At 59.5% G+C, this 57,671-nt stretch carries 41 protein-coding genes (2 of these 41 running past the window's edge); 13 read left to right on the forward strand and 28 right to left on the reverse strand.

The window, feature by feature from the left end:
* On the reverse strand, positions 1–897 hold the 5' portion of the coding sequence (locus PQR42_RS14575) for an acetoacetate--CoA ligase (protein ID WP_408385397.1). The gene continues 2,199 nt to the left of window position 1, outside the view; 897 of the gene's 3,096 nt are visible here — the first part of the coding sequence; its start codon is at positions 895–897; the stop codon falls past the left edge of the window.
* Positions 898–1,930: 1,033 nt separating this feature from the next.
* On the opposite strand from PQR42_RS14575, the gene PQR42_RS14580 reads away from it, so the two are divergent.
* The 4 genes from PQR42_RS14580 to PQR42_RS14595 all read left to right on the forward strand — a co-directional run bounded on the left by PQR42_RS14580 (position 1,931) and on the right by PQR42_RS14595 (position 7,870).
* Positions 1,931–2,794 carry a sugar transferase gene (locus tag PQR42_RS14580; protein ID WP_408214905.1) on the forward strand — a complete coding sequence of 288 codons (864 nt, stop codon included), beginning with the start codon at positions 1,931–1,933 and terminating at the stop codon, positions 2,792–2,794.
* A gap of 46 nt (positions 2,795–2,840) precedes the next feature.
* Positions 2,841–3,923 (forward strand): glycosyltransferase, encoded by a 1,083-nt coding sequence (locus tag PQR42_RS14585; RefSeq protein WP_408385396.1) that lies wholly within the window; start codon positions 2,841–2,843, stop codon positions 3,921–3,923.
* 853 nt (positions 3,924–4,776) lie between these two features.
* Complete coding sequence (locus tag PQR42_RS14590) at positions 4,777–6,000, forward strand: glycosyl hydrolase (protein ID WP_408214780.1); 1,224 nt, start codon at positions 4,777–4,779, stop codon at positions 5,998–6,000.
* 763 nt (positions 6,001–6,763) lie between these two features.
* Positions 6,764–7,870, forward strand: a complete 1,107-nt coding sequence (locus tag PQR42_RS14595; protein WP_408385395.1) for a glycosyltransferase family 4 protein — start codon at positions 6,764–6,766, stop codon at positions 7,868–7,870.
* A 15-nt stretch (positions 7,871–7,885) separates the two neighbouring features.
* Here the strand turns inward: PQR42_RS14595 and PQR42_RS14600 are convergent, their stop codons facing one another.
* Positions 7,886–9,007, reverse strand: coding sequence for a glycosyl hydrolase (locus PQR42_RS14600; protein ID WP_408214785.1), 1,122 nt, complete (start codon positions 9,005–9,007; stop codon positions 7,886–7,888).
* 480 nt (positions 9,008–9,487) lie between these two features.
* On the opposite strand from PQR42_RS14600, the gene PQR42_RS14605 reads away from it, so the two are divergent.
* From PQR42_RS14605 to PQR42_RS14615, 3 genes are all read left to right on the forward strand, one after another.
* On the forward strand, positions 9,488–11,905 hold the full coding sequence (locus tag PQR42_RS14605; protein WP_408493655.1) for a polysaccharide biosynthesis tyrosine autokinase: 2,418 nt from the start codon (positions 9,488–9,490) through the stop codon (positions 11,903–11,905).
* 159 nt (positions 11,906–12,064) lie between these two features.
* Positions 12,065–13,237, forward strand: coding sequence for a dTDP-4-amino-4,6-dideoxygalactose transaminase (gene rffA / locus PQR42_RS14610; RefSeq protein WP_408385393.1), 1,173 nt, complete (start codon positions 12,065–12,067; stop codon positions 13,235–13,237).
* Positions 13,238–13,364: 127 nt separating this feature from the next.
* Positions 13,365–14,708: an O-antigen ligase family protein gene (locus tag PQR42_RS14615; protein ID WP_408385391.1), complete on the forward strand. Its 1,344-nt coding sequence runs from the start codon at positions 13,365–13,367 to the stop codon at positions 14,706–14,708.
* On the opposite strand, the gene PQR42_RS14620 is transcribed toward PQR42_RS14615, so the two are convergent.
* The 11 genes from PQR42_RS14620 to PQR42_RS14670 all read right to left on the reverse strand — a co-directional run bounded on the left by PQR42_RS14620 (position 14,671) and on the right by PQR42_RS14670 (position 29,384).
* Positions 14,671–15,579 (reverse strand): glycosyltransferase family 2 protein, encoded by a 909-nt coding sequence (locus tag PQR42_RS14620; RefSeq protein WP_408385389.1) that lies wholly within the window; start codon positions 15,577–15,579, stop codon positions 14,671–14,673. The genes PQR42_RS14615 and PQR42_RS14620 overlap by 38 nt on opposite strands.
* A gap of 75 nt (positions 15,580–15,654) precedes the next feature.
* Positions 15,655–16,809: an NAD-dependent epimerase/dehydratase family protein gene (locus PQR42_RS14625; protein ID WP_408385593.1), complete on the reverse strand. Its 1,155-nt coding sequence runs from the start codon at positions 16,807–16,809 to the stop codon at positions 15,655–15,657.
* Positions 16,806–17,456 carry an acyltransferase gene (locus PQR42_RS14630; RefSeq protein ID WP_408385387.1) on the reverse strand — a complete coding sequence of 217 codons (651 nt, stop codon included), beginning with the start codon at positions 17,454–17,456 and terminating at the stop codon, positions 16,806–16,808. The genes PQR42_RS14625 and PQR42_RS14630 overlap by 4 nt, the downstream gene beginning before the upstream one ends.
* Positions 17,453–18,454, reverse strand: a complete 1,002-nt coding sequence (locus PQR42_RS14635; RefSeq protein ID WP_408214798.1) for a glycosyltransferase family 2 protein — start codon at positions 18,452–18,454, stop codon at positions 17,453–17,455. Before PQR42_RS14635 ends, PQR42_RS14630 begins: the two co-directional genes overlap by 4 nt.
* Before the next feature lie 9 nt (positions 18,455–18,463).
* Positions 18,464–19,954, reverse strand: a complete 1,491-nt coding sequence (locus PQR42_RS14640; protein WP_408214800.1) for a lipopolysaccharide biosynthesis protein — start codon at positions 19,952–19,954, stop codon at positions 18,464–18,466.
* A 472-nt stretch (positions 19,955–20,426) separates the two neighbouring features.
* Positions 20,427–21,320, reverse strand: a complete 894-nt coding sequence (gene rfbA / locus PQR42_RS14645; RefSeq protein WP_408385386.1) for a glucose-1-phosphate thymidylyltransferase RfbA — start codon at positions 21,318–21,320, stop codon at positions 20,427–20,429.
* A gap of 10 nt (positions 21,321–21,330) precedes the next feature.
* Positions 21,331–22,392, reverse strand: coding sequence for a dTDP-glucose 4,6-dehydratase (rfbB, locus tag PQR42_RS14650; RefSeq protein WP_408214806.1), 1,062 nt, complete (start codon positions 22,390–22,392; stop codon positions 21,331–21,333).
* Positions 22,393–23,515: 1,123 nt separating this feature from the next.
* On the reverse strand, positions 23,516–24,628 hold the full coding sequence (locus PQR42_RS14655) for an acyltransferase family protein (protein ID WP_408214809.1): 1,113 nt from the start codon (positions 24,626–24,628) through the stop codon (positions 23,516–23,518).
* Positions 24,629–24,753: 125 nt separating this feature from the next.
* Complete coding sequence (locus PQR42_RS14660) at positions 24,754–25,488, reverse strand: Crp/Fnr family transcriptional regulator (RefSeq protein WP_408214914.1); 735 nt, start codon at positions 25,486–25,488, stop codon at positions 24,754–24,756.
* Between the two features lie 469 nt (positions 25,489–25,957).
* On the reverse strand, positions 25,958–27,355 hold the full coding sequence (locus PQR42_RS14665) for a hypothetical protein (RefSeq protein ID WP_408385384.1): 1,398 nt from the start codon (positions 27,353–27,355) through the stop codon (positions 25,958–25,960).
* Between the two features lie 481 nt (positions 27,356–27,836).
* On the reverse strand, positions 27,837–29,384 hold the full coding sequence (locus PQR42_RS14670; RefSeq protein WP_408385382.1) for a methyl-accepting chemotaxis protein: 1,548 nt from the start codon (positions 29,382–29,384) through the stop codon (positions 27,837–27,839).
* Between the two features lie 267 nt (positions 29,385–29,651).
* Here PQR42_RS14670 and PQR42_RS14675 point away from each other — a divergent pair, with 267 nt between their 5' ends.
* Positions 29,652–30,752: an MraY family glycosyltransferase gene (locus tag PQR42_RS14675; RefSeq protein WP_408214817.1), complete on the forward strand. Its 1,101-nt coding sequence runs from the start codon at positions 29,652–29,654 to the stop codon at positions 30,750–30,752.
* A 112-nt stretch (positions 30,753–30,864) separates the two neighbouring features.
* Here the strand turns inward: PQR42_RS14675 and PQR42_RS14680 are convergent, their stop codons facing one another.
* Genes PQR42_RS14680 through PQR42_RS14695 form a run of 4 tightly spaced genes read right to left on the reverse strand, consistent with a single transcriptional unit; the run spans position 30,865 to position 35,585 of the window.
* Complete coding sequence (locus PQR42_RS14680; RefSeq protein WP_408385380.1) at positions 30,865–32,742, reverse strand: polysaccharide biosynthesis protein; 1,878 nt, start codon at positions 32,740–32,742, stop codon at positions 30,865–30,867.
* 5 nt (positions 32,743–32,747) lie between these two features.
* Positions 32,748–33,779: an MraY family glycosyltransferase gene (locus tag PQR42_RS14685; RefSeq protein ID WP_408385378.1), complete on the reverse strand. Its 1,032-nt coding sequence runs from the start codon at positions 33,777–33,779 to the stop codon at positions 32,748–32,750.
* A gap of 7 nt (positions 33,780–33,786) precedes the next feature.
* Positions 33,787–34,743: a UDP-glucose 4-epimerase family protein gene (locus tag PQR42_RS14690; RefSeq protein WP_408493656.1), complete on the reverse strand. Its 957-nt coding sequence runs from the start codon at positions 34,741–34,743 to the stop codon at positions 33,787–33,789.
* On the reverse strand, positions 34,740–35,585 hold the full coding sequence (locus PQR42_RS14695) for a glycosyltransferase family 2 protein (protein ID WP_408385374.1): 846 nt from the start codon (positions 35,583–35,585) through the stop codon (positions 34,740–34,742). The genes PQR42_RS14690 and PQR42_RS14695 overlap by 4 nt, the downstream gene beginning before the upstream one ends.
* Before the next feature lie 252 nt (positions 35,586–35,837).
* Here PQR42_RS14695 and PQR42_RS14700 point away from each other — a divergent pair, with 252 nt between their 5' ends.
* The 4 genes from PQR42_RS14700 to PQR42_RS14715 all read left to right on the forward strand — a co-directional run bounded on the left by PQR42_RS14700 (position 35,838) and on the right by PQR42_RS14715 (position 39,822).
* Positions 35,838–36,089: a hypothetical protein gene (locus PQR42_RS14700; RefSeq protein WP_408385372.1), complete on the forward strand. Its 252-nt coding sequence runs from the start codon at positions 35,838–35,840 to the stop codon at positions 36,087–36,089.
* A 14-nt stretch (positions 36,090–36,103) separates the two neighbouring features.
* Entirely contained in the window at positions 36,104–38,335 is a 2,232-nt protein-coding gene (locus PQR42_RS14705) for a YfhO family protein (protein WP_408385370.1), read from the forward strand.
* Positions 38,336–38,481: 146 nt separating this feature from the next.
* Positions 38,482–39,432, forward strand: coding sequence for a glycosyltransferase family 2 protein (locus tag PQR42_RS14710; protein WP_408385368.1), 951 nt, complete (start codon positions 38,482–38,484; stop codon positions 39,430–39,432).
* Positions 39,433–39,822: a GtrA family protein gene (locus PQR42_RS14715; RefSeq protein WP_408214838.1), complete on the forward strand. Its 390-nt coding sequence runs from the start codon at positions 39,433–39,435 to the stop codon at positions 39,820–39,822. It abuts the gene before it with no gap.
* A 114-nt stretch (positions 39,823–39,936) separates the two neighbouring features.
* Here the strand turns inward: PQR42_RS14715 and PQR42_RS14720 are convergent, their stop codons facing one another.
* A complete protein-coding gene (locus tag PQR42_RS14720; RefSeq protein WP_408385366.1) occupies positions 39,937–41,112 on the reverse strand; it encodes an acyltransferase family protein in 1,176 nt (391 codons plus the stop codon).
* 300 nt (positions 41,113–41,412) lie between these two features.
* Between PQR42_RS14720 and PQR42_RS14725 the strand changes: the two genes are divergently transcribed.
* Entirely contained in the window at positions 41,413–42,522 is a 1,110-nt protein-coding gene (locus PQR42_RS14725) for an acyltransferase family protein (RefSeq protein WP_408385364.1), read from the forward strand.
* Between the two features lie 29 nt (positions 42,523–42,551).
* Here the strand turns inward: PQR42_RS14725 and wecB are convergent, their stop codons facing one another.
* The 10 genes from wecB to rfbA (PQR42_RS14775) form a co-directional block, all read right to left on the reverse strand.
* The gene (gene wecB / locus PQR42_RS14730; protein WP_408385362.1) at positions 42,552–43,688 is read right to left on the reverse strand and encodes a non-hydrolyzing UDP-N-acetylglucosamine 2-epimerase; all 1,137 of its coding nucleotides are present in this window, start codon (positions 43,686–43,688) and stop codon (positions 42,552–42,554) included.
* Between the two features lie 27 nt (positions 43,689–43,715).
* Positions 43,716–47,720, reverse strand: coding sequence for a glycosyltransferase (locus PQR42_RS14735; protein WP_408493657.1), 4,005 nt, complete (start codon positions 47,718–47,720; stop codon positions 43,716–43,718).
* 122 nt (positions 47,721–47,842) lie between these two features.
* Positions 47,843–49,318 (reverse strand): ABC transporter ATP-binding protein, encoded by a 1,476-nt coding sequence (locus tag PQR42_RS14740; protein ID WP_408214850.1) that lies wholly within the window; start codon positions 49,316–49,318, stop codon positions 47,843–47,845.
* Between the two features lie 88 nt (positions 49,319–49,406).
* Positions 49,407–51,860, reverse strand: a complete 2,454-nt coding sequence (locus PQR42_RS14745) for a glycosyltransferase (protein ID WP_408385358.1) — start codon at positions 51,858–51,860, stop codon at positions 49,407–49,409.
* Positions 51,861–51,917: 57 nt separating this feature from the next.
* Positions 51,918–52,706, reverse strand: a complete 789-nt coding sequence (locus PQR42_RS14750; RefSeq protein WP_408385356.1) for an ABC transporter permease — start codon at positions 52,704–52,706, stop codon at positions 51,918–51,920.
* Between the two features lie 229 nt (positions 52,707–52,935).
* Positions 52,936–55,107, reverse strand: coding sequence for a glycosyltransferase family 2 protein (locus PQR42_RS14755; protein WP_408385354.1), 2,172 nt, complete (start codon positions 55,105–55,107; stop codon positions 52,936–52,938).
* Positions 55,108–55,191: 84 nt separating this feature from the next.
* Entirely contained in the window at positions 55,192–56,088 is an 897-nt protein-coding gene (locus PQR42_RS14760) for a glycosyltransferase family 2 protein (RefSeq protein WP_408385352.1), read from the reverse strand.
* Positions 56,085–56,981 (reverse strand): dTDP-4-dehydrorhamnose reductase, encoded by an 897-nt coding sequence (gene rfbD, locus PQR42_RS14765; RefSeq protein WP_408385351.1) that lies wholly within the window; start codon positions 56,979–56,981, stop codon positions 56,085–56,087. Before rfbD ends, PQR42_RS14760 begins: the two co-directional genes overlap by 4 nt.
* 9 nt (positions 56,982–56,990) lie before the next feature.
* Entirely contained in the window at positions 56,991–57,542 is a 552-nt protein-coding gene (rfbC, locus tag PQR42_RS14770) for a dTDP-4-dehydrorhamnose 3,5-epimerase (RefSeq protein ID WP_408385349.1), read from the reverse strand.
* Positions 57,527–57,671: the 3' portion of a glucose-1-phosphate thymidylyltransferase RfbA gene (gene rfbA / locus PQR42_RS14775; RefSeq protein WP_408214865.1), read on the reverse strand. The gene runs 749 nt beyond the window's last position; the window shows 145 of its 894 coding nt (coding positions 750–894); its start codon lies beyond the right edge, outside the window; it ends in the stop codon at positions 57,527–57,529. Before rfbA (PQR42_RS14775) ends, rfbC begins: the two co-directional genes overlap by 16 nt.

A 57,671-nucleotide genomic window follows, 5' to 3' on the forward strand; every position in this document is an offset into this window, starting at 1 on the left:
GATGGACTTCGGCTTGCCGGTGGTTCCCGACGAAAACATGATGAATAGTGGATGGCTGAATGGGAAGCGCCGCCACACGAAGCGGCTGGCATCGCCGGCGTCGAGCAGTTCGGTGAGCGAATGGACCGGCTGCGTCACCGTACTCGGCAAAGTCCCTTCGTCGAGACACACGACATCTTGTAGCGATGGCAACGCGGCCGCCAGATCCGAGATTCTGCTTGCAACCGACGCGCCGGTGTCGAACGTCCGCGCGGCGGTGTGTGCGATCAGCATACGTGGCGCGAGCGGCATGAAGCGATCGCGGATCGCGTCGACACCCATCTCCGGCGCCGCAGTCGACAATGTTGCGCCGAGGGCCACGACGGCCAGTGCGGCAACGATCGCATCCGCGTCGTTGCGCAGAACGCCAACCACGCGGTCACCCTCGGCCAGTCCCAACTCCGACAGCGCCTGCGCGAGGCGCGCCACACGCTCCCGCAGTTCCGAGCGGGTGAGGTGGACGCGGCGACCATCGGCGTGGCAGGCAGTCAATGCGGGCGCGTCCGCCTGCGCCGTTGACAGCGCGAGCAGATTGTCCGCGTAATTCAACTGCATCCGCGGAAAAAAGCTCGCGTGTTCGCAGTCGTCGCCAAGGCAGACCGGCTCCACGTCGCCCGACCATTCGAGTCCGTACGACCACTGCACGAAGCATTGCCAGAAAGTTCGGAACTCTCGCACGGAGAAATTGTGGAGCGCTTCCTCATCGCAAAGGGGCTGACCTGTGTGGGTCCGCAGGAACTTGCTGAACGCTGTTAACTGCGATGCACCTACTTGCTCGAACGTGCTCGCATAAACAGGTGTGCGTACCGACAAGCGCTCAGGCGCAAGCCATAGGTCGGGTAGGTCGACGCGATTCATGGAGGCTCCACTTATGTCATGCGACGCCGCTTGAAATCGACCACGCATCGAAGACGACGCGCGCACCGGCCGCAGTTCTGCGTTTCCTGATCGCGACCCTGATGGGGATTTCGGGGACATTCAACCTTGCCTTTCGGCTGCACAGATTAGCTGACCGATTTAACGTATTCCGTACGAAATCGAACACTCGTCTGCAGACTTTGATCGCACACTTCGGCCAATGGAATTCTCGCTACGGTCCGGCTGTAATCTGACAACGATCTGCAACGCAGCGCGCCGACTTGCCACGGTCATGCCAACAACGCCGGGCGTCTGCGCGGTAAGCCGCTTTCATCATACACATCGAGGCGACGGTTGACGTGCGTCGTAACCGTGCTTTATGTGCTGTACCGAACGGAGTAGCGACATTCGTACAGATACTCTACGTCCACACATGCTCGACCACACGTGCAGCAGGTGCGAATTTTCCGCATTGAGCCAATCGTGGAGCAATGCCGAATTGCGAGCGGACAGCCGGCTAAATGAAGTCCGGTTTATTTTCGCATCCGCTTGGTAATGACAATTGGGACATTTGAAGTAAATTACATTTTCACACCACCAATAATTACCGTTTAATGCAAGTCGATATTGGCTGGGATATCTTTCTGGGTCCGCCAAGACATCGGCATTTTACGACTTTTCCGTGGTCGGATGCCGAACTTAAAAGCTATACTTCTTACTGAAACAATTAGGATTTATGTTGCTGGGGAACGCGACGCATCGCATGCTGCTCGCGCGTTTCCTCGTGTCGCGCGGAGAAGGTTTTATTCGATTTTTTAACTTTCTTCTCAATCGTCAGAAGCTAATTTTTGTAGCAATTATAGATTGCTACATTCCGCTTTTTCCCTATTTTTGTTGTCCGCCGCAGATCATCTGATGAACTTCTTTTGTCCGATGCGGCGAGCGCCCTGACTCAACGGTTGAATTAGCCGGTACGACTTGCAACGCCGAAACACTGATGTACTCGTCAACGAACTTTGAACGGGGGGCAGCAATGGCTTTAGTCGGCAAGGTATCGGAATCAGTGTCAAAGGAAGTCAATCCTTTCGATACCCGCTTCGAAAGTCGTTCGCATGCCGACCATCCTGAAATGGGCGGTCGCGACTTTTCAGCTTCGCATATGGATGGCGCATCGGAATTCGGTCGCGGCGAAGAATCCTTTTCTTCGGGCGCGTCAGCGGATACGGCCGCAAGCCCCCTGGTTTGCCGCACCTTGTCGGCAGCGAACGACCCTGATATTCCGGCAAGGAAAGGCGACTTCATAAAACGCGTTTTTGACATTTTCGGCGCGTCCGCCTTGCTCATTGTGCTGCTGCCGATTTTTCTCGTAATAGGCTGCGTCGTACTGAGTGACGGAGGATCGGCTTTCTTTGGCCATCCGCGCGTTGGAAGAGGCGGACGGCCGTTTCGCTGTTTGAAGTTCCGCTCCATGGTACCGAAGGCCGACGTCGTTCTCGCCGAACTCCTTGCCGCAGACGCCAGCGCGCGTGAGGAATGGAATCGCGACTTCAAGCTGAAGAACGACATCCGCATCACGTCTGTCGGCCGCTTTCTGCGCAAGACGAGCCTTGACGAACTTCCCCAACTCTGGAACGTCCTTCGCGGCGACATGAGCCTAGTTGGCCCCCGGCCAGTCGTCAACAAAGAGTTGGAACGGTATGGCACCGACGCTTACTATTACCTGTCCGTTAGGCCTGGAGTGACAGGATTGTGGCAGGTCAGCGGACGAAACAATGTCGATTATGCGACGAGGGTTGCACTCGACGTCTCCTATGTGAAGCGACGCTCGACGTTACTCGACATCAGCATCCTGCTGCGCACGTTTAAGGTGGTCTTCGATGGAAGCGGAGCGTATTGAGTAACATGCCATTGAACCATGCTGAAACGACCCTTACGGACTGCCGATGAAAATTGTTCATGTTGTCGAATCGACAGCTACTGGTACGCTCTCGGTGGTGTGCATGATCTCGAATCGTCTGGCGAGCGAGGGTCACGAAGTCTACGTCATATTTTCCAAGCGCAGCGAGACGCCCGACAATTTATCCTCTCTCTTTCATCCGAACGTCCAGTTGCGGCAATTTCAGATGAAAGGCCGGCCGGTGACCAGCATTCTGTTCGGGTTGCGTCGTGAGCTCAATAGTTTGCGGCCGGACATCGTTCATCTGCACTCGTCGTTTGCAGGATTTCTAGGGCGACTGTCGACGATCTCCTGTTTGAAATCGGCCAAATTCTTTTACAGTCCGCATTGCATTTCTTTCATGCGCTCGGATGTCTCCAGGCTGAAAAAGACCTGCTTCATCGGACTCGAGGCCTTGGCCTGCCTGAAAAGATCCACGTATGTCGCATGCTCCGAGAGTGAGCGCGCGATCGTACGACGCTACTTGCGCACGCGCGTGGTACTGGTCGAGAACGCGCTCGACAAACACATGGCAACGGATCACCTGGTTGGTTCGACTCAGGAGCCTACCCGTCCATCCAGTTGCGTGGTGACCGTCGGCGGAATCAGACGACAGAAGAACCCCGAATTGTTCGCGGAAATAGCACGTCTTTTCAAACGACAGGATGTCGAATTCGTCTGGATCGGCGATGGTGACGAAGCCGCAAAGAAAGCACTCCGTGAGGCAAACGTGACGGTCACCGGATGGCTTAGCCGGTCGGTCGTGATGGAAAGGGTTAAAAGCGCAGACGTTTATCTTTCCACTTCCTCGTGGGAGGGGATGCCCATTTCCATCATCGAAGCCATGGCACTCGGAACGCCCATCGTTGCTTCGGGTTGCCCGGGGAACGTCGACGTTCTTAGTCACGGCCAGACCGGCATGATCTTCAATAGCGCCAAAGAGGCCGTGGCCTCATTGACTCGAATGATGGACAACGACGACTTTCGGATCGCTATCGCCGAGCGCGCACAAGACGAAGTGCGTAAGCGCTTCAGCGAAGACCGCTTCTTCTACGATGTGGCCGCGCTTTATGAAACGCAGATGACGTAAATTAAAATATTAGCGTTTTATATTTCATTTGTTTTTATTTTTTTATCATCCTGATCACGCCGACAAGCGCGTACCGCCCCCCCTTTGATCACCCCATTCGACTCGCGCGCCAGCATGTTGCAGACGCGCGTAGAACGAACACGACGGCAATTGTCTGAAGTTTCCAACTCAGCAAAAACCCTAGGCTCAGCGGGGTTTGATGCAGAAATGAGACACCGCTGAGCATGGCATTTGTTCGTTACGCTAATCAATATTCCGACGCCAGCTTTCTGGCGTATGCGAATCACACTTTGTCCGAAGAGTACTCGCTTATTTAAAGTCCGACCCTGTTAAAAGTACTAATTACTGATGTAATTTTTGGTTGGGCATTTTTTTCTATTCATGTTAGGATTCGATCTCGGTAGATTTTACAAAACATTTTGTTTTTGTATGAAGAAAAGGCAGTTTGATACGACCGCCCACCCATTTTCACTAAGCACTATTTACTGATGCGAATTTCCATCCAAGGGTTTTCCCTCTCTGCGCGAGGATCTTGCAACGGTAGCTTCTGCAAATCCCAAGCCGGGCGAGGCCGTGTAGCGGTCGACTGTCGCTACATAAATTACGCCTTTCATTCCATACGAAAGGCAAACGTTTGCGCGTAGCACACTGAGCCAGGAGGTACCTACGCCTGCACTCGACCTGCGAAGAGCCAGGTCTGCGCAGCGACCTTAACGGTGAGGTGAACGGCGATCCAGTTTTGTAGGCTCGGTGTGAGACGCACCGCCCCTGCAAAGGGCTGCACGCCGGGTAGCGTCTCGTCTCTTTCCTTCGGGTCTCAACGCGGGATTGATTGGACACCCACACGAATTGCATGGTGTTCTGGAAACTCGCCAATTATTTGAACCCTTTATTTCTATTATTCGCACTCCTAACAACCATGCACCATACTCAAATAAGCAGTACTAATTCACGACAAAACAAGCTTCATCGACAGACACACCTCCAGAGAATTCTGTCGTCGCACAGGGCGCGTCTTCTCGGTGCCGCGATTGCCAGCAGCGTCCTCCTCGCGGCCTGCGGCGGTGGTGGGGATTCTCCGCAAGACGCAGCGGCAGTGGCCAATAGAGCGAAGCGCAACCCGTCTACGCCTGCAACAACACCGGCAACAACGACAGCGCCGACCGGCAAGATTTTTTATGGCGTCAACGGCCACTTCCAGCAAGGCGGCGCCTACGCCGCATCGAGCACGCAGACGCAGTTGGCGCAGCTTCAAGATCTGGGAATGACGATCTATCGCAGCGACGTTTCCAGCAAGGCAGCTGCGACGGCACTCGCACAGATCGCGACCACCATGGCTGCCGGAGGCGTCACCGTGTATCCGGTGCTCCTCATGTCCCCGCAAGAGTATGCGAACGAAACGGCCTCCTACAACGCTGGATATGCGCTTGGTCAGCAGGTAGCGTCAGCGATGCACGCTTCGTACTATGAAGTTGGCAACGAGCTTGAAGCGGATACCCTCGCGGGCAACTACGATGGCACGTTCCCGACCGATTACGTCAACAGCAAGTTCATGATTGCGCGTGGCGCAATCCGCGGCATGATCGACGGCATCAAGTCCGTTGACACGCAAGGGAAAATCGTCATGGGAGCGGGAACTTGGCTGCACTGGGGTTTCGACCAGATGCTCGCGCAGGGTACGCAACCGGATGGCACAGCCGGTCACCCTGTCGTTTCCTGGGACGTGACAGCGTGGCACTGGTACAACGACTATGACGATATCCAGAACATCTGTGGCGGATCGGGCTGCTACAACGTGCTGTCCAAGCTTCAGGCGTTCGGCAAGCCGATCTGGTTGACCGAATATGGCGTACGCCCCTGGACTGCCACGGACTCGCAAGCTGGGGCTTACCTGACCGGCAATACCATGATGGCCGAATACGCGTCGGTCGCTTCGAAGTACAACCTGCAGTCCATTCAGATGTACGAGCTGTACGATGATCCTGCCGGCACATACGGGTTGCTTCAAAGTGATGGGAAGACGAAAAAGTCGCAGTACTCGAGCGTAAAGTCCTTCATCGCGTCGCATCCGAAATAAACGGATTCGGGTCTGCTTGTAGCAGCACATACGCGCCAGCGCCTCGACGCTGGCGCGTTTTTTTTTGAATGCCCCCTCCCTCCATTTGTCTTAAAAGGTGCTACTGCAATGACTACCTAACCGCATCGGCCAGCTTTTCACGGCTAACAACCGGACCTCGCCTCTACACCGATCTGCCACCCGTTCGGAATGTCCAGACATTTACGGACCATCCACGAGCGCGAGTTGCTCATCACCACAGCTGTGCTGGACGGACTCCCTTTTCCACAATATGAGCGGTACCGAACGGACCCGGGTTATTCGACTCGATAACGTAGACGCTCATCCCATTCGCGTCGGGCGCGCGATGCTCCTCGAGTAAGAGCGAAGGGCTTTTTCCAGACCCGCATCACGATATCGGACCTGATTCACGCTGGTCACACGAGCGATGGAGTTCGCAGACGTGGCGCGACAGATTGAAGAGGTCGGGAACTTGACATACTAGATCAGTTGATCAGCACGCATACTCGCTTGTTCGACTCGATACCGTGTTCAACGTACATTAGTCCCGTGGGGACTGAACGTGGTCTCCTCCTGTCGCCCGATTCGAAGCGTCATTACGAGTATGCACCGGCAATCGGCGCCCATCTTCTTCTGCTTTTCATGGCTTGGATTCGTGAGAAGGCAAAAAGCCACGCAGAAGCCTGCGTTTCACCCAATATTTTTCTGTTTGGCTCCTGATCTGAGCCACCGATGAAGAATGTCTCGACACCAAGGACAAAATATGTCTTCACGTGCGCTGGAAAACGCGATTGACACACTCACTGGGCCAGAAAATTTTGTCTACAACGGGAGATTTACGGGTCAGAAGGCCACCGGCGTACAACGCGTTGCGCGAGAACTGATTGTTGCCATGACGCAACTCCCGCAAATCAATAATGTAACTGTCGCCGTCCCACCTGGCGACAAGATATTGCCCATTGACGGCACGAAGACAGTGAAGATCGGATTCGGCAAAGGGTTGTTCTGGGAGCAAATCGTGCTCCCCATATTTGCCGGACGACGCCGAATCGTCAACCTCAGTAACTCAGGGTCGATATTCCGCCCTCGTCAGGTCATCTTCATGCATGACGCGGCCGTATTCGACACGCCCGCGCACTTTTCCCGGCGCTTTCGTGCATGGTATCGCATCATGTTCTGGATTCTTGCGCGAACGTCGAGTTGCATCTTGACCAATTCCGACTTTTCCCGCCAACGCCTTGCCCATCATTGCGGCGTGCCACCCTCGCGAATCGGCGTCGTTCCGCTCGGCGCCGATCATCTTGACACTATGGAACCCGACGAAAGCGTGCTGAGCCAACATGCCTTAACGTCGAAGCAGTTCGTGCTCGCGGTTAGCAATCTCAATCCGACCAAAAACTTCGCTCGACTTGTCGAGGCATTTCGACAAGTCAATGACTCTTCGCTCGATCTTGTCATCGTTGGCATGAAGAACCCGATCTTCGGCAAGATCGACGATATCTCCAACGTTGCCCCCAACATCAAGTATGTCGGTTATGTTAGCGACAGCAAACTAAAGGCACTCTATCAGCATGCCCGCTGCTTCGTGTATCCATCTATCTACGAAGGGTTTGGGATTCCGCCGCTCGAAGCAATGAAAAACGGCTGCCCTACTCTGGTGGCCAGTGCGGCCGCATTGCCCGAAGTCTGCGGGGACGCCTCGCTCTATTGCGACCCGTACTCTTCCGACGACATCGCCGACAAGCTGAAATCATTGCTTTATTCCAGCGAGATCAGAGCGGATCTTCAGCACCGTGGCCATCTTCACGCCGACAAGTACCGCTGGCAAACGAGTGCACAAATCCTGCTAAACGCGCTGGAGAAGCTTTGATTCTGCGAGGCATACTCAAGGCATTGGGTGGGCCTCGATAAAGTTTTTCACCTGTTCAAAACGCTGTTTCGGTTTTATGCCGTCACCGTAGATCAACCCATATTTTTCATCCGGCTGATCGTAGAGTTGATACAGCGTTACATTTTGGATTCCATATTTTTTTGCGTCTGCAACGAAACCGGCAAGCCCGTCCTGTCCAACCAGGTATGCTCCGGGGTCGCCGTCCGAGTAGTCCGGTCGCACGCCGAATTCCGTGATCCAGATTGGTTTCTGATATTGCGTGCTCAAATGCGTCAATACGTGTTTCAGAATATCGGGTTTCGGTAACCACGACGCCCGGTTCGGGCTCATTTCAGAGTACCAGTGCCACGCGGTGATATCCCACTCCACTACTTTTTTACTATCCCGCTTCCCATCCGGTTCAGTACCGTCTCTCAGCATGTCGGAGAAACCATAATGCAGCCAGCTTAGCGAGCCGAGCAATATCCTGGCGGACGGTTGGACCTCCTTGATGCCGTCTATCATGCCTCGAATCGCACCACGCGCCTTCCGGTACTTGGCATTGTCGTAATGGGAGGGATAGTCGCCGCTCGCACCGTTGAAGATCACGTCGTTGTCGAATTCGTTACCCACCTGGTAGTACGAAACCAGGCCTTTCAACGCCGTCGCTGAGTCGACCCCAAGTTTGTGGCCCTGAACGTAAGCCGTTGATTCGTTCAAATTCGCCTGCACGTCCGGCGTGATGATCAACGGCAGTATGCCGACGCATTGTGCCGCCGCTACCCGAGCAAGTTGCGCGACCTGTTCTGCCGCAGCTTTGTCCCCGATGTCCTGTGCGTATATGGTCATGCCAAGATCGCGCAATTGCGAGATCTGCGCCTGGTAGCTGCGCGCCGTATAGATACCGCCCTGCTGGACATGGCCCACGACTCCATAGAAGACGCCTGTGCGCCCGCTCGAGCACGGAATCTGAGGGGTCGCCACGACCGGGACATGGAAATGCCTATCCGCGGAAAGAGCACTTTCCAGAATAAAGTCCGACCATTTGGTTTCTCTCAGATGAACAAGAGTGGCAATCGTGAGACTGATTGCTATTCCACAAAAGACAATGGCGATTGCGATCGATCGTTTCAACATCCGACTGGAGCCTCGCTGTCATGGCCAATATCCGTGTGTCCGCATTCGCCCGGTGGAGTCCCGTAAGCTAATTTCAATCGAGGTAGCGTTCAGGTCATCGCGACCGATGGAGGAAGCACTGAATAGGGCGCAGTTAATGTGAAGTCCGGTAAATATGACGTGGCATAAATGTCAATCTTGCCGCACCGCTATTAGCAGCAAAAAAAACATGCGCGCTCATCGAGTATCCACCTACTTTAGCTCAACCAGCGCAGCGCAACGTGCGCTAAACCACAGACTAAGAAGTGGCAAAGGCGGTATTCATATCACACTTGCCCAGAGCCGCGTCGCTGGACGCGGCTGCGACGAATCGGTGAGTGGCGGACCAGGGAACGACATCAAATCCGAGCCAGTGATTCGTCGAATCAATGTGAATCCATGTATCAATTTCTGCCTTGGGCGAGTCCTAGGATCAGTGTCCAATGATCGACGCGGCGAAGTTTGTCGCACCATCGAGAAGCTTGTTACCCCCGAACCTTGGAGATGGCGCCTTTGAACACCCATATTCTTAACTCCGGATCATTTCGTGCAGGCAACGACGAGGGTAACTTTTCGTTGCGCGACATGCTTCATCTGTTACGAGACCATATCTGGACACTCATGGCATTCGTGGCGATAGCGACGACGCTTGCGACTGCGTACGCGTTCCTTTCGGCGCCGACGTACTCTGCCGACGTCGTCGTGCGTGTCGACCCGCCCGCCCCGCCCGATGCAAACGCGCTCGGCATTTCCCGGCAGGACGGCACGGCGCAGCAGCAACCTGGCACGCAAGCGACCGCGGCGGAAATATCCCTCATGCAAAGCCGTTCAGTGCTTGATCCGGTGATTCACCAATTCCAGTTCGATGTCGATGTCGCGCCGCATGCTTTCCCAATCCTCGGACGTTTCGCGGAGCAATTGGCCTATCCCGGCCATCCCTCGAGGCCGTGGTTCGGACTGAGCTCGTTCGCCTGGGGCGGCGAACGGCTCCAGATCCCGTCGCTCAACGTGCCTGCATATCTCGAGGAAAAACCTCTCGAACTGATTGCTCTCGACAACGGGCAGTACGAACTTCGCGCGCCCAACGGAGATCTCCTGCTGCGCGGCGAAACGGGCAAGCCCGTGACCATGCCCGATGGGCTATCGATCACAGTCAAGGAACTCATCGCCAGACCCGGTACCCAGTTCACGGTCACCCATCGCAATACGCTCGATGCAATCGATGGGCTGCGGCGTCAACTCAAGATCGCTGAAGTGACCAAAGACACGGGAATCGTGCAGATCTCCTTTGCCTCGAAAGACCGAGGGCTGACCGCCGACGTCGCCAATGCGGTTGCTCACCAGTACATTGCATCCGCGGTTTCGAGTCGTCAGCTTAACGACACTAAAACGCTCGAATTCATCCAGGGCGAGTTGCCGCGGCTAAAACGCGATCTCACTAGCGCGGAACAGGCATTGAGCGACTATCAATCGTCGACCGAGACAATGCGCCCGACGATCGAAGCGCAATCCTATCTGCAGGGAAGCATCGAGCTACAGCAGCGCACGTCCGCCTTGCAACTGCAGCGCACGCAGGCGGCGTCGCTCTTCACGCCCAACAGCCAGCAGGTCAGGACGATCGACGCGCAACTCGCACAACTGGCCGATGCAAAACGTGCGTTCGACTCGCGCTTCGTCAGCATGCCGACTTCCGAGCGGCGCAATGCTGAACTCACCCGCGATGCGAAGGTGGCAGAAACTATCTATCTGGGTATGGTCAGCAAAGCCGAGGAACTTTCCGTGCGCCGTGCAAGCGCGACGGGTGGCGCACACATTGTCGATGAAGCAATGCAGCCGTATCGACCGATCAAGCCGAACCGGCCGTTGGTGATCTTCGCGGGTGGCGGGCTTGGCTTTTTCATCGGCGCGTTCTTCATTGTACTGAGACGCTATGCAACGACCGGCGTCACCGACCCGCTCTTCGTCGAACGCCGGTTGGATGTGCCGGTACTCGGCGAAGTACTGTTCAGCCGGCAACAGGCTCAACTGGAAAACGAAACATCGGTGCAGCCCTCGCGGGAATCGCTACCCGGGCGTGACGACGGCGTGCCGGGCTTGCCCGATCCTCATTCGCTAGCGTTGGACCCGCTCGATTCACAGTCGTCGGCCGGCGCTTTCGCCCCTGGGTTAGTACGCAAGTCGGCCGCGCGGATTCTAGCCAGCCGGCTGCCGCATGAGCCGTCAGTCGAAGCACTTCGCGAGGTACGCACGCAGGTGTGTCGCGATCGCCTGAACAAGAAGAACAACATTGTGATGCTGACGGGTCCGAGCCCGTCCACCGGCAAGAGTTTTGTGGCGGCGAATCTTTCCATACTTCTCACGGAAGTCGGTTTGCGCATCCTGCTCATCGATGCTGACATGCGCCGAGGCAATCTCGCCTCCTTCTTCAAGCAATCCAATCGCGGCGGCCTGTCCGAGGTTCTCCAGGGCAAGCTCCCCAGCGCGGATGCCGTTCGGTCCGTTGGCGTTCGCGGCCTCTCCTTTATCTCGTGCGGCGCCTATCCGGCCAACCCGTCAGAGTTGTTGATGATGCACGACTTCAAGCAGGTCGTTGATCAATTGAGCGAGCAGTTCGATCTTGTCCTGATCGACACTCCGCCGTTTTTGGTGGTGACCGACGCCGCGATCATGGCGCCCCACGCGGGAGCGACCGTCCTGGTGTTGCGTTCCGGCATGCAAAGCGAAGACGAGATCTCCGAGACAGTCAAGAAGCTGCGGCGCGCCGGAGGACGACTTCTGGGATCGGTCTTCAACGCGATACCCAAGCGGGCCAGCAACTGGAGAAGCTATGAGCAGGCCGCGCAGTACACGCGCACGCTCGACGAGACGGACGAAGTGTGACGCCACAGAGCTCTACAGCAAGGGCGCTCGCGCAGCTTGCTCCTTGAAACACCTGGCGAGTTCGCCAGAAAGCGGGGCCTCGTAGCCATGCGATTTCGAGGTCCAACTATGTATCGCAGCGAGAAGCATTGATTCTCGATCATGTGGGGTGAACCATTCATGAGCCGATCTACGCCGCAAATTGGAATCGAGGTAAACGAGAGCCGCATCCCCTTCAATACACCCGCCATGACGGGCAACGAATTGAAGTACATCGCGGAAACTCACTTCAACAAAAAGCTTGCCGGCGACGGTTCCTTCACGGGACGTTGCAACAAGTGGCTGCAGGAAAGAAGCGGTTCCAGCAAGGCATTGCTGACCCACTCCTGCACGGCCGCGCTTGAAATGGCCGTGCTATTGCTGGACATCCAGCCCGGCGACGAGATCATCATGCCTTCGTATACGTTCGTCTCAACGGCGAACGCATTCGTCCTACGCGGTGGCGTGCCTGTTTTCGTGGATGTCCGTGAGGACACCATGAACCTCGACGAGCGGCTGATCGAAGCAGCGATCACGCCACGAACCCGCGCGATCGTCCCGGTGCATTACGCCGGGGTGGCGTGCGAAATGGACACGATCGTATCCATCGCCCAACGCCATGGGCTCAAAGTCGTGGAAGATGCGGCGCAGGGCGTCATGGCCACTTATAAGGGCCGCAGCCTAGGTTCGATTGGGGACCTCGGCGCATACAGTTTTCACGAAACCAAAAATATCATTTCGGGCGAGGGTGGCGCCCTGCTGGTCAACGATCCCGCCCTCACGAGGCGTGCGGAAATAATCCGCGAGAAAGGCACCGACCGCAGTCGATTCCTGCGCGGGGAAGTCGACAAATATACCTGGCAGGAAGTCGGCTCCTCGTTCTTGCCGAGCGAGCTGATCGCCGCTTATCTTTGGGCTCAGTTAGAAGGTGCCGAAAAAATTACGCAAGAACGCCTCGCGACTTGGGAGCGATATCACGCGCTTCTCGAGCCGTTCGAACGCAAAGGCGCGCTTCGCCGCCCTAGCATACCGAAAGAATGTCAGCACAACGGACACATGTACTACGTGCTGGTTGAAGATGAGGACGTGCGCCAGCGCATACTCGATGAATACAGAAGGCAGGAAATAGGTTCGGTGTTCCACTATGTACCGCTTCACTCATCTCCTGGCGGGCAACGGTACGGCAAAGTTTGCGGCTCGCTGGACGTGACCATCAACCAATCAAAACGCCTGATCCGCCTTCCTCTCTGGGCCGGCTTGCGGGAGACGCAACAAATGCGCGTGGTCGATATTCTTAACGCGCTTCTGAAATAGGGCCGGCCGACTCCCAAGACAGGCACGCAAAGTAGCATCCGGGCGCTGAAGAAAGGTCTTCGTCGGCGGTCCGGATGTCATTCATTTACGCTTCCTGTACCGGTTTGCAAGCTTCCTCTGGAATTCCATGAAACAGAGCATTTCCTCACACGCCGATCTGTATTATTTCGTCTGGGTATTTGCCATGCCGGTGACGTCTGTGCTGCTCATGCCTTCTATCCAAGGCACGACGCTCGGCTACATCATGTGTTTCTTTTCGTTGCCGCTGGCATTGGCGTGCGCCGGCGCGTCGCGCACCCGCTATATCAACTTCCTGATCGTTGCGGCGTCGGTCTGGACAGTCTTCTTCCTGGCGTCCCAGCTCGCCGACACTGCAGCTCCCTACGAACCTGATTTTACAAAAGTTCTGCTCATCGACGACAGCGATGTGTTGACCTTCATCCTTAGAAAAAGCTTGTTCACACAGACGATCTATCTTGTCGCTGTCGTGCTCTATGCATCATATGTTTATATCTTCTACAAACCATCGTGGCAGCAGTGGCTGCTTGCCTCGGCGGCGATCTTCGCTGTGTACGGCATCTATGAAGTGATCTACTTCACCATTACCGGTCAGCCTGGTGACTTTATTTCCAACCGCTCTTTCGGCGCCGAATTTCGAAATGGTGACGGAAGCGCGGAGGACGGCTCGCTGAACGGGAGTTCCTTCCAATGGCTCGACATCCATGGTTTCCATATGCAACGGCTGAAGAGCCTGACCGGTGAACCGTCGATGTACGCTTTGTCGATGTTTCCATTCTGGGTTTACTTCAACGCGACGTCAAAGCGACGCTTACCGGTGTGGATCATCGGCGCGTCACTCATCATGAGTACTTCGTCGACGGCTTTTATCGGCTACGTCGTTTATCTGCTTATTCGCATAAGAAAGATTGGCTTCCATCCGATCAAGGCCATGGCCGGCGCACTAGTGGTTTTTGTGGTGGCATATCTGGCAAGGGACTACATTGCCGATCTGTTTCAACAGATGATCCTGGATAAAATGGACGGGCACAACGTATCCGGCGTTGAGAGATCCGGCTTCTTCCGTGCGTCCATGGACATGTGGGCGGGTGGATCGCTAGCCAATCAGCTGTTTGGGATCGGCTTCGGCTATATACGGTCGACCGATCTTTTCTCGACTCTGCTTGTCAACACAGGGATCGCAGGGCTCATCCTCGTAAGCATGCTGATTCTGTACCCGGCTTTCAAACTCGATTGGTCGGCAGAGGGGATGGCATTGCGCCAGTGCTGCGTCACGACATGGGTGATGATGATGATCTCCGTCCCGGAATTCTCATATCTCGCGCCGTGGACTTTTATCGCCATCTCTTATGCACGGCTTCGTGTCATAAAAATGGCAGCACCCCGGAGTAGCGACGCGCTGCCTGGCAGTTCAGTCAATGATCGGCGATTGACAGTGCGAAGCCGGCTCTAAGTCCTTTGAACACGCTCGATCTGGCCGCCGGCGAGAACTTCACGCATTTGACCGTCAACGTGACGACGGCATAGGCAATCGCAATCGCACGGTGTGCGGGAGCCAAATGCTTGCGGCTGAAATAGACGCGATTACGTGCCGTATAGAAGAGGCTGAAGGGACTTTCATTGCCGCCGGTGGACACCGCCACCTTGTGACCGACGCAAGATGTCGGCACATACAGCAGGCCGATATCCGCGTCCTTCATACGCCAGACGAAGTCACTGTCGTCGTAATAGACGAAGTATTTCTCATCCATCATTCCAATCGTCTGGAAGATGCTTTTGTGCAGCAACATGAAGCATGTCGGCGCGTATTCTGTAAACATTTCTTCGTCGAACTGCCCGCGATCTTCCTTCCGATCGCCCACGTGCGGCGTGGTGGCGGTAAGCGGCGAGAATCTTCCACCCGCACACCATATCCGATTGGTGCCGTGATAGGTAATCTTGGGCACCGAGGCCAGCGCGCCCGCCTCCTCGGTGTGCCGCACAAGTCCTGCGATCACGACGGGATCCGGAAAGTCGGTGTCGTTGTTGGCCAGCAGAACGTACTCGCATCCGTCTGCAAGCGCCATCTCTATACCCTGATTGTTGCCGCGAGCGACGCCGACATTGTCGTTATTGAACACGATATCGGCGTGAATATCGTTGAGCGCCGCAAGCTCGCGCGATATCACACACCCCGTATCCTTCTCGCTGTTGTCGATCACGTACAACTTGAAATTCGCATCGCGCTGGGCAGCGAGACTCTTGAAAAAATCGGGAAGCACGGAATCGGAGCGATACAGCACGGTGACAATCCCGATCAGCGGCGAACCATATCTCGTTGACATTTCGCGTCCTTCAAATGAGTTGCGGAGGCGGCCGTCGCGGCGCCTCCGTCATGGCGTGAGGGCGTCACCGATGTGTCATGCGGCGCGTTCACAGCCCTTGTATAGACCCTTCTCCCGCATCTCGGCGATGCTTTTCTCGTAGGTATCTGCCATCACCTCCTGCTGGTCGACCCACCGGGCAAACCGTGCGATGCCTTCGCTAAACGACACCTTCGGTTCGAACCCGAGCATGTCCCTTGCCTTGGTCAAATCGGCATAGACATGGCGGACATCGCCCAAGCGGAAGGCGCCCGTTACGGTGACGCTGACATCGCTGGCATACACCTCGCACAAAGTCTTGGCGACGTCCATGACCGAAGTGCGCACGCCCGAGCCGATGCCGAACACGTTGTCCGCCGCGTTGGCGTTCGTGAGTGCTGCGTAAGTCGCATCCACTACGTCATCGATATAGACGAAGTCACGGCTTTCCAGACCATCCTCGAAAATATTGATCGGATTGCCATTTTTGATGCGCGTCGAAAAGATCGAGAGAATGCCGGTGTAAGGGTTGGATAACGACTGCCCTGGGCCGTAGACATTCTGATAACGCAACGCCGATGCATCGATGCCGATAGAACGGCACGTCGTCATGACCATCTGTTCCTGAGTCTGCTTGGTAATGCCATAAAGCGACGTCGGATGGATTTTCGATTCCTCGTCGGTGGGCACGCATTCCATCGCTTCGCCGCTTATCGGGCAGAGATGCTCGAACTGGCCTTCGAGCATGTCTTTTTCCTTCCGCGGACCGGGATATAGAATGCCGGCGGCCGGAGAACGATACTTGCCTTCGCCGTAAATCGCGCGCGACGAAGCAACGACCACTTTGCGCACGGAATTGCGGCTATTCTTCACCAGTATGTCGAGAATCAGCGCTGTGCCATGCACATTCACGTCGACATAGCGATCGACCTCGTACATCGATTGGCCCGTACCCGTCTCGGCCGCCAGATGAACGATCGCGTCCTGCCCCTGCATGACACGTTCGAGAACGGCCCGGTCAGTCACCGACCCCTTCACGAAGTGCACGCTTTCCGGCAACGATGCGAAGATCGCAGACGTGACACTGGGATTCTCTCCGTGAATCTGCGGGGAGAGGTTATCGAGGACCGTGACTTCCGCATTGTTGGCGCAGAGCTTGCGCGCCAGACTCGAGCCGATAAATCCGGCGCCACCCGTAATCAGGACTTTCATTGTTTCTCCCTCTCCCAACATCTGGTTTCGAAGTTGTAGCGCTTGATGATTTGCGCCGGATTGCCTGCGACCACGCAATAGTCGGGAACGTCGCGAGTCACTACCGAATGCGCGCCGACCACGACGTCGCGGCCGATCTTCACGTTAGGCAGAATGACTGCGCTAAATCCAATAAATGCGCCCTGCCCGATCAGCACGTAATTACCTCGCGTGCGAATACGATCGCCAATGCGGGTGGTGTCGTTGACGTCCTCATACGGATGCTCGACATCGACAATGGCAACGTTCCCGGTAATGGTCGCGCCGTCGCCGATCTCGATTGAAGAGCCGCATACGATATGCACGTTCTGCTCGATATTGACGCGGCTTCCGATCGTGAGCCGCGGCGGCGCAGCCGAATCCGTCACGACAAGTTCGATGCGCGCACCAGGCCGAATCAGTACACGCTCGCCAATCGACGCGTAATGCACGTTGACGAGTAGCATGGGACGAAAGATGGTCGTTTTCGCGCCGACCGACTCGAACACGTGCGCGTACCACAGGCGCGTCTTGAGCCGATACCAGGCTAATGACGCCCGGTTGCATAGTTCGAGCAGCCTCACTTTCCTGGTGGCAAGCCGCTCGCTCTCCTGCACATGCGTACTCATGCGTTGACCCGTTGTCGTCCGGCCATTTGCTTGAGTCCCGTATAGACCGTGCGCAACGTACGGGGCCAGCGGCGCATGGCGTATAAAATCATCTGTTTCGGACCGATTCGTGCCGCGCGCCAGCTCGATTCGACGCAGTCCTCGAAACTATCCTCGTGCCCGTGCTCCAGAAAGAAAATCGCCGAGGTCAGATAGAACTTTGCTCGCCCCTGGTTAACAACATCGCTCGCCATGCCGAGCTCGGCCGCGAGCTGGCAGGTCTGGATCACGTCGTTCAGGCATTCCCTATGGCGGGCGGGATTGTTGATGCGCACGGAAGTCAAACCCGTTCGGTTGACGCGGTATAGTCCAAACTCTTCGTCGAGGTAGCAGCCTTGCGAACCCGTCAGGACCTGCAACAGATGGGCCACGTCAGCCACTGACTTGAGACCGATGTCGACGGGATGGCGGCGGCGCAAGTGCGCCCGGTACATTTCCGAGCTGTGAAAAAAGAACGGTCCGTTCTTGATGAGATACTCCGCGTCGAACGTTGCCGGTTTATTTTCCGGCAGCGGATACGATACGGTCTCCAACGTATCCTGGTCGACTGGGCGCATCTTGTGCACGACGAGACCGCATTCCGGGTGAGCCCGTAAGAAATCGAGTTGACGCTGCAGTTTGCCGGGAAACATGACATCGTCGCCGTCGATGTTGGCGATGTATTCGCCTCTAGCAACAGCAACCGCATCTGCGAAGTTACCCGAGAAGCCAACGTTTTTTTCGTGCAAAACCACCTTGATCACATCCGGATAGCGCAATCGAAACGATTCGATTACCTCGAGCGAATTGTCGGGTGAGTTATCGTCACCCACGATCACTTCGAACGGCACATCGAGTTTCTGGTCGAGCACACTCTGAATACACGCGCCAATGTATTCGTCTTGTCGATAACAAAGCACAATGACTGACAACACAGGCGCAACTTGCTCGTGGACCGGATTCTGAAGAGTTGTATCCATGCTGTTTTCTCAGTTGAGGGCCAGTCGTCCCGCCAGGTGGCGAGCCTTGCGTTGCACGATCGGCGAAACCGCGACGGTCAGGGCGACCATGGCAAGCCATGTGCCCGACAGAATAAAGAAGAGACCAATACGCGAGGACGTGGTCAAGTCCGCATGACCCACCAATAAGCCGACAGGTATCACCGCGGCGACCCGCACGACGACTCCGCGATACCAGCTTGCGTTGATTCCAGCCATAAACTTCCGATGTACGATCAATACCCAGCCGAACAGGAGCAGAACATTCATCCCAAGCCACGCGTAGGCAGCGCCGATTGCGCCGAGATGAATGCCGCCGTACACGACCGCGGGCGCAAAGAGAATGAGGAAGCCGATGTTGCCTTTCAGATGCAAAGACAAATCCCCCTTTGCGTACTGCACGAAGAACGCGAGCGAGGCCAGTGCCGAACAGGCGTTTCCGACTGCGTAGCATTGCATTGTTCGCAATGCGTCAGGAGTTACCGGCGCGCTCGCGGACCACAATCGAAGCACGGCTTCGGGCGCGAACGCGAACACGGCTGCAACTGGAATGACCGCCAATGACGTCACCTCGGTGGCGAGCGCGTACATCTGACGAATCCGCTCGCCGCCGCCGAAGTTCTCGGCGTTCAATCGTGGAATGAAGGCTTGCTGAATGGGGTTGGCCAGCAACACGATGCCGCTCGCAAGCAGCGTGGCCATGCTGAACACGGCAAAATCCGCCAGCGGCAGCACCTTTGAAAGCACAACCTTGTCGAGCTGCGCGGTACACGCCCAGATCAGCGCCGACAGTGCAATCGAAAGCGACAGCTTCGCGCGCGACGACAGCACCTTCCATGAAAAACGCCTCGACACGAACGGTATGTCGATCGTGCGGCCAAGCAGGATACGCATGGCGATGGCCTCTCCAACAATGGCCAGGAGTTGCCAGACGAAGAAAAATTCGACGTGTGGCCAGATCATGATGACCGGCACAACCAGCACATTGCGTATCACGGCAAAAGTAATGCCGATGACATTGAGCGCGACCTGCCGATCGATACCGACCACGCCGCCTCGATACAGCGCGGAAAGCCAGCGCGCGATGGCTGTCAGCATCATCAACACGAACGCCGTGCGGATCTCGCTCGGCGGCAATGTAGAGGCGTTCAGCCACCGCTCGGCAAAATACGGCGCCACGAAGATCGATAAGATGAACAGGACCGCGCTTGTGCAGAGAATCAGTTTTTCCAGCGATTCCAGCAGCAGTCCCACCTCGGCTTTCGAACCCGTGCCGGCGCGCAAACTGCCTAACTCGCGGCATAACGTCGGTGAAAGTCCGAAGTCGAGTATGAGTACCCATGCGAGAAGCACGGCGTTGATGGCAATCAGCCCGTACGCTTCCACTCCGAGATGGCGCACGTAGATCGGTACCATGACAATACCGAGCGATACGGTCACCATCTGGCCAACGAAATTTGCGAGCAGGCTTCGTCTCAACATCGCGGTCTGGTCTGCCAGTAAATTAGATGAGGACTGCGGGCGCCGCCAGAGGTATCGCGAACATCGAATTGATTTTCTCGCGAACTTGTCTCAGGGCGAGCGCGTGATTCGTCAAGCGACCGAAAGATTCCCTATCACTCCGTCCGGCCGTCAGCGGATTGGCGATTCAGATTAGCCACATACGTATCGGCGATTTGAAACTCACCCCCGCCAATCCGACGTATTGGCAGGCTTCTTGATGCGGTCTGCAGGTATATCGCGGGTATCGGAGAAGTCCTCTCAACCCATGCGCAGACCGCGCGGATGAACACTTGAACACAGCCGGCGAGCGATACACTCCCTGCGGCCCATGCGTTGAAGCGTACCTGTCCAGTTGCAAATTAAATGTGCGGCGGCGCACGTTCAACGCTTTGCGTTTCGGCTATCGCATGAAGTTAGCGAGCCGCTTCACGCGGCTCAAACGCGGGTCTTGTTAGCGGCTTGGCCATGCCACCTGATCCTTCGGAAGATTGAGCAAATACTGGCCATACGCATTCTTGGCGAGCGGTTTGGCGAGTTGGAGCAACTTCTCCTCGTCGATCCAATGTCGGCGGAATGCAATCTCCTCCGGGCACGCGACCACCAGACCCTGACGCTTTTGCAGCGTTTCGATAAACGTAGCCGCCTGGATCAGCGAATCGTGCGTGCCGGTATCGAGCCACGCGTAGCCACGGCCCATGATTTCGACTTCGAGCGCATTGCGCCGCAGATAGCATGAGTTGACGTCAGTGATCTCGAGCTCGCCACGCGGCGACGGCCTGATGTCCGCTGCAATGTGGCAAACCTGGTTATCGTAGAAATAGAGGCCTGTGACCGCATAGTTCGAACGCGGCTTCGTGGGCTTCTCCTCGATGGAGAGCGCGTGAAAACTCTTGTCGAACTCGACCACGCCATAACGTTCCGGGTCATGCACGTGATACGCGAACACGGTCGCGCCGCTGTCACGCGCATTTGCGCGCTCGAGCTGCTTCGCGAGATCGTGGCCGTAGAAAATGTTGTCGCCGAGAATCAGCGCCGACGGATCGTTGCCCACAAAGTCCCGCCCGATGATGAACGCCTGCGCGAGCCCGTCCGGCGACGGCTGAACCGCGTACTGGATGTTCATGCCCCACTGGCTGCCGTCACCCATCATCGCTTCGAAGCGCGGTGTGTCCTGCGGCGTCGAAATGATCAGCACATCGCGAATGCCCGCCACCATCAGCGTGGACAGCGGATAGTAGATCATCGGCTTGTCGTAGACGGGCAGCAGCTGCTTGGAGACCACATGCGTGATCGGGTACAGGCGTGTGCCCGATCCGCCCGCGAGAATAATGCCTTTGCGCGCCATTGCCGTGCCTTTACGCGCGCTGCGCGTAGTTGGTCTCAACCCACTTGCGATAGTCACCGGAGGCGACTTCGTCCGACCACTCCTGATTGTCCAGATACCACTGGACCGTCTTCGCGAGACCCGTTTCGAACGTTTCCGCCGGCTTCCAGCCGAGTTCGCGTTCGAGCTTGCGGGCGTCGATCGCATAACGGCGGTCGTGGCCCGGACGGTCCTTCACATAGGTGATCTGATCGCGGTACGACGCGCCCGCCTTCGGACGCAACTGATCGAGCAGGTCGCACAGCGTGTGGACGACCTCGAGGTTCTTCTTCTCGTTCCAGCCGCCGACGTTGTACGTCTCGCCCGGCGTGCCGCGCGCGAGCACTTCGCGGATCGCGCTGCAATGGTCGCCGACATACAGCCAGTCGCGCACGTTCTGACCATCGCCATAGACCGGCAGCGGCTTGCCGCCGAGCGCGTTGGCGATCATCAGCGGAATCAGCTTCTCGGGGAACTGGTACGGACCATAGTTGTTTGAGCAGTTCGTGGTGAGCACTGGGAGACCATACGTATGATGGTAGGCACGCACCAGATGGTCGGAACCCGCCTTGGTGGCCGAGTAAGGGCTATTCGGCGCGTACGGCGTCGTTTCAGAGAATTGCGGATCGGTAGCGGAGAGTGAGCCAAATACTTCGTCCGTCGACACGTGCAGGAAACGGAATTCCGCTTTGGCGGCATCGTTCAACTTGCTCCAATACGAGCGCGCCGCTTCCAGTAGCGTGAAGGTACCCACGACATTGGTCAGCACGAAGTTCTCCGGCCCGTGAATAGACCGGTCGACGTGAGTCTCGGCCGCCAGGTGGATGATCGCGCGAGGCTTGTATTCGGCGAGCAATTCGTCCATTGCGACGCGATCACATATGTCGGCGCATACGAAGATATGCAGCGGATTGTGCTGCAGAGATTTCAACGTGCGCAGATTGCCCGCATAGGTGAGCTTGTCGACATTCACCACGGGTTCATCGCAGATTTGCAGCCAGTCAAGCACGAAGTTGGCGCCGATAAAACCGGCGCTGCCTGTCACCAAGATCATGGAAGCCCTCTGGAAGCCGCCTTCACGCAGTTGCGCGGAAGGTCGATTGGAGTCTGGCTGACATCCGGTGAATGGTGCGGCCACGGGACGTCGGTAAGCAGGTTTGGTATAGCTTTCCATCGCGACTTCCATTGCCGCGAACAGATGCAACCAGCTTAGTCTAGGGTTCTAGAAACCTTGTTTCAGTGCGGAAAGCAACATACACGCTTTCGCCTGCGCTAACGGGGGTAAGGAGGGAAGCTTCGCGCGGTCGGGCAACGCTTGCAATGTTCGCGTCGCCCGTATCTCGACCGCATGGCGTTGACGTGGTTCGGCCTTATCGCCGATGGCCGGATAATTCTTTTGCTGAGAGCCGCGCCTGCGTCATCGCGATGATCTGCGCCGCCTTCATGGTTTGCGGCAGATGGGCCTGCCGATGCGCATCGGGACGCCGGCTGCTTGCGCGGCCCGAAGAAAGAGTTATATATCGTCTCGTGGCGTTCTGGAACGTGCGACACATAATGCGCATACGAAAACGCCAACGAGCACGCCGAATATGAAGCATAAGAAATGTGTCAAAACGCTCGACATTGACCTGGTCCTCTCAATTGAGGCGAGATTAAATTTATAACGATTCACCTCTTCGCGATTTACCGCAACCCGTCGCCCACAGCCGGTAAGGCCACGAGCCGAACAAAAGACACATAGGCAGCAGTGACGGTAAGACGCGGCGATCGTCGCGCCAAACATCATACTTTACTAGAATCGCGACCAGGTCGAAAAACGGAGACAACTGAATCAGTGTGCCTATGGCGTCGCATTAGACTCCAAGGCGGGACACGGATGACCGCGCCGGTTCGAGGTGACGACGTGAAGCCCGCCGAGCATACGAGCATGGCAGGGTCGGCAATAGGGCGGATGTGATGCGACGCGGGGCAAGGGCTACGGGCCGCCGCGGAATGGCAGTTTGACAGCAAAGCAGACGAACAGTGGCTTCCGATCAGACCGAGCACGGTGCAAAGCCACAAAGCCGATGAGCCGTGTGCGGGCGCTCCGCGCGTGTGCGATCACCGGCATCACACGAACGGCGCCCGGCATGGAGTAAAGCACGCGCGCGATCCGACGCACGCGGATCGCGGCGTGTTCAATCGTTGGCCAGCGCCTGACCTTTTATCTCCACACGCTCCTTCTTCCGCTCCATGCGCCGCGGGTAATCGATCGCAGGCTTCTCGATGTAGCGATACGTCAGATACGAGAGCACCAAAGTTGCCGGCCATAGGATCGCCAGATGCGCCCAGCCTTCGATATTGGCCAGTCCAATCAGATTCTGGACAGTCGGGTGCACCAGGTACAGCGAATAGCTTATTGTCCCGAGACCCAGCAGCGGCTTGAGTTGCATGATCGATCGCTCGCGTGCCGCATAACAGCCGATGAACAGGAGGTAGGCGACACCCCACGAAATGAAAACAGACTGGACTGTCGCGACCTCCGGGCGTTGAAACACGCCAAATCCTACGTAAAGCGCTGGAACGATCGCAAGGATAATCGAGCCGACCAGAACCAGAAACGCCTGCTGACCGAGTTCACGCGTATGCCGGCGATAGAACAGCAAACCTACGACACAAGTCGCCATGATGCCGAAGCGGCCAAGCGGTATCCGCAGGTGCAAAACGAATGATGCTACGGACAATGCGAGCAACGCGGCCACCGTGAGCACAGCCAGCAAGACGCTGCGTCGATTCGCCCGCACTGCGAACGCGAACGACAGCAGGATGTACCATGCAAACTCCATGGACAGCGTCCACGACGCGCTAACGAAGTTGGGTTGATGCGCGTAGTCCTGCAGGAAGAAGATGTGCAACAGAAAGAAGTAGCCAAAATTATGTACGGCGCCTGGAGGGTAAGCACCATAGCCGACAAGATAAAGTGCAAACTCAAACGTGAAGACCGCCAGGTAGAGCGGATAAATCCGAAAAATACGGTGTTTCCAGAATCTACCGAGCGCATTTGCGCGCTCAAGACTCAGTGGAATGACAAATCCACTGACAAGAAAAAATGTTAGAACACCGACCTGCCCAAAGTTGATCCACGGGCCAAAACCTGTTGTGATCGAAAACCAGCCGGCGCCCTCGCCGCCGTGCTGGAAAATCACGAGGAGCGCAGCGACGCCACGGAGGACATCGATGAAGGCGTATCGACCACCGGAGGTCGCCGCCCGGCCCGCATTCGGTAACCTTACTCTTTCCGGTGTCGGCATCAGGTTTCCTCAAGACGGGTTGTCGCCGCAGTTTATCTTTGTAGAAAGTCGAGCAATGTACGCAAACACACAAATGCACTGCTACCCACCGCATCTGTCGATTCGGCTTGCGGATATGCCTACCGTCAGCGCGTGACTTCCATCACATTGATACGCGGCAATAAGCGGTCGAATTCGCGTTTCACGATCTCGTAGCATTCGCACGAGCGCGCCTCGAGTCCGGTCCGATCGAGAATCCGGACACGGCCACGACTGTGATGGATGAGATCGGCTTCGCAAAGCTTGCCGGACGCCTCGGTCACGCCTTCACGACGCACGCCGAGCATGTCGGCGATGACTTGCTGCGTGACTTGCAAATCACTTGTGCCCGAACGATCGATATCGACCAGCAGCCACCGGCACAGTTGCTCGTCCAGTCGATGCAGCCTGTTGCACGCCGCAGTCTGTGCGACCTGGGTGAGGAGAGCCTGCATGTACAGCAGCATCAATGAACGCAGAGAAGCGCAATTGCGCAACGCCTCGCGCAGCGCTGTAGCGCTGATCCGATAAGCAAAACCCCGGCATTGAGCCTGAACGCTGGCTGGCATGGTGTCGCCGCCCGTCAGGATCGGCACGCCTGTCGTGCCATCCCTGCCGATCGCGGCGATTTCCACCGAACTGCCGTTTTCCATGGTCTGCAGCAGTGACACGATCGCGGTGGCCGGAAAATAGACGGTTCGTATGAGTTCACCGGATTTCGACAGCAGTTGCCCCGGACTCAATTCGACGAGTTCAAGATGAGGAAGCAGCGCTTCCCATTCATGCGTTGGGAGCGCCTCGAGCAGGCGGTTGCCACGGCGGTATGACTGGAATGTCGTCATCATTTCCCTCACGTAAGTATCGCAGCCCGCCTTGGTACGGCAGGCCTCGCTCGAATCAAGGAGCCAATGACGATGCATTGCCCTCATTCGCGCGGTCGGCAAACAGAAGCGGTAATGGAGACGATCAAAGCTTCGCACTGGTCATCGCGTTGCGTTCGATGTCGCAGTGCAGCATAGCTGGCAAAGAGGGTCGCGCCAATAATGCTGGCGGAATAGCCCGCACGATCGGCGGATTTAAGAGGACTTATTTGCGTTGAACGTTCGTTGAAACGCTGGACGCCAATGTCACTTTGCTGCAGATCGAAAGAAGCCCGATGCTAGCTGAAGTGTCGGCAAGTGGTAGTATGAAATCGCAATATGTCCAGTTTATTAAGGATGTCTATGAGATGAGATAAAGCGGACAAAATGCCTTATCTCAGCGACTCGAATCGGTAAGCGAGCATGCCGCTTGGTCGGCGTTGCCCGTCAGTCAGCGGCGATGGTCCGCTCGACCGCGACGTGGCCGGCCGCCGGCATGTGTGTCGTCATCCGTCGTCGCGATCATTTCCGCTTCCTGCGTAACAACCCTCTCGGCCAGCGCTTTCAGAACGCCAGTCAGAATCCGCTTGCCGATTTCATGGTGAAAGATCCAGACGCCATGGATTCGTCCGGTGAATGCGGCCTCGCTCCCGATCTCCGGGTCGGGCCGAAAGCCGGAACCCAGCCCAAAGGTGAAGAGTCCGCGTATCACTTTGCCGCCCATGTCGAGCGGACGGCCGAACTTGTCGACCTCGATGCCGCCCTGGCAGAACTGCAGCGCAATCTCCGCCCCTCGGTGGTCGACCAGTGCAGACATGTTGGGCCGATAGCCGGCGCTATGGATCACACCGCACGAGTGCGCGAGACAGGTGGCAGCGCGGGCGCGCTCGGCTTCTCCGGAGGCGGCATCGATCAATTCGACACGCGGCATCGTTCCCGCGACTCGGCCGTGCGACATCACCGAACATGCGATCTCGAATGCGCGGTAGCGCAGACCGCTCGAACGATTGACACGCCGCGTGATCGGGCAAATATCGTTGACTGGATCGACCTTATAGCCCCATGCGCGCGCTTCCTCCTCGGTTTCGAAAAACAGCCGGACTGGCGAGCGATGAATGATGGCGATTTCATCGAGTCCGGCGCCGCCGAGATCAGTCGCAAGACGCTCGGTCATGGTGAACGCGCTATGCGAGCCGCCGATGATCGTGATCCGGTTCGTACGCGGGACCGTGCCAGGGGCGAACACGGGCGCGAAGGTGTCGACCAGTTGCGTGCTCGTGAGGCGAAGCAGCTCATCCGATGTGCAGGCGATGACGCCGTCGCCCGGCAATGGAATGTCCAGCGTGCGGCACAGATCATCGACCTCTTCGACGCGCTGCGTTCCGCCCAGATTCATCACGACTGTGTCGCTGATCACCATCCGGCGCGCCGCTGGTCTGCGCGTGTCGTGATAAGCGATTTCGAAACGGCCGTCCCGGCCGTGACGAATCGCATCGATCTCGTGTCCGCGCAGTACGTCGACGTCGAAATGTTCGACGAGGTGCGCGATGAGTCGCTCGGCAGCCAGCGTGAGCAGTTCGCCGACCTCCGAGAGCAGCGGCGCACCGTCGGGGTCCGCGGCCAATTTCCTATGCAACTCGTTGTATTCGCGGATGTCGCCGAACACGCCGTCGAAGCGTTCGTGCTCGAGGCACGCGAGGAAAGATTTGGCGACCGAGTTGCCCGTGACGTTCACATAGTCGCCGAGCTTGCCCGCTCCGAGGCTCGCGCGTTTGTCGATGATCAGCAAGCCGTTTCTGGCCACCTCTGCCAGCTTGCCGCTCTTGAACGCGTAGAACAGGAAGCCCATTCCTGCCGGGCCAGCGCCGCACAACACACACGAGTAATCGCTTGGTACGCTCCCGGAACTATCCGGATCTACCGCTGAGGACCTCTGCATGACTTTGGGGCTCGATAGTTGTCCGCTGTGAAATGATGCGCACCATGCGCGTTGCCGGAGTCGAGGACATTCCCTCGGATCGGATTCAACACACAATATCCCTGAATGCGAAGCATCACTCTGTGCGCTCGCGCACGGACAATATTTCGGAACCTTACCGCAAGGCATCCGCCGACTAACATTTTGCTGTACGGAATAAATTTCCGGCCACCCATTGCGCCGGGAAAATGTTCTTCGAACCAGCAGCCGAGATGCCACAATAAACATAAAATTTCACACATATGAACAGCTTTTACAAAATCTAACAATTAGGATTTCTTAATTAAATTTCCGTTCAATGCCCGATTAAAACCGGCGCTCGCGAACACCGCGAGCGCGGCCTCGCCGCCATTTACGCCATCTGGAATACCGCCACGGCGTCGCGCAATATAGTCGCCTGCTCTTCCAGCGATTTCGCCGCCGCAGCCGCTTCTTCCACGAGCGCCGCATTGTGTTGCGTGACTTCGTCGATCTGCGAGACGGCCTTGTTGACCTGTTCGATACCGTCACTCTGTTCGAGCGCGGACGCCTCGATCTCGTTCATCACACCGGTCACGCGTTCGACGGCGCTCATGGCTTCGTGAATCGTCTTCTGCGCGTCGGACACGAGGGATGCGCCCTCCTGAACCTTGGCGGCCGATTCGCCGATCAGCTCCTTGATTTCTTTCGCCGCCGCGCCTGAGCGCTGTGCGAGGCTGCGCACTTCCGAAGCCACCACCGCGAACCCGCGCCCCTGTTCGCCGGCGCGCGCTGCTTCCACCGCGGCATTCAACGCCAGAATGTTGGTCTGAAACGCAATCCCCTCGATCATGCCGATGATTTCCGTCACCTTGCGCGACGACTCGCTGATTCCATCCATCGTTTCAGTGACACGCGAGACCACTTTGCCGCCACGCGTGACCGTGTCGAGCGCGCCGTGCGCGAGCCGGTTCGCCTGTTTCGCGTTGTCCGCGTTCTGTTTCACCGTGGCCGACAACTGCTCCATGCTCGCGGCGGTCTGTTGAAGCGCCGCAGCCTGCTGCTCGGTGCGCGAGGACAGATCCGCATTGCCGGACGCAATCTCGTTCGCCCCTTGTGTGATCGCCGTCGTGCTGCCGCGCACTTTGGACACGGTTTCGACGAGGCCGTCGCGCATCTTCGTCAACGCGCCCAGCAACTGGCCCATCTCGTTGCGCGATTTGATCTTGATCGCGACAGTCAGATCGCCGGCGGCGATGCGCTCGAAATGCTTGACGGTTGCGTTGACCGGCTTGATCAACGCCACTGACAAACCAATGCGCGCCGCCACGCCGATCACGAGCGCGATGGCGCCGATCGCGGCGAACAGCAGCGTCGCGATCTGGAAGCGCTGCGCGGCCGTTTGGGCTTGCTGATGCTGGCTGTCGATCTGCGAATGTTCAAGTGCGTCGATCGCTTTCGAATAGGTGGCGTAAAAGCCGTTCGCCGTCTCGCCCTGAATGTTGCGGAAGGTATTGAAATCGAAGTCGGTCAGCGCCTTGAACTCCGGTTCGATCGCCTTATCGACCAGCGCGCTGCGCGCCTGCTCCACGTTCTGCGCGAGCTTCTGCTCGGTTTCGTTTGCAAACGGGCCGGCCATGTAATTGCGGAAGTCCTTGTTCGATTCGACCAGCACCTTGTGCGCGGCGGGCAACAGGTCGTCGGTCTGCTTGCCGACGCTAAAGAGCGTCTGATACGAACCCAGTGCGAGCTGCACTTGCAGCAGCTTCTCGGAGCTCGCCTTCAGATGCGACAGCGCGGCCGCGCTACGCTGCGTGTCGTCGAGGCTGCCGTTGGCGAGCTTGAGCGCGCCGTAGCCGACACCGATCACTGTCAGCAGGAAAGCGACGAATACGCTGATTACCAGCGTCAGGCCGCCACGAATTGTGATGTTATTTAGCATTGGGTCTCCGGAACGTCTTGCCGATCGGCGGCGAAACAGATTGGCAGGCGCGCGCTTTTTTTTGCGCGTGACTTACTCTTCGCCGCATCCAGGTTAACGACCTCGCACGGACCCTGCTAAATAGGTGGAATCCATGACCAGCGGGCGTTTGCGAGTGCCTTCCACCTCACTATCTGGGATATTCGGGCAACCACGCGGCACCGCTGCTTTTCCGGGCGTTGTGCGTTTCGTTTGTATAATTCGGCGTCTTCGCTCAGGCCCACTTTCATGCTTAGTTTTGCGCTCGGCTTTCTCGTTTCCCTGCTGATCACGCTGTTGATCGTGCGCTACGCGCATCTGCATGAAAAATTCTCCACCGACACCGATCTGGCCGGCGTGCAGAAATTCCATGTTCGCCCGGTGCCGCGCATCGGCGGGACCGGGATTCTGCTCGGGCTGATCGTCTCCGCCGTACAGTTGCATCACGCGTATCCCGCCGTGTCAGGCGGTATCCTCGGGCTGATTGCGTGCGGCATGCCGGCCTTCGGCTCGGGCCTGGTCGAAGACCTGACCAAGCGCGTGTCGCCGCTTACAAGGCTGGTTTGCACGATGGCCGCGGCCGCGCTCGCCTATTTCCTGCTGAACATCGCCGTGACGCGCATCAGCGTGCCGCCGCTCGACTTCCTGCTCTCGTATGCGGTGATCTCCTGCGCGGTCACGGTGCTGGCGGTGGCGGCGCTCGCCAACGCGATCAATATCATCGACGGCTTCAACGGACTCGCGTCGATGGTCGCGTTCATGATGTTCGCCTCGCTCGCCTACGTCGCGTTCCAGGTGTCCGATCCGATCGTGCTGTCCGCCTCGTTCATGATGATGGGCGCGGTGCTTGGCTTCTTCATCTGGAATTTTCCGGCGGGGCTGATCTTTCTCGGCGACGGCGGCGCGTATTTCATCGGCTTCATGCTGGCCGAACTGTCGATCATGCTGGTGATGCGCAATCGCGACGTATCGGCGTGGTATCCCGTGCTGCTGTTCATGTATCCGATCTTCGAGACCTGCTTTTCGATCTACCGGAAGAAATTCATTCGCGGCATGTCGCCGGGCATTCCGGACGGCGTGCATCTGCACATGCTGGTGTACAAGCGGCTCATGCGCTGGGCGGTCGGCGCGCGTACCGCACGTGAATTGACGCGGCGTAACTCGCTGACGTCGCCGTACTTGTGGCTGCTGTGTCTGATCGCGGTCGTGCCGGCCACGCTGTTCTGGCGGCATACGCTGCATCTGTTCTGCTTCGTGGTGGTGTTCGCCGCGACGTATGTATGGCTCTACGTCAGTATCGTGCGGTTCAAGTCGCCACGGTGGATGGTGGTCAGGAAGACCAGGCGGTAACAAAAAAAGGCGCTCGAATGAGCGCCTTTTGCTTTGTGACCTTTGTGACGTCCGCCTTGCGATGCGACGCCAAGGCCGCCGCGGAAGGCAAGCTCACCTCACCGGTTCCAGCTCACGAAGCCCGCGTTGCCGGCGCCACGCTATGCAACGCCGGCGCGGCAGCCGGCTGATACTCCGGCACCCAGCGTCGCAGATCGCGGCGTACTTCCTGGTCGCTCGGCACACGATGCTGCATCAGCCAGGGCAGCAGCTCGTCGAGCAGATTGTCGGGCGCTTCACGCGCCTGCGCGATGCGCAGTTTCGGATGCGGCGTGCGCGTGGTCGCTTCGTCGTCGGCCAGCAGTTCCTCGTAGAGTTTCTCGCCGGGACGCAGGCCCGTGAAGACGATGCGGATGTGCTCCTCGCTGAAGCCGTACAGGCGGATCAGGTCGCGCGCCAGATCGACGATCTTGACCGGCTCGCCCATGTCGAGAATGAATATCTCGCCGCCATGCCCCATGCTCGACGCTTGCAGCACGAGTTGCGATGCTTCGGGGATCGTCATGAAAAAGCGCGTGATCTCCGGATGCGTGACCGTGACCGGCCCACCCTTCGCGATCTGTTGTTGAAACTTGGGAATGACGCTGCCCGCGCTGCCGAGCACATTGCCGAAGCGCACCGTCTCGAATTGCGTGCGCGTGCTGGTTTGCTGCAGCGCCTGACACGCCATTTCCGCGAGGCGCTTGCTCGCGCCCATCACGTTCGTCGGGTTCACCGCCTTGTCGGTGGAGATCAGCACAAAGTGCTTCACGTCGTGGCGAATCGCCGCGCGCGCGACACGGTACGTGCCCAGCACGTTGTTGCGCACCGCCTGCCATGCGTTCAGCTCTTCCATCAGCGGCACGTGCTTGTAGGCCGCGGCGTGAAAGAGAATGTGCGGCGTATAGCGCGACAGCACCTGGTCGAGCAGCAACGAATCTTTGGCGTCGCCGATCACCGGCACCACGGAGAGCTTCGGAAACCGGTCATGCAGCTCTTCCGTGAGACGGTACATCGCGTACTCGGACAGGTCGAACGCGATCAACTGCGCGGGTTCGAAGCGCAGAATCTGGCGGCACAACTCCGAGCCGATCGAGCCGCCCGCGCCGGTCACCATCACCACGCGGCCGCTCAACAGCGCTTCGACGTGCGGCATGTCGATACGTACCGGCTCGCGCCCCAGCAGGTCCTCCAGATCGATCTGACGCACGCGCGACAGGAACGCTTCACCTTGCGTCAGCGTGGTCAACGCGGGCAGCACCATGGCCCGCACACCGGCGCGCACGCACAGCGTTGCCACGCGACGCTGCGCGTCCACCGACGCCGAAGGGATCGCGATGATCGCGTGCTCGACCTTCATGTCCGAGGCCCAGTACTGCAGGTCGCTAATCGGCCCCCACACCTTGTAGCCGTAGATTTCGCGACCCTGCTTGGCCGGATCGTCGTCGAGCAGGCCCACCAGCCGCCATTCGCTCGAGCGCGACAGTTCGCGGGCCAGGCTCGCGCCCGCGTTGCCCGCGCCGAGCACCACCACCGGCTTGCCCTGCCCGACCAGGCCGCCGTAGAGATAGAACTCCTTGGAGGCGCGATAGAGCGCGCGCGAGCCGCCCATGGCGAGGAACAACAGAAGCGGAGAAACAGCGAGGACGGAGCGCGGAATGATGGGATGCGGCTGGGCCATGACGGCCACCATCATCATCACGAATGCGCCGGCCAGCACGGCTTTCGCGATGCGCATCAGGTCCGGCAGGCTCGCAAACACCCACATGCCCCGGTACAGGCCGAAGATGCGGAACATCACACCGTAGACAGGGAGGACCCAGAGGAGGGTTCGGACGGCGCCGGACCAGAACTCGTCCGGGACGTAGCCGTTGAAGCGGATCAGGTATGCCGCGAGCCAGGCGCCTGCGACTGCGCAAAGGTCGAAGGCGAAAGCGCTAAATGATAGCCATGAGGCTTTGTGTCGAAACATCGGCGTCACACCTCAGGTTGTTCGGAATCTGCTATCCGGAATCGACGCCAGCGTGAATCGACTCCGATACCAATCAATACCAGCACGATCACCCATGCGCCCACGCTACACCATTGAACGGCTGAAGACCAGCCAAGCAACACGACAGCAAGTACTATACCAGCCGCCATTACTGCATACCATAGGATGGCCGTCTTCGAATGCCCGAGTCCATACTGGACCATGCGTTGATAGTAGTGCTCGCGGTGCGCCTGCCAGATTTTCTCGCCGCGCAGGAGCCGTCGCAGCAGCGTAACCGACGCGTCGCCGATGAACGGCGAAAACACGAGCGCCGGAAACCAGATCGGCCAAACGCCGTCGCTCCAGCCCCAATAGCCGAAAGCGCCCGCCAGAAAGCCGAGCGGAATCGACCCGGCGTCGCCGAGGAAGATTTTCGCCGGATGGAAGTTGAAGAGGAGAAAACCCGCTGCGGCGCCCGCCACGGCGGCCGAAGCCAGGCTGAGCTCCGGTGATGGATGCGCGGTAAGCGCGGCTCCAACTGCATAACCCGCGAAGCCGAATAGCGTCATGCCACCGGCCAGGCCGTCCGCGCCGTCCATAAAATTGTAAAGATTGACCAGCCAGAGCAGTAAAAACGACAGGGCCGCCAGCAGCCAGACCGGCACCGGCGCCGGATGCGCCCAGACGAAGATCGCCACCGCGGCCAGGTGCGCCGCGAATCTGACCCGCGCGGGCAGTCCGCGCCGGTCGTCGATCTGCGAGACCGCCGCCAGCACGGCGGCGCATAGCGCGGCAAGCCAGAGGTGCGGCGCGACGAGCAGCGTCGCCACCACCACCACCGGAACGATGCCCCAGCCGCCCACGCGCGGCGTGGGCCGTGTGTGCAGCGAGCGGTCGTTGGGAATGTCGGTGGCCAGACGCCAGGCGAGGCCGGTCCTGAGCAGCGTCCACAGGACCGCCGCGCAGGCGCAAGCGGAGCCGAGCGTGATCAGGATCACGGTCGTCCAGCCCGGCAGCGTGGAATGGGACATCAGCATGCGCGCCTCAATGCGTGGATCGGTACCAACGGGCTGTCGCGGCCAGCCCTTCGTCGGTGGAGTGCGGCGCCTGCCAGCCCAGCACCGCGCGGATCCGGCTGGTGTCGAGTTGCAAGGAACCCACCAGCCGGTCGACGTGCGCCGTGCGCCCCGTCAAGCGGCCCGCCAGCCTTAGCCAGCTCGCGGGCACCGGTAGCAAGCGGGCGGGCTTGTGCAGATGCCGCCCGAGCGAACGTGCGAGCTCCGCCACGGTGAGGGCGTCGCTGTCGGCCACATGAAACGTTTGACCCGCGGCGCGCGGGTCGGTAGCGCAATGCATCAGCGCGTCCGCGAGGTTGTCGACGTAGACGAGGCTGCGGCGCGCGTCGATCGCGCCGAGCGGCAGCGGCACGCCTTTCCAGATCGCGTCCATCAGCCGCAGGAAATTGGCGCGCACGCGCGGCCCATAGACGAGCGGCAAACGCACGATCACCACCTCCAGACCGGTTTCCTCGCCGTAGCGCACCAGCGCCTGTTCGGCCGCGAGCTTCGAGCGCCCGTAGGCGTCCTGCGGCGCCGGCGGGTCATCTTCCCGCAACGGACGACCCGCGTCCCCCTCGGCCAGCGCCTTGACGCTGCTGGCGAAGACGAAACGCCGCGCGCCATAACGCCACGCCGCCTTCGCGACGCGCAAGGCGCCCTCGACATTGGTGGCGTGAAACGCGGCGTCGGGGTCGGCCGCGGTGTCATGCATCACATGCACGCGCGCCGCCAGATGCACGACGCAATCGACCTGAAGCGCGGCGGGCCAGCCGGCGTCGATGCCGGCAAAATCCGCCTGAGGCTCGACCCACTCGCTCACGCCCCGCTCGAGCTGCCCGGCCTGACGCACGAGTCCGCAGACCGTATGGCCGGACTGCATCAAGACGCGGCACAACGCCTCGCCGACGAACCCATTGGCGCCCGTCACCAGCACGCGGCTCATAGCCACTTCCAGCCGAAGCGATTGAAGAACTTGTACGCCGACGCCAGGAACATCCGGACATGCGCGGAGCCCTTGCGCGCGGCGCCGCCGCCGTGATGCAGCACGCGCACGGCGGGCGCGTAGGCGACACGGGTGACGTCATGCGCGCGCAAGCTCAAATCGTAGTCCTCGAAGTACAGAAAATAGCGTGTGTCGAAGCCTCGAAGCTTTTCCAGCACGCTCGTTCGAAACAGCATGAAACAGCCGCTGACGATGGGCGGATCCCAGCAAATGTCCCGCTCGTTGATTACGTCGCGCATCTCGTAGCGGGCGATGCGTCGTTGGAACAGCTGTCGCAATCCGGTCGGCAGAAAACCGCGCACGAACAGGTCCAGCAACGTCGGATAACGGCGGCAGAGGAACTGCTGATGCCCTGCTTCGTCGCCGATCCACGGCGTCAACAGGCCCGCGGCCGGATTAGCCTCGAAAAATTCGAGCGCATGCAGCAGCGCATGGCGGTCCAGATCGATATCCGGATTCAGCACGAGGTGGTAGCGGCCGACGGCGCGCTCGATGGCCAGATTATGGCCACGACCGTAGCCGACATTGCCGTGACCGCTCAGGATCGTGCTGGTGACGCCTTGGGCGTTCAATGCGTCCAACGCGGCACGTTCGTCCGGCAGGCCGCCGTTGTCGACGAGATAGAGGTGAACCGGCAGGCCCGGCCGCGAGGCGCGCAGCGCCTCGCAGGCATGACCGAGGCTGGCGAACGTGGTGGCCAGTTGTGCCTGATCCGGCCGATAGACGACCACGGAAACAGACAAGCCCTCGATTTCAGGACGCGGCGCGCTAGTAGCATTCATGTAAGTTGGAACTGCGTGCCTTATGGACGACACTTGGGAACGACACTTCGTTGTATGGCCGCAACAAGGCCGCAGTTTGCGCAAATCCGCCGGCTTCGGCAACTGGCTTTTCCTTTTGTTACGGCTGGCCGGATACGGTTACCGTCGAGCCTGCAAAAGGGGACTATTCGCGCGGCGCGGCCGCCCCGGCGGGACTCGGCGGCGCAGCCCTCACTGCGCAACCGGCCGCCGGCCGTGAACGGGCGCTATTTTATGCTGGATTCGTCCGGGCGGGCCGACTCTCGGGCCCCCTGCGGCATCGTGCGCGCCGCGCGCAAACCGGTCGCCCGCCGCTTACCCAAAAAATGGGACACGCCCGACCCCAATGTCCGCTCTGTGAAAGCCGTGCTCGCACGGCCCGCCCTCAAGTTCGGCATACAGCGCCCTGTAGAATGTCGCCTTTCCGAGGTCCACGACACCTTCATCGTGACGATGAACGACACGGTTCGCACGTCAGAACCATGATGAGTTGCCGCTCCATGCCAGATATGAAAGACACAGGTCAGTCCACAGAACGCGTCACCGTCACCGCCATTCTTCTGTTGTGCCTCGCCCCGCTGATCGTCAAAGCGCCTCTGCTGGTCGGGCTGTTGATCTCGGATCCGACCTTGCTCTACGCGGGCCTGCAACAGGGCTTGCAGCACGGTCCGTTCGGCGGATTCCCGCCTTTCCCCACGATCGACCCCAACATCGCGTTCACCAGTCATGCGCTGGGACATCGCGCGATTCTCGACATCCTCCATGGTCAGTGGCCATGGTGGAACTACTACGAAGGCGTAGGCGCGCCGCTTGCCGGCGAAATGCAGTCCGCGGCCCTGTTCCCGCTGACATGGCTGCTGTACTTCAAGAATGGCCAGTTGTACATGCACCTCGCGCTGCAGATCATTGCCGGTGTGTCGACTTACGTGCTGTTGCGCAGAATGCGGATCGCGCAAGCCGGCTCGGTCGCCGCCGCGCTCGCCTTCCAGTTCAACGGCACGTTTGCCTGGCTGGCCAATGCGGTCATCAATCCGATTGCGTTCCTGCCGCTCACGCTGATCGGTGTCGAAATCGCCCTCGAGCGGGTCGCCAGCGGCCGTCGCGGCGGCGCCTTCTGGATCACCATCGGGCTCGTCGCGGCGTTGTATGCCGGTTTCCCGGAGATGGCTTATCTCGACGGACTGCTCATTCTCTGCTGGACGCTGGTGCGAACGGCAGCGCTACCTGCGGCGCTGCGCCTGCGTTTTCTGCTGCGCGTCTGTTTTGGCGGCGTGGTCGCGCTGCTGCTGTCGGCGCCCATCCTGATTGCATTTTTCGACTACCTGCCGCTGAGCTTTACCGGCGGCCACGAGGGCGATGGTTTTGCATCCATGCACTTGCCTGCGTCGATGTTGATCGCCACGCTCGTTCCGTACATTTTCGGCGGCATCTTTCAGGATCCCGCCGCGGGTGGTTTCTGGGGAAGCGTCGGCGGCTACGCGGGCATTGTCCTCGTCATGCTCGCGCTGTGCGGCATCGTCGGTCAGCGATACCGTGGCCTGCGGATCATGCTCGCCCTGTGGGTCGTCGTGACCGTGTCAATGTCGTACGGTTTGCCCGGCACGAGCGCGCTGGTCTGGATCATCCCCGGCCTCAAGCTGGCGGCGTTCTTCCGGTATCTGCCGCCCTCCTGGGAATTCAGTCTGTGCGTCCTCGCGGCGCTCGCGCTCAACGACGCCGCGAGCGGGCTTCTGCAACGACGGCTCGGATATGCCTATGGCGCGGTGCTCGTTCTGCTCGTCGCAGGATGCGCGATTGCCCACAGCGCGGGCCTCAGGCCGCACGGGCGCTATGTGCTTGGCGCGGTGATCTTCACCGGACTGCTGCTGGCCGCACTTGCGCTCGTGCTTTTCGCCGGACGTCGCAACGCCGGTTCAAAGCGCCTCGCGCTCACGCTGTCGATTCTTCTCGCCGGCGAAAGCGCGCTGTATTTCATCGCGCCGGTTATGAGCAATCCGTCGCACGGCACGGTGGATCTTGCGGGCGTGAAATTCCTGCAGGCCAATCTCGGCATGCAGCGCTTCGTCACGCTCGGTCCGGTGCAACCGAATTACGGTTCCTACTTTGGGATCGCGTCGATCAACCATAACGACTTGCCGATTCCCCGCATCTGGACGGACTTCGTCACCAGCAAGCTAGACGCCAATGCACCGCCTATTCTGTTCACGGGTTCATCGCGCGCGGATCCGGCCGGCCCATCCTCGCAAGACAGCTTGCTGAAGAATTTGCCGAACTATCTGGCCATCGGCGTGCGCTATGTGCTGGCCCCGATCAACGCGCCGCTGCCGGAAGATGCGACAGCGAGAGGCATCAAGGAAGTCGCCGCCGACACCAACATGCGCATCTACGAACTGAGCAACCCGCGTCCCTACTTCGACGCGCCGGCGTGCTCGCTGGAAGCGGCAACGCGCGGCGAATTGCGCACCAACTGTACGCAGCGCACGACGCTGACGCGCCTGGAACTCTACATGCCGGGCTGGCGAGCCTTCGTCAATGGACAGGAAACCACGGTTCGTCAGGTTGACGAAATTTTTCAGCAAGTCGACGTCCCCGCGGGCACATCCAACGTTCAATTCGTATTCCGGCCTCCGCATATCGAATGGGCGTTCGTTGCGTTCGCAATCGGCCTGCTGATGATGCTGGTGGAACTCGGCATGTCAGTCACATCGAGACGCGCCGCCATGCGCGTCTGACAGACCAGCCGGAAAGAGCCGGCTTTCGTATGCGCTACCATGACGCCACTCGCCGAAATTGCGTCTGGCCCGCATAACACGCTCCGCAGCCAGCGAAAAATCAGCTCGCCGCACTTTTGACCGTCAAACCCAGAACACAATCGCCCATGCAAGACTTCAACCCAGGCACCGTCGCCGTCGTGATTCCCTGCTACAACGAGGCCGCTACGATCGCCACCGTGGTTCGCGATTTTCGACGCACGCTCCCCGAGGCTTCCATCATCGCTTTCGACAACAACTCGACGGACGACACCGCACGTGTCGCTCGCGAAGCGGGCGCGGACGTCATCAAGGTTCCGCTGCAGGGCAAGGGCAATGCCGTGCGCCGCATGTTCGCGGACGTGGAAGCCGATGTGTACGTGATGGTGGATGGCGACGCGACGTACGACGCATCCGTTGCGCCTGCATTGATCAGCAAGCTGGTCGAGGAGCGGCTGGACATGGTGGTCGGCTCCCGCGTCAGCGACGAACAGGCCGCTTACCGATTAGGCCACCGCTTCGGCAATGTCATGCTGACGCAATGTGTGGCATCGATTTTCGGCCGCACGTTCAAGGACATGCTGTCCGGCTACCGGATCTTTTCGCGCCGCTATGCGAAGTCGTTCCCGGCCCATGCATCGGGCTTCGAAACCGAGACGGAATTGACGGTGCACGCGCTCGGCATGCGCATGCCCGTGGCCGAACTGCCCACGCGCTACATCTCACGCCCGGAAGGCTCCGAGAGCAAGCTGAACACCTATCGCGACGGCTTCCGTATCCTGATGACCATTTTCAAACTGGTCAAAAGCGAGAAGCCTTTCGCGTTCTTCACGGTCGGCTTCGCGATCTGCGCGCTGCTGTCCATTGTGCTGGCTATTCCGGTCTTCGAAACCTACGTCGAGACCGGGCTCGTGCCGCGCCTGCCCACCGCGCTGCTCAGTACCGCGCTGATGCTGCTCGGCGCGATTCTGCTGATCTGCGGCATCGTGCTGGATACCGTGACGCGTGGCCGGATCGAGGTCAAGCGGCTGGCATACCTCGCCATCCCTGCCCCACGCAAGCAGGAGCACAACCAGTAAATGCGCACCCAGTTTTTCAGGTTCGCCATTGCCGGCGCCATCGGCTTTCTGGTGGATGCCGGCGTGCTGTATGTGGCACTGGCAATCGGCCTCGGGCCGTATCTCGGCCGCGCCGTCTCCTTTCTCTGCGCGGCTTTCGCAACGTGGCAGATCAACCGCCGCATGACCTTCGTGGTGAAGCGGACGGAGTCGCTCTGGACCGAATGGGTGCGCTACCTGGCTGCCATGTCGGTGGGCGGCGCATGCAACTACGGGACCTATGTGGTCGTGCTGCTGTTCCTGCCGAAAGTGACCATCGCGCCGCTCATCGCGCTGGGCGTGGGCTCGATCGTCGGCATGTTCGTCAACTTCGCATTCGCGAAGTGGTGGGTCTTTCGCGCCCAGCATTGAACGACAGCGCCGCAAGTTGGCAGTCGATAACGGTGTGTCATTGCATGCTGGGCGCCTACTGAATCAGTACGCCGACGCATCTGCCGTTGCGCGGCTGATCAGCGCCGTGCTGGCTTACGAACGAACATTCACACCATTGGCCGAATAAGCTGCCGTTTTCGGCGAGAACTTGCGGCGCAACGCTCGCGCGCCATTCTGCGAAGGCACTTCGATCAGCCTGTTCATCACGTAGCCGAGGATAAGTGCTCCGAACACAGTCGCGAACCAGACTGGCACGGCGCCGAATCGCGGATAGAGAATGACTAGCGACACGCTCAATACCACGTAGTGGTTGAGATACAGGCTGTAGGAGATCTTGCCAAGCCAATGGCCGACGCTGTAGATCCTGCCCGGCTGGATCGTAAAGGACAGCGCCATCAACAGGAACGCGCCGGTCGACGAACCCAGATCGCCGAAAATGCGAGCGCCCATGCTCCAGGGATTGTCGAACGGATACGCGAACAGGGCCAACGCAACGATCCACAACACGGCGCGCGACGCCGGCCGCAATGCATGCGCCCACGACAGGATCCTCGCGCGGCATGAATAGAACCACGCTCCGATCGCGAAGAAAGTGCCGTAGTGCGTGGTCAATAGCGCATCCTGAAGCGGCCATGGAATATGGCTCGGCGATCCGGCCAGAGCCGCGATACCGATCAGCGTGGAACTGATGACCGCGAGAATGACCGCCTTGAATCGGAGATGCAGCACGAGAAAGGCAATCACCGGAAACGCCAGCGACAGTCGCATCTCATGCACGATCGACCACATGGGCGGATTGATGACCGAGGTATCGTAGCTGCCGATCAATTTCAGATGATCGAGGATCATCTGTTTGTCCGGATGCGGATGCGCCGTGTACATCCAGCCTTTTTCCCAGACGAAGCCGGCGCGCGCAACCAGCCAGTAGAGGCCTAGCGCGACCACGAGCGATGCGACAAACGGTGGATACAGCCGCACGACTCGCGCGGCGGCAAAGGTGACGTAGCGGCGCGCACGCTGCTCGCCATACATGTGCGCGAGTGCGTAGCCGCTCAGCATGAAGAAGATGATCACCGCCTGGTGCCCGGCCCACAGCACGCGCAGCGGCGTCCATTTCAGGAAGCCCCAGAGCGGTTCGACCTTGTACAGGCCGGCTACCGTCGTATGGGAGATCACTACGATCAGCGCGGCATAGCCTCGCAATATGTCCAGCGAGGGGGCTCGGTCATTACCCGCGCGCGCCGAATCCACCATATGCCGCCTCTTCACCCAAGTTCTCTTTGAGATAGCGATTCTATCAGCTATCGCTCACGTGACCGTCCGGGCGGGGTTGTGACGATGGCGGTCAGTCCCTTCCTGTCTGGCGGCTTTGGTTGCCGTCTCTCCCGCTCATCTGCTGCGCACCATCCGCTTTCCGCAAGCCTCTTCGCGCGCCCCGACGACGGTGACTGACGTGATCACCTACGGGATGAGTCGAAGCCGCCCCTCATGCAGCCGATCTTTCCATGGAAAGGATTTGAAAGATGTTGTAATAATTAGATAGGCCTTGTGGCTGAACGGATAACGTAAATGAACGAGAGAGACACGACAGTTGATGTCCTTCGGGGGCTTGGCATCATCGCTGTCGTGGCGGGACATGCATGGAGTGGCACCGGCTTGGCGCCCTTCTCGCCCTATTCGTTTCACATGCCGCTGTTTTTCTTCCTCTCCGGCCTCTTTTTCAGAGAGGAAAAGATTGAGGCGCCGGTCGCTTTCGTACTAAGAAATGCGCGCACCCTGTTGCTGCCCACGACGATATTCTTTCTTGTCTATGCGCTCGTCTGCCAGGTCATTCGCGCCGCCGGTTTCGTGAGGCTGTGGCAGCCGTTTTCAATCTCGAATGTACTGTTCAATCAGTTCGGTAGCGCCGCAGCGTATGGATTCACTTCGCCGTACTGGTTCATTCCCTGCCTGTTCTTTGTCCGGGTGTACTTTGCGCTCGTGCACACGCGAGTGAACGCGCCTCTCGCGCGCATGGCGCGCGGACGTGAAGCGGTTTTGCAAACCGCCTGGGGTTTGCTTTACCTGGCTGGAGCAGGTTGCGCCATCTATCTTGCCAAGGTCATGTACCTCGAAGGCACCGTCACTTATCGCGAAATCGGTCTGCTGCGTGTCGTGTTCGCGGCTTTCTTCTATTACGTCGGCTATCTGGCGGCGCATTGGAAAGCAACGCGATTCCTGCCCAATGTCCTCGTACTCGTGGCCTTATACGTGATTCAGCAACAACTGTGGGTGACGGGCAAGACGCTGGACTTCTGGATGCAGGTCATGCAATTCGAGCATCCCATTCTGCCCATCGTGACGAGCCTCACGGGCATCGCCTTCATGTACGGCGTGGCCGGCATGATCGCGAATAATCCGACGTCGAGAAAGATATTGGCTTTCATCGGCACCCACGCCCTGCCGATCGTATTTCATCAGCTATTCGCGTTCTTTCTCGTCAACGCTGCGCTCTGCGGCCTTGGCATCATCAAACCGGCGGACGTGACGGGCAGCGCCTTTCAATGGCATACCGAGCACATGTGGTACGTCTACGTGCTGGCGGGTATCGTCGTGCCGCTCGCAATCGACCGGTACCTTGTGAAGCCGCTTGGTCTTCTCTTCAAGAGCGCCTGGCGCCGGCCCGCCGCTGAAACCTGACAGCGGGCCGCGCGCGCGATTCGAACGCCTTACTTCGAGGCAAACATCGACTTCAGAATGGCAACGATCTGCTCGCCAGCCGTACCGTCGCCAAACGGATTCTTCCCGGCCGACATTGCCTGATACGCGGCTTCATCGTCGAGCAAGCGTGCCGTCTCACGAACAATCGTGTCGACATCCGTACCGACCAGCTTATTGACGCCGGACTCGACGCCTTCCGGCCGCTCGGTCACGTCGCGCATCACCAGAACCGGCTTGCCCAACGCGGGACCCTCTTCCTGAATCCCGCCCGAATCGGTGAGGATGATATGACTCGCTGCCATGAGCCGCTGGAACGGCTTGTAGGTCAACGGTTCTTCCAGATAGACGCCGGCCTGATCGCTCAACACGCGGTTGACCACTTCCCGGACCTTCGGATTCATGTGTACCGGATAGACGATGCGCACGTCCGGATGCGCCTCGGCGATTTTCCGCAACGCCGTGCAGATGTTCTCGAACCCAGGCCCGAAACTCTCGCGACGATGCCCCGTCACCAGCACGATCCGCCGACCTTCCGCGAGTGCGGCCTCGACTCGCTCCGGCAACTCGACATGTTCGTTCTTCAGGCGCTCGAGCATCAGATACAGCGCGTCCACCACGGTATTGCCCGTCACGAAGATCTGGTCCGCGGGCACCTGCTCCGCCAGCAGATTCTTCTTCGACAATTCCGTCGGCGCGAAATGGACGTCGGTCACAAGCGACGCCACGCGGCGATTGAGCTCCTCTGGAAACGGCGCGGCCATGTCATGGCTGCGCAGCCCGGCCTCGATGTGCCCGACGCGAATGCGTCGATAGAACGCCGTCAACGCGGCCACCTGAACGGTCATCGTGTCGCCCTGCACGAGGATGATGTCGGGCGACTGCGCGGCGAGGAACTCGTCGATCGCGGTGAAGAGCCGCGCGCTCAATCCCGCCAGCGACTGATTCTGCGACATCACGTCCAGACTCGCGTCCGGCGTCACGCCGAAGTCCGCGAAAGCCTGCATCAACATTTCCCGATGCTGCCCGACCGAACACAGGCACACGTCGAAATGCTCGTGAGCCGCGCGCAGCGCCTGCACGACCGAAATGACCTTGATCGCTTCCGGCCGCGTGCCGGCAAACACCACTACTTTTTTCTTTGCCATGGTAAATATCCTATGAAACCGGCAGCTTCAGACCACTTCGGGCCGCGCATCGGTCAACTTGAAGTAACGGCTTTGACGCTGAGGCAGATACGACGCATAGCGAACGCAATCGGCGTTCGTGCGGGTCAGGATGGCCGCGAAAATCTCCGCGTGCCGCGTGTAGGCCTCCATCGGTGTCATCGACTGGAACGACTGCTGCAAGCCCTCGCGCGGTTGGCGCGCCGGCCGCTCGGCGTGGTCGACAATCGTTCTGGCGAGTTCGTCGCGAACCGCGTGCAACTCCCACTCGTTTGCGATTGCCTGATAGAACTCGGTGCCGTCCAGTGTCGACCAGTCATCACGATAGGCGCGAATCACCGTGCTTGCCTCGCCAATCAACTGCTCGCGGGCGCCGCCGACGTCGGTGGCGATAACCGGCGCGTTACGCTGCAGGGCTTCTGATATCGCCAGACTCCAGCCTTCGGTAAAGGACGGCATCACGACTGCGCGCGCCAGATCGACGAATCGATAGACGTCGGACCGGTAGCCGGGCATCGACACCACGTCTTGCAGGCCGTGATGCGCGATGCGCTCCTGGAGCTGCGCGGCGTATCGGGCATCCGAGTGCTTGCCGAGGATCACGAGGCGGATATCGGGCCGCTTCGCATGCGCGATCGCAAATGCGTCGATCAGCAAGCCCTGCCCCTTCACCGGATTGATCGAAGCGACGTTGAGGAACACCGGACTATCCGCCGGAAAACCGAGTTCCTCGCGCAGCGCGAGGTCGCGCTCCGGTTCGAGCAAGGGCATCGCGCTGCCCGAGTCGCAGCCGTTCGGCACGACGATCATCCGGTCCGCGCTCAAGCGCAGGTTCACATCGGCGAACATCGCAACGTTAGCCGACACGCAGATATAGGCGTCCGTCACCTCATCCACGCGACGCCACTGTTCCTTGCCCGCCGCGTCGAGCCACATGTACATGTTATGCACGGTTTGGACAAAGGGGATTTTCAGTGAAGCGCAGACCTCGCCGAGCGACAGCGAATAGTGAGCATTGACGAGCGCCACCTTCCGCTCGACCAGCACTGCGCGAAGCTCAGTGGGATCGCTGGGCAGGCGCACGTAGTTGAACTGCCGTTGCTTGAGTTCGGCCTCGGCCTCGGTCGCGATTTCGCCCGTGACCCCGAGCATGGGCTGAAAGCCCGCCTTGCTCAAGCGGTGCAGCAAATCAAAGACCACACGTTCGAGACCGCCGACCATGAAGCTGTCGACCTGCAACATGACGACCGGTGCGACCGACGGGTTGAAGGCCGCCGCGTCCGGCACAATCAGCGACTGCGTGCTATTGGTCGCCGTCCAGAAACGGCGCGCGGAGTCGATGACGTTCGCGGGCGTCGCTTCGATCACCATGGGATGCAGCAGCGTCAGTCCCAGGAATACCTGATGGTCGAGTGCAATACACAAGTCCACATGGTCGTAGACGTCGCTGCGTAATGCATACGGATTGTCGCCCGCCCTGAACACGACGACGATCACCACGCCTGACGCTTGCCGCGTCAAAGACGGCAAGTCGGCCGCGGCGATAATTTTCAGTTGCGTGTCATCGGCAGTCAGGTCGCTCGCACCATGCTCGTTTGCCGGCAAGACAGACGCGAGCGTCTGGCTCGACGCCCAGCGAGGCGCGTCCGTATCGAACTGGCCGAGCCACTGCGCGACGCGTCGTTCGTCGAGCAACAACGGCGCATTGGGAAAGCGCTTGACGGGCGGGGGGGCCGAGGCGACCGGCGCAGGCTGGGGTACCTTGACTGCCGCGCGAGCCCGCCTGGCAAGCGCACGCAATACGCGACGCAACCGCGCCCCCAACGTTCGCGCAGCCGACGCGCGCAGCGCGTCGCCAACCAGCCGTTGTTCCTCGAGCGCCGCCGCGAGACGAGTTGTCTCTGCCTCGTCAGCAGCAACGGTCCGTTTGAGAGCCGCCACTTCGCTATCCTTCTGTCTAATCACGCCTTCGAGGCGAGCTTCCTCGTTCTTGCCTTGCTGAATGACGCCTTCCAGCCGATCGGCTTCGCCTCTCAACTCGCGGACGAAATCCTCCAGGCGTTGTGTCTCGCCGTACAGGAAGGTGTTGCGGTCCAACAGAGCCCCGATCTGCGTATCCTTTGCTTCGAACCCACGCTCGTAGAATCCCCGGTGTTCACGCCACACCAGTCCGGGGCGATACTCGGCGTCGGCGAGATAGTTCAGAAGATACGCACACCGCGCACCCAGTTCGGCCAGCTGCGAAACTTCCGGCAGGCCGAAGCTCAATGGCTTCGACAGGTCGCCGAGAATGTTGACCCAGTCGCCCGACAGAACCCGCTGGACTTCCCGCACCGCCCGCTCGAGATACTGTCGTGCGGTCTCATAGTCGCGGCGAACCACGGCAAAGCTTGCCGCCAGGTCGAGCGCAGCGACCGTCTTGGTGGCCAGCAGCGGACTAAAAGGAACCGGGTCCATCGCGGCGCACTTCAATGCCCACGCCTCGGCACCTTCCAGGTCACCTACCGCCTGCAAGAGTTTCGCGGCCACATAACTCTGCGAGATCGACCACCGCAGATACTGCGCGTCGTTCTTGTTCGTATCGAGGTACGCCTGAATTTCCCCCACGCAGGTGCGCACCGTTTCCGCCGAGGCCCGGGCGGCAAGCACGCGATAGGCGTGGCCGCAAAGCGCGGCGCCGTAGTCGGCGGTATCGTGCGGCGCCTGCTGCAAGACGCGCGCTTGCAGGCTGCCCAATGCAGCATCGTTGTCCATGCGCGTGCCGATGGTCACCATGCTCCTGAAGAGCCATGGATTCACCATGCCGCGTCCGTCCGGCAATACGTTGAACGCCGGCGAATCGGCGTGCTTGTACATCGTATCGACGAAAGCCGACGGATCCGCGCCGACGGGATCGCGCATCGAGACGACAATCAGATGGCCGTCATTGCCGGCCGTGCGCTCGTCGAGTCCTATCTTGCGCCATGCGAAGTCCGGCGGCACATCCGGCGGCGAAATAAAAGCGCATTCCGGCAGCCAGCTTGCGTGGGTCGAACCCGTACTCGAGCGCAGCAGTTCGACAGGAGACTGCGCTCCGACCGAAGCGTCGCCCGTGCTCTCCGGCGCCGTCGTGCCGAGAATCAATCGGCCACCCGGCCGCACGATGTCGGCGAGTCGCGGCCAGTCGAGCGGCGCGAAACGACGAACGTCGCGGCAAATCACCGCGTCGAAAGAATGACTTGCAAGGCCATGCAATTCCTCACCGGACCGCGGCTTGAAATCGACGCGTCCGGCCACGCCATATTGACTCGACGCATAGTCGCACTGCTGCGCGTCGGGCACGATGCCGAGCACGTGGCTCGCCGTCGAGTTCTGCGCAACGATGTAGGCACCGCTGCCAGCGCTATCGTCCAGCACGAGAACGGCGTCGCCGGCTCGCACGAAACTGCCGATCTGCGTGAACTCGGCGACTGCGGTTTGCGACGCCGGGTCGGTATGCAGCAAGACATCTTCGGCGGCCGCGGGGCGTTGCTCCGTCGACGCGTTTGCAGCACGCTCGAAAGCGCAGACTTCGTAGCCGCCCAACGGGGGCAGCGGACAAGTCAGCCGCGCGAATGTCAAACGGGCGTGGATGCGGAACCCGAGTTCGAAGGCTTGTGCTTTGACGTGGCCGCTAGAAGCATGGCCGTTTTCGCCTTGCGCGAGCGGGCTCATCAACGCGACGCTCGTGATGCCCGCATCCGCAATCAGCTTGAGCCAGACTGCGGCGTCGGCGGCCTTGCTGTCCGGCGGGAGAACCACGATCGCCGCGTCGAAAGAGTCGCGCTGGGCAATGTCGAGAGCGGGCGCCGTGACTGACGCCGCTTCGAGCCGATTTGACACGAACCGATGGTCGGCTTGCGCCCCGCCATCCGCGTCGAGCGAAAGCGCGTACGGATCGGTTCCCGCGGCCAGCAGGAAGTCGAGCGCATCAGCGGCATGCGCGCCGATGTACAGGATCTTGCCGTGCCCGAAACAGGTTACGCACTGGCGCAAGCATGCTCGCACATCGTGGCTTGAAAACACGGTCATACAGTCAACACCAAGGTTTTGTACGGCGAGCCGTTTTGTCGAAGGACGCCAGCCGCTCCTGGTTGTTGCGACTGGCAGGCGTTCACTTACGAGGCTTCGCCGGTGGGTGCTTCAAGTTCGGCGCGCATGTGCAGATCGCACACGCCGCCGAAGAAATGCGTGTCGACGCGCGCGCGGACCATGAAGAACGCGGCTTCGTCGATCCAGTGCAAGATCGCCTGATCGGAGAAATTCATCGACTCCTGGTGGATCAGCGAGGCCTGCACTTCGTAGAAATTTTCGCCGAGTGAGCAGGAGTCCATCGTGAAGACGACGGAATGCTCCTCGCCCGCGCGGAACTTGCGGTTCCAGAAAATGAAGCCGTCCTGCTTGCCGGCGATCAGCTCGGCGTCCTGGTTGAACGTCCCCCAGGAGTACATCTTGATGCCTTCCTTGTTGCGGATACGCAGGTTGACATAGAGCTTGTCCATGTCTTCCCGGATCGAGAATTTCACCACGATCTTGACCGTATCGCCGGTGTAGAACGTCGTGCATTGCTCGCCCGCGCCGTCCAGTACGGTGACGTCCGTAATCATCGCTTCCAGGCTGCCGAATTCGAACTTGCCCCCTTCGTTGCGCGCCTCGGTTTCCATCTGATCCGCTGCGTCCGCGACATTCGACACGGCTTGCGCAAGGTGCCCCTCGGCGGCAGCGGCCTCGAGCGGCTCGGCCGTCGCGGCGGGCGCCGTCAACTGCGGCGACTCGACGGGCGCCGCGACCTTCGGTGCGGTGTCCGCCTTGAGCGCCTGCTTGTGTTCGGCGATCTCCTTCTGCTTGGCGAGGTTTTCCTCGTCGTGCAACAGCTTGCGATAGGCCAGCACGACTTCGCCGGACGGCCCTGCCGCCATGACCTCGCCGTGGTGAAGCAAAATAGCGCGGTCCGTAAATGTTCGAACGGACTCGATGTCGTGCGACACGAACAGAATCGCCACGCCACGATCCCGCAGCTGACGAATGCGCTGATAGCAGCGCTTCTGGAACAGCGCGTCGCCGACCGCCAGTGCCTCGTCGACGATCAGCACGTCCGGGTTCAGTTGCACCTGCACGGCAAATGCGACGCGCACCATCATCCCGCTCGAGTAGTGCTTGACGGGTTGGTCGAAGAAATCGCCGATCGCCGCGAAGCGGATGATCTCCGGCATGGCCGCGTCCATCTCCTTGCGCGACAAGCCGAGAATCGAGCCGTTCAGATACGCGTTCTCGCGGCCCGTAAATTCCGGATTGAAACCGCTGCCCAGTTCCAGCAGAGCCGCGACCCGGCCGTGCACCTCCACGTCGCCCTGAGTGGGCGACAGCACGCCGGCGATGATCTGCAGCAGCGTCGACTTACCGGCGCCGTTGCGGCCCACGATACCCACCGCTTCGCCCTTCTTCACGTTGAAGGAGATGTTGCGCAGCGGCCAGAATTCGCCGAAAAACTGGCGACGGCCACGAAGCAGCATCTGCGCCAGCCGATGGTGCGGCTTCGCATAAAGTTCGTAACGCTTGCTCAGCTCGCGAACGTGGATAGCTATATCGTCCAAGACCACTCTCTTTGTTGATGAACAGCTTTACACAAAGCTGTGATCGGGAGCCGCCCGCCTCTCGTACGCGGCGGCCCCGGTTAGCCGACTAGGTCAGCGCCTCGATGAGTTCCTTCTCGCCGGTGGCCTTCTGCTCGACCAGCCGCTCGCAGATGAGCCGGTTGTGCGCGGCCATCTCCATGCGCGTCGCCGCGTCCGGGATGAGCCCCTTGGCAAAATCCTCGACGTTCACGTAACGCATGCCGTACGTATTGAAGTCGCCGATGTTGGGCGTATCCACGATGGGCACGATGCCGAACGCGAGATACTCGATCAACTTCGTCGGGCAGGATACGTGGTTCACCACCATGTCGTCCCGTAGAATGAAGCCGAAATGGCAGTGCTGATACACCTCGTTGAGCTCAGCGCGCGTCGCGCTGGCCACATGGAAGTTCGGGTGGCTTTGAACCTCGGGCGCCGCCGCTTTTCTCATCACGTCGACATCCGGCGTGTACATCCACCAGTCGGCGTGTTCCAGAGCTCGCGCGACCACGTTCATCATGGCGGGTACGTTTTGCCACTTCTGCGTGCCGCCGGCATAAATGACCGTCGGTCGGCCATTCTTGTAGGGCCGCACCGCTTCACTGCCCTCTTCCAGGGCGAAGATCGGCAACACGATCACTTTCGCGCGCAGCAGCTCGCGGTACTTGTGCGCGAGATAATTGCCCATGGCCTGCGACACGACGATCACACGGCTCGCTTTCTCCACCGCCATGCGCTCGCAATCGTCATGGATGCGCGCGGAGAAGAAATCATTGTGCATCCGAAATTCTTCGGGCACGACACCGTGCACGTCGAGCACCCATTTCAGGCCCGGTACGCGGAGCGCCGCTTCGGCGGCCGCATTCGGCATGCGCAGGACGCTGTGGAAATAAACGCGCTTGAAGCGGCGCGCCAGTAGCGCCACGACCCGGCATTGATTGACCGAATGCAGGGAGATATTGAGAACCCACGCGTTGTGCGCCGCCCTTTCGATAAAAGGCTTGGCCTCCGGATGACCTCGCACATCGCAATACACCCTTTGCTTCGAGGGAAACAGCGAATCGATCGCCTTCACGCGCTGGAAGTAGCCGTCGCGTTCACGCTCTTTGGTCGGATACGGAGCGAAGAAAAGAATTCCTTCGCCGTGGAGCATCAGTTGCAACAATTCGTATCCGCGCACGAGGCGGCTCACCTTCGAGGTGGGGAATTGCGCCGCGCGAGCCAGCCGGTTCGTCACGCGCTGCATCAGTCCGAGCGGCTTGTCTTGCGGCTTGGCCGCTTGCATTGCGGCAAGTTCGCGAGCCATGCCCGCCGTCCTGGCGACCAGCGCGTCCAGGTCGTGAGCGAGCGATTCGAACCGAACCGTCATGCGCTGCACGATCTCCGGCGAAACCGCTTCGCCGTCCGTCGACAGGTATTGCTCGATGTCCGCGTCGATGCTGCTGACCACGGGGAGCAAGGAAGCCGCCGACGCACGTTCGTCGACATGACGCCCCATCACCAGTGAACGGAGGTCGGTCAACCCCTCCGCTTGCATGCGCGCAATTTCGCCGCTCAGGTGCTTCGAATAGCCCTCGAGGCCTTCCACGAGCGTGCGCATCTGGCGCGCGTACAGGTGATGCGTTTCAAGGTGAATCGGAAACCGCTTCGGCGAGGCAATCGCAAACAACGAATCCTGCGTCCAGGCGGTCACGGACAGGCGCGTGCGGTCTTGCCATGCGCGACCATGCTTTTCTTCGAAACGCGCGCGGTTCTGCGCGGCGAATCCTTGCGCCTCGACGACATCCAGTTTGCCGAACGATGCCGAGCCCCAGTGATGGATATACACATCACGCGCCACATGCATTTTGAAACCGCCTTCCAGAATGCGGACGCAATGATCGTCGTCTTCGTAGGCGCCTGGAAAGAAGCGCTCGTCGAGCGTGCCCACGCGTTCGATCAGCTCGCGCGAAAACAGCACGCAGTAATAGCTCAGGAAGTCGCTGTCGACCGTCAGGCCGAGCCAGCCTTCGCGCCGGCGAATGGCGAACTCGGTGAGCACGGGCATATCGAGCGCGGCGCTGCCTTCGCCCAGTCTGTTGCGGTCGCCGAGATGGTAGGGAATGGGAATGCCCTGCTCATTGTTCGACGCGTTGGTCAGCGGGCCGATCGCATCCTTATCCGCCTCGACGAGGTAGTCCAGCCAATGGTCGGTGACGATGACATCGCTATTGAGCAGGCAGATATGCGTGATCGTCGGGTCCGACAGGCAGTACTCGATACCGACGTTGTTGCCGCCGGAAAACCCGAGGTTCTTCTCTTGCTGAAAGAATTTGCCTTGCAAGCCATGCTGGGCGACGGCGTTGTCGAACGTGGCCTGCACGGCGGCACGCTCAGGCGGCCGGGATGCGTTATCGATCGCGGCCACCACGAATTCCGTATCGCTTCGGGTCTTGATCAGACTCTCGATCGCAAGCGCGAACACCTCCGCTGAATTGAAGGTTACGATAACAATCCCAACACGCGCCTTCTTGCTATTCATTATATTAATCCAATACCTGCCGACGTTAATTCGACTTATACCTTTTAAGCGAATTTCTTAAAGCACATCCGGAAATCCTTTTTTGGATTTCATGAAAAACCAGTAGCATGCGCATAGAAAAGCAATCGAAATCGCCAGCTGAATAATCATGCCGACCGGATCGGGCCATTCGCCAAAGAAAAATGCGTGCCGTACGTTTTCCAGCACCGGAGTAAAAGGATTCATCGCGACCGCGAATCGCAGGATTTTCGGCACCATGTCGAGCGGATAAAACACCGGGCTCAGATACATGATCGCCATGGAAATCGGCGGCACCAGCAGCTTGATGTCGGGCAGATACACGCCGAGCGACGCCAGCAGATACGTCACGCCCAGCACGGCGAAAAACATCGGCAACAAGACAATCGGCAGCGCAATGGCGGACAGCGGCGGCAAGCCGACGAACACCAGGTTGAACAGGAGCAGAAGACCGTAGCCGATCGCCGCGTTCACGACCGCGGACAAGGTAATGGCGAGCGGCAATACTTCGAGCGGGAACACGACCTTTTTGATGAAGTTCGGATTCTCGCGCATCAGCATCGGCGCGCGCAGAAAGCATTCGGAAAAGAACGTGTAAGTGATCAGTCCGCTGAAAAGAATCAGCGCGGACGCCTTACTGTTTAACCCTTCGCCTGCCCAGCGCGCCTTAAACACGACGCTAAAAACAAAGAAATAGACCAGCAAAGTGAGGATTGGCGTAACGATCATCCAGACGGAGCCGAGCGCCGAACCGCGGAATTTAGTCGCAAGGTCACGGCGGACAAAGTCCCACAAGAGCGACCGATGCCGCAAAACAGAAATTTGCATTGATAGATTCCGACAAACCGTCTGCGTTTCGATTGTCCAAACCGATACAAACGGTGCTAAAAATTCCGGCGCCGTGTTGACAGGCGCGCCGGAACGTAATGAATATTTCTGGATACAGCCGCCGCCATCTTAACCCGGCATTCTGCCGTAGCGGACTGAACCCAGTCAAATCAGGCCCTGCGTGCCGCAAAGCCCTTCGTGCAGGCGTCAGGCCGCCTGCACCGCGCAGCTATTCGAACTGACCGATGCGCGGCGGCGACGCCAGCGTAAACGGCAGAACCTCGCAGCTGAGCGACAGATTGGGGTTGTATGCCGGGTCCCGTTCGAACCAGCCCTCCCAGCGCGCCTCCATGCGGCGAATCTCGCTCACGAAGCGCTCGTACTTCACGGGGTCATGATCCGAGCCGCGCGTGGCCGATTCGTGGTGGTACAGCTCGGCATACGGCGTCCAGATATTGCGGTAGCCCGCTTTCAGAAGCTTCATGCAGAAGTCCACGTCGTTGAAGGCGACCGCGAGTTCTTCTTCCAGGCCGCCCACTTCGTCGTAAACCGACTTCTTGACGACGAGGCAGGCCGCGGTCACCGCCGACAGATTCTGCGTCGCCACCGCGCGGCCGAAGTATCCGTAATGCCCGCGCTTCATCATGTGATGCATGTGGCCGGCGATCCCGCCGAGACCGAGCACCACGCCGCCGTGCTGCAACGCGTCATTCGGATACCACAGACAGGCGCCCACCGCGCCGGCGCGCGGCAGATTGGCCAGACTGACCATTTCATTCAACCAGTCCGGCGAGATCACTTCGATATCGTTATTCAACAGACACAGGAATTCGCCGGTCGCCACGCGCGCCGCGTGATTATTCAGAGCCGAGAAATTGAACGGCGATTCATCGTGCAAAACACGCACATTGGGACGCTGAGACACTTCGTCGAAATATCTCAGCGTCTCCGGCTTCACGCTGCCGTTGTCGACAATGATGATTTCGAAATTCTGATAAAGCGTCCGCGCAAAAATACTGTCCAGACATTGCTTGAGCAGCGCGAGCCCATCCCGCGTCGGAATGATGATCGACACTTTGGGCTGCGGACTCGGCAGCGTATAGCGCACGCGCAGCACGCCGAGTGTTTCGATCGGGTGCTCGACCGTCGCGCTGATGTTGGCCCGCTTCAGGTGATCTTCCAGCGCGCGAATCGCGGCGATCAGCGCATAGGGCTTCTCGCTGCCGCTGCCCGCCGTGCTGCCGGGCACGATGCGCCAGTGATACAGCACATGCGGAATGTGGATCACGCTATCGTCGCCGGCAAGTTCCACGCAGCGCAACGCCAGGTCGTAATCCTGGCTGCCTTCGAAGCCCTTCCTGAAGCCGCCCGCTTCCCGAACCAGCTTGGTCTCGAACACGCCCAGATGCGAAAACATGTTCTGCGTCAGGAACATTTGCGGGTTCCAGTCGCACTTGAAGTAAGGCGTGGTGCGCTTGCCCTCCGTGGTGAGCTTGTCTTCGTCGCTGTAGAACATCCGGCCTTGCGGATGCAGATTGATATATCGCGCCACCATGTACAGCGCGTGCGGCGGCAGCAGGTCGTCGTGATCCAGCAAGGCGACGTATTCGCCCGTTGCAAGCGCGAGCGCACTATTGCTGGCTTCGGAAATGTGGCCGTTCGTCTCGCGGAAGACGACCTTGATGCGGCTGTCGGCAGCGGCCAGCTCCTGCAGGACGACCTTGACGTGCGGCTGGGTCGACGCGTCGTCCGCGATACACAGCTCCCAATGCGGATAGATCTGCGCCTGAACCGAGGCAACCATTTCGCGCAGCAAACGTTCGTCGCTATTGAACGTGGGCACGACGACGGAGAACAGCGGCTTGCGCGCAAGCCGGCCGATATCCGCTTCGATTTCGCGTTGCCTGGTCGGCGTAATCGTGTCGTACAGGCTGATCCACTCGTGGTAGACCTCGTCACGCGGCGGACCATCGGCGAAACCGCGGCCGCTTTTGAGCCGGCGCACGCGCGCCACGACGCCTGGCAGACCTTCGCGCCGGATCGTCGACGCGTAGTAGCCCAACGCGCTACCCAGCCCGCCCCTGACCTCGGCCTGCCGGCTAATGGTGCTGAATGCGAGGCGTACTGCCAGCACGACGCGGGCAAGCGAGCGCAGCGGCGCCGTCACCCGCCACGAGGTCGAATTGATTAAAGCGGCATTCTCAACTTCCAGTTTCAGAATCCGATTGTTCAGCTTCGCGATCGACTCACCATCGCGCAGCGCATCATCAAGCAGTTTTTCGAGCAGTGCCACACGCCCCTGAAGATGGCGCGTATCCTCCGCGCCATGCGACAACGGCTCATCTTGGGAGACGTCCTGACTGACTACATCCTGCTGATGCTCACCAAATTTTGTGTTCATGCATTTCCTTCCTGCTCATCCGACGAGCTGACTGCTGCTCGTAGGGTTCCTGACCAATGGCACTGACTACCGCCGCACCGCGTTCTAAAGCCTGCCCAACCGCCCGCGAATGCCATCCCACATTCCAAGCAACGCCATTTTCAAATGGGCCATCCGCTGCGAGGGCATCAATGAATAGATGACGAGCCGCACGGGAAATTTGACCAGTTCGGACGACTTCCACGTCCAGGGCACGTAGGAACGGCCAATCAGCACAACGGCATTGCGGAACAGGTAGTAGTGGCGCAACGGGCTATGCATGGGATACGCGCGGCCCAGTACGCGGACCGGCTCGCCGCCGAGTTCATGGCTCATGTGCACCCACGGCACGCCCAGCACCCGATAGCCCTTCTGCTTGGCACGCACACACCATTCCAGGTCGACAAAATCGATGAAAAGCGCGTCGTCCATCGGACCGATGCTCGACCACCAGCGCAGGTTGATGCACGACCCCGACGAAATCAGGAAGTCGACCTCGATGGGCTGATCGCCCTGCGGCACGATCCGCTCCAGCGTGCCCCACTTGAAGCGCACGAACGGCGCGAGGCCGCGCAGGCGCGCATCTTCGTAGGCCGGGCCCGCCAGCGCGACACGCTCGCCCGATGCGTTGGCCGCGTCGATGACCTTCGGCAACTCGGTGAATAGCGACGCGGGCGGCTCGCTGTCCTGATCGAAGATGATCGCCATGTCGAAGCCGCCGCGAATCAGCGCTTCGACGCCCTGATTGATCGCTGTCGCGATACCCGCGTTCTCACCGTTGGGCAGGTATTCGATCGCGCCGGCTAGTCCCAGCTCGCTCGCCGGGCGCACGCCCGGCGTGTTGTCGACCACCACGCAATGCATCCTTGCGGCGAGCCGGTTGGCCCGCTCGATACAGGCCGCATCGGGGTTGTAGAAAACAACGACGGCACCCGTACGCGATGTCAGCGGCGTGCTGCTCAACGCTCGGCCAGACAAAGTTGCAAGGCGTCGCGCCAGTCCGGCGCTTGCACGCCGAACGTCCGCGCAAGCTTGTCATTCGACATGCGCGAGTTGCCGGGCCGCTTCGCCGGCGTCGGATAGGAAGCAGCCGGGATCGGTTTGACGGTCGGCGTTTTCGCCAGACCCGACAGTTCGAAAATGGCCTCGGCAAAACCGTGCCACGACGCCGAGCCCGTCGCGGTCAGGTGATAAACGCCTGAATGCTGCTGCCACCAGTCGCTCTGGCCCGGCGCCGCCGCCTGCGCGAGTACGTTCGCAGTGAGCGCCGCAATCGTTTTCGACCAGGTCGGCGCGCCGACCTGATCGGCGACCACGCTCAATTCGTCGCGCTCCGCGCCGAGGCGCAGCATCGTCAGCAGGAAGTTCTTGCCGCGCGTGCCGTACACCCAACTCGTGCGGAAAATGAGGTGCGCGCAGCCGCTCGCGGCGATGGCCTGCTCGCCGGCCAGCTTGGTGCGCCCGTACGCGTTTTGCGGATCGGTGGGATCGTCTTCGACGTAGGCGCCGTCTTTCTCGCCGTTGAACACGTAGTCGGTCGAATAGTGAACCAGCGCCGCGCCCAGCTTTTTCGCTTCTTCAGCGAGCACGCCCGGCACCTCGCCGTTGATGCGCATGGCGAGATCGAGTTCCTCTTCCGCCTTGTCGACCGCGGTATAGGCTGCGGGATTGACGATCAGCGCCGGCCGGATGTTGCGCACCACGGCACGAACCTGATCCGGATCGGACAGATCCATCGCGGCGCGGTCCACCGCGACCACGGTGCCGAGCCCTTGCAGCGTACGCGCGAGCTCGAAACCCACCTGGCCGTTCACACCGGTGACGAGGATCGTCCGCTTGGCATCATGTGCGCTCATGCCAACCCCTTATGCGAAGACGTCAGCATCGGCCAGAAGCTTGGCTGCGGCGTCTTTCGCCGCCAGCAGCGGCTCTTCGTCGATCGGCCACTCGATGCCGATCGACGGATCGTTCCAGACGATGCTGCGCTCGTGTTCGGGATACCAGTAGTCGGTGGTCTTGTAGAGGAACTGCGCGGATTCGGACAGCACCACGAACCCATGCGCAAAACCGGGCGGCACCCACAATTGCCGATGGTTCTCGACCGACAAAACCACGCCGGCCCATTTGCCGAAATTCGGCGAACTCTTGCGGATGTCGACAGCGACGTCGAACACTTCACCTTCGACGACGCGCACGAGCTTGCCCTGCGCATTCTGGACCTGATAATGCAATCCACGCAGCACGCCCTTCGCGGAGCGCGAATGGTTGTCCTGCACGAACTCGACGCCCGGCTCGACCTGCTCGGCGAACTCCTTCGCGTTGAAGCTCTCGAAGAAAAAACCTCTCGCATCGCCGAACACCTTCGGCTCGATGATCTTGACTTCAGGCAACGCGGTAGCGGTTACTTGGATGGCCATGCCACTTGATCCGTAAGAATGTTTTGCAGATATTGCCCGTAGGCATTTTTGGCGAGCGGTTTGGCGAGCGCCTGCAGCTGCTCGCCGTCGATCCACTGTTGCCGGTAAGCAATCTCTTCCGGACACGCG

It is taken from the genome of Paraburkholderia sediminicola (assembly GCF_046027355.1).
GTDB lineage: Bacteria > Pseudomonadota > Gammaproteobacteria > Burkholderiales > Burkholderiaceae > Paraburkholderia > Paraburkholderia sediminicola_B.

Excerpts from the sequence above, each read along its gene's own strand:
- PQR42_RS14580 (WP_408214905.1), top strand. The coding sequence starts at position 1,931 with ATGGCTTTAGTCGGCAAGGTATCGGAATCAGTGTCAAAGGAAGTCAAT.
- PQR42_RS14585 (WP_408385396.1), top strand. The coding sequence starts at position 2,841 with ATGAAAATTGTTCATGTTGTCGAATCGACAGCTACTGGTACGCTCTCG.
- PQR42_RS14590 (WP_408214780.1), top strand. The coding sequence starts at position 4,777 with ATGGTGTTCTGGAAACTCGCCAATTATTTGAACCCTTTATTTCTATTA.
- PQR42_RS14595 (WP_408385395.1), top strand. The coding sequence starts at position 6,764 with ATGTCTTCACGTGCGCTGGAAAACGCGATTGACACACTCACTGGGCCA.
- PQR42_RS14600 (WP_408214785.1), bottom strand. The coding sequence starts at position 9,007 with ATGTTGAAACGATCGATCGCAATCGCCATTGTCTTTTGTGGAATAGCA.
- rffA (WP_408385393.1), top strand. The coding sequence starts at position 12,065 with ATGAGCCGATCTACGCCGCAAATTGGAATCGAGGTAAACGAGAGCCGC.
- PQR42_RS14615 (WP_408385391.1), top strand. The coding sequence starts at position 13,365 with ATGAAACAGAGCATTTCCTCACACGCCGATCTGTATTATTTCGTCTGG.
- PQR42_RS14620 (WP_408385389.1), bottom strand. The coding sequence starts at position 15,579 with ATGTCAACGAGATATGGTTCGCCGCTGATCGGGATTGTCACCGTGCTG.
- PQR42_RS14625 (WP_408385593.1), bottom strand. The coding sequence starts at position 16,809 with ATGAAAGTCCTGATTACGGGTGGCGCCGGATTTATCGGCTCGAGTCTG.
- PQR42_RS14630 (WP_408385387.1), bottom strand. The coding sequence starts at position 17,456 with ATGAGTACGCATGTGCAGGAGAGCGAGCGGCTTGCCACCAGGAAAGTG.
- PQR42_RS14635 (WP_408214798.1), bottom strand. The coding sequence starts at position 18,454 with ATGGATACAACTCTTCAGAATCCGGTCCACGAGCAAGTTGCGCCTGTG.
- PQR42_RS14640 (WP_408214800.1), bottom strand. The coding sequence starts at position 19,954 with ATGTTGAGACGAAGCCTGCTCGCAAATTTCGTTGGCCAGATGGTGACC.
- rfbA (WP_408385386.1), bottom strand. The coding sequence starts at position 21,320 with ATGGCGCGCAAAGGCATTATTCTCGCGGGCGGATCGGGCACACGCCTG.
- rfbB (WP_408214806.1), bottom strand. The coding sequence starts at position 22,392 with ATGATCTTGGTGACAGGCAGCGCCGGTTTTATCGGCGCCAACTTCGTG.
- PQR42_RS14655 (WP_408214809.1), bottom strand. The coding sequence starts at position 24,628 with ATGCCGACACCGGAAAGAGTAAGGTTACCGAATGCGGGCCGGGCGGCG.
- PQR42_RS14660 (WP_408214914.1), bottom strand. The coding sequence starts at position 25,488 with ATGACGACATTCCAGTCATACCGCCGTGGCAACCGCCTGCTCGAGGCG.
- PQR42_RS14665 (WP_408385384.1), bottom strand. The coding sequence starts at position 27,355 with ATGGGCTTCCTGTTCTACGCGTTCAAGAGCGGCAAGCTGGCAGAGGTG.
- PQR42_RS14670 (WP_408385382.1), bottom strand. The coding sequence starts at position 29,384 with ATGCTAAATAACATCACAATTCGTGGCGGCCTGACGCTGGTAATCAGC.
- PQR42_RS14675 (WP_408214817.1), top strand. The coding sequence starts at position 29,652 with ATGCTTAGTTTTGCGCTCGGCTTTCTCGTTTCCCTGCTGATCACGCTG.
- PQR42_RS14680 (WP_408385380.1), bottom strand. The coding sequence starts at position 32,742 with ATGTTTCGACACAAAGCCTCATGGCTATCATTTAGCGCTTTCGCCTTC.
- PQR42_RS14685 (WP_408385378.1), bottom strand. The coding sequence starts at position 33,779 with ATGCTGATGTCCCATTCCACGCTGCCGGGCTGGACGACCGTGATCCTG.
- PQR42_RS14690 (WP_408493656.1), bottom strand. The coding sequence starts at position 34,743 with ATGAGCCGCGTGCTGGTGACGGGCGCCAATGGGTTCGTCGGCGAGGCG.
- PQR42_RS14695 (WP_408385374.1), bottom strand. The coding sequence starts at position 35,585 with ATGAATGCTACTAGCGCGCCGCGTCCTGAAATCGAGGGCTTGTCTGTT.
- PQR42_RS14700 (WP_408385372.1), top strand. The coding sequence starts at position 35,838 with ATGCTGGATTCGTCCGGGCGGGCCGACTCTCGGGCCCCCTGCGGCATC.
- PQR42_RS14705 (WP_408385370.1), top strand. The coding sequence starts at position 36,104 with ATGCCAGATATGAAAGACACAGGTCAGTCCACAGAACGCGTCACCGTC.
- PQR42_RS14710 (WP_408385368.1), top strand. The coding sequence starts at position 38,482 with ATGCAAGACTTCAACCCAGGCACCGTCGCCGTCGTGATTCCCTGCTAC.
- PQR42_RS14715 (WP_408214838.1), top strand. The coding sequence starts at position 39,433 with ATGCGCACCCAGTTTTTCAGGTTCGCCATTGCCGGCGCCATCGGCTTT.
- PQR42_RS14725 (WP_408385364.1), top strand. The coding sequence starts at position 41,413 with ATGAACGAGAGAGACACGACAGTTGATGTCCTTCGGGGGCTTGGCATC.
- wecB (WP_408385362.1), bottom strand. The coding sequence starts at position 43,688 with ATGGCAAAGAAAAAAGTAGTGGTGTTTGCCGGCACGCGGCCGGAAGCG.
- PQR42_RS14745 (WP_408385358.1), bottom strand. The coding sequence starts at position 51,860 with ATGAATAGCAAGAAGGCGCGTGTTGGGATTGTTATCGTAACCTTCAAT.
- PQR42_RS14750 (WP_408385356.1), bottom strand. The coding sequence starts at position 52,706 with ATGCAAATTTCTGTTTTGCGGCATCGGTCGCTCTTGTGGGACTTTGTC.
- PQR42_RS14755 (WP_408385354.1), bottom strand. The coding sequence starts at position 55,107 with ATGAACACAAAATTTGGTGAGCATCAGCAGGATGTAGTCAGTCAGGAC.
- rfbD (WP_408385351.1), bottom strand. The coding sequence starts at position 56,981 with ATGAGCGCACATGATGCCAAGCGGACGATCCTCGTCACCGGTGTGAAC.
- rfbC (WP_408385349.1), bottom strand. The coding sequence starts at position 57,542 with ATGGCCATCCAAGTAACCGCTACCGCGTTGCCTGAAGTCAAGATCATC.